The organism is Paenibacillus sp. FSL H7-0737, assembly GCF_000758545.1.
Taxonomy (GTDB): Bacteria; Bacillota; Bacilli; order Paenibacillales; family Paenibacillaceae; genus Paenibacillus_AQ.
On sequence record NZ_CP009279.1, the window covers coordinates 5,478,792 to 5,536,462 of the forward strand.

A 57,671-nucleotide genomic window follows, 5' to 3' on the forward strand; every position below is an offset into this window, starting at 1 on the left:
TAGCACAATGCTTGGGACGTAACGTCTTTTTGAGCAACTTTTATTCTACCAAAGAGGAGGCACAAAAGCATCTTTTAAACCTTACAGGGTCATTCTATAACGGGATCTCATTCAAATATTCAGGTGCGGAAACAGGTTTGCTGTAGTCCACATTATCTGTATCCGTAATCGATTCCTTGCCGTTCAAGCGAATTTGTACCAGAGAATCATCCGAATTTTGCGCAACCGTCAGTACGACCGATTCCAGCATTTCAGCGGGTACACCTTTACCATCTGTGAACATATCATCCGTCAAGGACACGGTAACTACACCGTTCTGCCCAGCATCAACGGAATCAAGTATCGTCCCCTGTGTCATGACCATTTCCAGACCATTTCCGGATTCAGGACCTGCAATCAATTCGTTCAAAGCAGCAGTCAGCTGTTCTTGTCCGGCGGGTACAAAGCGGGTTACAGGTACATAATATTGGATACCGTCAGGAGATGTTGTGGAAAAATAAACAGTAACCGCACTGGAGTTCATCAGAAGTGGACCTTGCTTCGGCAAGTTAATGCCCATTGTGCGGGTTAATGGACGATCCAGCGGAGTTCCTTGAAGCGGCATCTCTGTGAGCTTTTTACCATCTACCCAGAGCTGTACGCTTTTAATGTCATCTTGACCGGTCAGCGTCCAAGTGATAGCTTCGAGGATTTTACGCTCATCCGCAGCATCATAGTTATTAAATTCTTTATTAAATTCCACTACAGCTAAATTCGACTTTTTGTCTACCGTAACACTCTGGACTTCCGTTCCAGCTGGAAGAACGCCTAGGAAGCCTTCAGGCACTGATGAGGCATATTCTCCCTTGCTCACTAATGCCATTAACGAGTTTTTGAGTGCGCTGGAATCTTTGCTCTTTGGCAAGCTTAGGGATACAGGAGCGAGTAATCCATTACCATCTTCCAAAAATACAGTTGTCCGGTCTCCAGAAGCATTGCCCTGTGAAGTTTTGGTGCTGCCTTTAACCGCTGTCTGTGTATCATCCTGTGTCACAGGACCGAATACACCTGAATCCAACGTAGTATTTCCACTAGTCTGTAACATTTGTGCTTCAACCTCTGGTGGCGGAGCATCAATCGATGCCGATTCTGAACCAAACAGCCCACAGCCGGACAGTGCCAGTGGAACTGCGAGTAAGCATACTGCGGAGATTCCGCGGATTTGTTGCATAGGTTTCATCATTTATTACCCCTTTCAAGGTTAGATATCATTTGTACTGCTATGTATACGAGACCTTTGTCCAAAAAATAACAACAGCTTATCCTAAATTGTTGGAAAAGCCTGTGAACTACTTCTTCATCTCAAGTAGGGCCTGGATTTCAGTTCGCTGAAACTTCCCTCGCTGGACAAATACTTCCAGTAAACGTACAATCTGAGGTAACAACAGTCCTTAACATCATACTAACGTTTGCTGTAATGAAATGACTTACTAAACAACGAGGTGACTGAACATGGCTGATGACAAAATCGAAAAAATTCCGTACAGTCTGAACAGCAAGGCCGTCGCAGATGCGACCAAATTCTGGCTGAACAAGCGTGGAGTAACCCTGGAAGAAATCGCGGAACTCGTTATGTTCCTGCAACAGAAATACTATCCGAATTTAACGATGGATGAATGTATCCATAATGTAGAGATGGTGCTTAGCAAGCGAGAAGTACAAAATGCTGTACTAACAGGCATTCAATTAGATGTACTGGCAGAAGAGGGCAAGCTGTTCTCCCCACTTCAAGATATGATCGAAAATGATGAGGGATTGTACGGCGTAGATGAGATTCTTGCCTTCTCTATCGTGAACGTATACGGCAGTATCGGATTTACCAACTATGGCTATGTGGACAAGCTGAAGCCAGGCGTTCTTCAAAGGTTAAATGACAAAAGTACCGGACAAATCCACACCTATCTCGACGACATCGTTGGAGCCGTGGCGGCGGCAGCCAGTAGCCGAATCGCACACCGCAAGCAAGCGGAGCGCGAAATTGAGCTGGATCTGCCTCACACACCAGAGGATCGCGAAGAGGCCGCTAGGAAACTTGCGGAATATGATAAAACTCCGGAGTGAGGAGTTTTAGGTACACCTGAATGATGAGTTTCAGATCGACTATATGAAACTCTGAGGAAAAAGCGATTGTTTCACAGCCCTGCGGGCTGCTGAGACAATCGCTTTTTTGTGGGTAGTTGGAGGGGGCTATGGAGGGTTCTGCTGTGGGAATTCTACGGTGGCGGTTCTGCGGTGGGGGTTCTACAAGGCTCGTTATTTTATAGGGAAATCCTCCCTATAAAATAACGATTTTGACTCAAATCCAGAGATTATAAGGAATTCTTCCCTATAATCTCTATGAAAATCTCAATCTATAGCCAAATCGGTAGAATTATAAGGAGAAATTCCCTATAAACAGCTCTAAAATCATTAAACCCAAAATTATAGGGTGAAATTCCCTATAATTACTACCAATATTTAGCTGCACGACATACATCATTTAGTTGCACGACTTTTAAAGCGTTTTGCCCACGTTGTCGGACTCAGGAGACGCTATACTCACAAATCACCCTTAATTTGAACACTTTCAGACTCCAGAGACTCTACTCGCTCAAAAATGACCAAAACCACTACTCTGCACTAGTAATAACGCCTTTCCGATCCGATACTAACCTCAAAAGCCCCAAAATCGACGAAGAGCGTCATCTGAGTCCGAATACATACGCTAACGCATGAATATGGAAGCGATCGAAGGATGAATAGAGGGACGGAGGGACAAGGTTACTCAAATACAAAAAGAGCAGTCCCCACAATGCAGGACTGCTCTTAAACTTTATACTCATCTACTTCACTTCGATCTTGCAAGATACTCTCTAGCTAATATGTTCTCCAACACTTTCAGCTGCGGCGAACAAGAAACCGCCGTCTGCCTCCAGCATGACTGCCCGTCCCCGGCGCACTAATTCCGCCAAATGCGCCAGGGTCTCACTCATCGCAAAGCGCATCTGATGAACAGTCGTTACTCGGCTGCGAAACAGGAATTCGCACACTGCGAATCCGCTGAGCGGACCGCTGGTGAGCAGCGCCGCCGCTGTATCCAGCCGCTCCTCATGATGAGCGAGCAGGCTGCTTACCCGGTGCGCGAAGCCAGCGAAGGGCTCTCGATGCCCCGGGAACGCCATGCTGACCGGGTAGCTGCCCAGTTCCCGCAGCCCCTGAAGGAACGTCTGCAGCGGCTGTGGATCGCTGCCCGGCAGCAGGCTGACATTGGGCGAGATCTGCGGGAGCACAGCGTCCCCACAGAACATAAGCCCGCTGTCAGCATGATACAGGCTCACATGCCCCGGTGCATGTCCGCCGGTAATAATGAGCTCCCATTCACGGCCGCCCATCCTGAAGGGCTCCGCCACATTGAAATAAGAAACGGCAGGCTGCGGCTCCACTTGGGAATTAAAGCTTTCCAAGTGGGCTTTAATCCCGTTCGACCACTGCTCCGTCATCCCATGCCGGATGAAATAATCCGGTAAGATCTCATTTATGCCTACATCATTGTCTACGCCATTTCCCGTATCTTCACCTGTATCTTCATCCACGTCATTCCCCAGATCTTCACAAGTGCCCAAGCCCCACATCAACCTTGCCTCCGCATGGGCGCGCTCCGTCATCCACACCTTACAACCACTCTGCGACTGCAGCCAGCCGGCTAATCCGTAATGATCGGGATGGTGATGCGTAACGACGATATCCCGTATATCCATCCACGACAAGTCCAGCTCCTGCAAAATCCCGAGCCAGCAATTCTCTGTATCCGGGCTGCGCGGGCCCGGATCGATAATAGTTACTCTACCATCTTCATCCGAGAGGATATAGCTGTTCACTTGACGAAGAGGCGAGTCCATGGGTACCGAGACTTGGAGAATGTTCTTGTCCCATGAAGTAAGCTCTGCCTTAGACATGGAGCGTTCACCACCTTTAAATCTTTTTCCGGAAACCATTTAGGGACGTGTTCCACCAAAGATCATCCGCGTGGACCTTTCTACATCATAAACCTCATCTTCATAGCTGCCATGTACAGCTTCGAGCTGCAAGCCCGCTTTCTCAATCATTTCCTTGAACTCCTCCAGTGAATAAAGCTTCACACGCTCATGATATTGACGAGGCGTAGGGTCATTCTTAGTGGTTAGAATGATGTCCTTCTTCACATAACCATCCTCAATCCGGCGTGACTCATCTATCAAATTCTCTCCGTCCTCACGCGTAGAATGCGGCACCAGATGACGAATCACATGCGCAGGATTCAAAAAATCAATAACGAACTTGCCACCTGGCTTCAGCAGACGATAGATTTCACGCAGAACCTTTACTTGCTCCTCATCTTTTTCAAAATAACCAAAAGAAGTGAACAGATTAACTACGGCATCGAATCCTCCATCTAGTGGTAAATCGCGCATGTCGGAACGGATCCAGGTTACCTTCTGCGCCCCGACTTGAGACCGAGCTTCACGCAGCAAGACCTCCGACAAATCCACTCCGGTAACCTCGTACCCTTCCTTCGCAAGTGCCAGAGAATGACGTCCCATCCCACAACATAAATCCAGCACTTTCGAACCTGGGGGCAGTCTCAGCCAGGCGATCATCTGATCTACTTCTTTACGTGCTCCACCGAAATCCCGGTGCTTATACACGATCAGGTAATCCTCTCCGAAGCTCTTTTCATACCATTCAGTCATGTTGTCTCTCCTCTCCTCCTACAGGCGTCATCCCGCAACTCCACTTCATGTATGCTAATGTATCGCCATTGTACAGTCTTTTGCTGACAAACTCAAAGAAGAGTCATCATCTTGACCTCTTGGGCTTTAATGACAACTCTTATTGAAACTTCCTTTACACACGCTGCTGCAAATATACCCTTGCTTCATAAGGACGAAGCTTGAAAGAACGAATATCCTGATCTTTTGACTCCGGGTAATTACTGATTAATAACTCCAACTGATCGGGATCGAACCCCGCTGGCCATTCGAATTCAGGCTCTCTATCAAAAAAATTCAAAATAACCAACAATCGTTGATCCTCTAAAGTTCGGGAATACGCATAAATCTCAGTATGCTCTGCAAGCAGTAGCTCATATGATCCGTACACGATCACCTTGTATTTTTTTCTTAACGCTATCAGCTGTTTATAGTAGTTGTAGATAGAATCCGGATCTTTAACCGCATTGCCAGCGTTAATCTCCATATGGTTGGAATTCACTTCAATCCAGGGTGTTCCTGTTGTAAAGCCACCTGCATGTCCATCGTCCCATTGCATAGGGGTACGGGCATTGTCCCGGCTTTTATGATGAATCGCAGACATAATCTGCTCTTCTGGAACACCGTTTTTTCGCTTTTCTTCATAATAATTAAGTGTCTCCACATCCCGGTATTCATCAATGGAATCGAAACAGACATTCGTCATGCCGATTTCTTCTCCTTGATAAATATAAGGTGTGCCTTCCAGCATATGAATAAAGGTCGCAAGCATTTTTGCAGAAGGAATCCGGTAAAAGAGATCGTTCCCGAACCGAGACACCGAACGCGGCTGATCATGGTTACATAAATAGTTCGCATTCCATCCTCTCTCATGTAAAACTGTCTGCCAGCTACTCATGATCTTTTTCAGTTCAAGTAGACTCCAGGGAACCACATCCCATTTCCCACTACCCGGTGAAGCGGCATCCAGAAACATATGTTCAAACTGAAAAGTCATATTCAGCTCCCGGCGTCCGTCACCTACATAATCCAGCGCCTGCTCTGGTCCGAGTCCCGAAGTCTCTCCTACCGTCATAATATCGTAGAAATATAACACCTTATCGTATAGATTCTGTAGCAAGGTATGCACATCCTCCAGATTGGAGAACATACCGTAGGCCCTTACCGTAGGTGTTCCGTTCGGGTTGTCTGCATCTGGATACCCTTTCGTCTTCACGATATGTGCAATCGCATCAAAACGAAATCCATCCACACCCTTCTTCAGCCACCACTCCACCATTTCATGCAGCTTATCAATGACCACAGGATTCTCCCAGTTCAGATCGGGCTGGTATTTGGAGTAGAGATGTAGATAATATTCATCCGTCCGCGGATCAAGCTCCCATACCGAGCCACTGAAATAAGACTCCCAGTTGTTCGGGGGGCCGCCATTTTTACCTTTTCGCCAAATATAATAGTCCCGTTTAGGATTGTCCTTCGACGACCTGGATTCTACAAACCAAGGATGCTCATGTGACGTGTGGTTCAGAACCAAATCCATCATCAGCTTCATTCCACGTGCGTGCAACTCCCTGAGCAACCGGTCAAAATCATCCATCGTACCGAATTCCTTCATAATGTCACAGTAATCACTGATATCATACCCGTTATCATGGTTAGGTGATTTATAAATAGGACAGACCCAGATCACATCTACACCTAGATCCTGTAAATAATCCAGTCTGGATATAATACCTTGCAAATCTCCGATTCCATCTCCATTACTGTCCATGAAGCTGATCGGATAAATCTGATACACGACGCTTTCTTTCCACCATTTGGGGTTCATAACTCGGTTACCTCCTATTTAGCTATATGTAGAGTTTAACCACACAGAGCCTAGTAGATAACAAATCCCCCCTACTTCCCTAATCCCTTTTGATATTGTGAAGGTGTAAGTCCAGTCCATTTTTTAAAAGTAGCACTGAAGTGACGCTCTTCACCGTACCCTACCAATTTTGCAACGGCGTACATCTTTAGATTTTGGCGGAGCAGCTTTTTCGCTTCTTCTACCCGGTATTGGTGCAAGTAATCGAGAAAATTCACACCAAGCTCCTGACGGAAAAGTGAGCTTAAATAAGTATTAGAAACATAGGCTTCTTTCGCGACATACTCTAGTGTCAGATTGGTATTGTATTTATTGCGGATGATCTCCATAGCAGTGACTACTGTACGATGGAGTGGACGATGTTTAGAAAAAGCCTCCACCACATTCTGCATGACCTTATTCAAAATCGTAGACAATTCTTCCAACGTCTCTATCTGTGGAGCCTGCTCCATCCAATTGACCAAATGCTGCTTCCATTCGAAGCCAGCGACTTGTTTTTCCTGCGCGAGTCTCTTTAATCGAACTACAAAAGCAGTTGCCCGAATATTCACTTCTTGCTTAAGACATCCCGGATTGCTACGAAAACGATCCAGCCATTTCTCCAGCAGATCGAGTGCGAGCTCATTGCTCCCAGCCCCCACCGCCACAAGCATTTCATCCTCCAGCACATTTAATTCAGAATCATCTAAAATCCCGATTTCCTGTGGAGCGCCACCTATTACTCCCGTTCCTTCTGTATAGTAATAGACACCACCTTTTCCGTTCAAAAATCGCGATTCCATCGCCTGAAGGGCTTCTTTATACGACAGATGCGCTTCAGAAATATCCGAACGACAGGAGCCAACGGCAATGCTGATTGACAGTTTGAGATATTTCTCCAAATTACTCTGCAGCTTCTCAATCTGCTCTTTCAATTGGAGTGGTGCTCGGTAAGGCTTGCGAGAATCGGTTCCGGCTAATCCGCTGCCAATCCATAGCAAGTTATTGCCATCATGAAAAGTCTCTATTTTTCCTCTATAGATAGGAGACAAGGTCTCACTGATAATATTTAACGCTGCGTAACGTAGAAGTACAAAATCCTGTCCTGTTCCTGTAGCAGAGGGTGGGTCAAAATCAAAACTGACCAGACCAATTTGTGGTCCTTCAAAGCCAATCGCCATAGATAACTCGCCGATCAGCTCCTGTCGCCGTTCTAGCGGAACCGGGGGATGATAAATCCATTGAGACAGAACCTGGCTTTTGACAAGCGGTGCATTTTTATGCCAAGAACGATCTCTTTTAAGCTGTTCATCCTCCTGATTCCGTTGTCTTTCAATAAGTTCCTTGGCCTTCAGTACCGTCTTCAGAATTTCCTCAGGTCGGCATGGCTTCAGCACATAATCAACAACACCCAGGGAGATCGCTTGCTTCGCATAAGAAAACTCGTTATACCCGGATAAAATAATCGACCGGAAGCCGTAACCTCTACGCCGTGCGACTTCAATCAGCTCGAGACCACCCATTTGTGGCATACGAATATCCGTTAACAAAAGATCGGGCTGTTCATTCTCCATCAAAGCCAGCGCTTCACTTCCGTTCCCCGCCTCACCCATGACCTCAATCTGATGTGACTTCCAATCAATCATATTCACAATGCCCTCACGGATCGTATCTTCGTCTTCAGCAATCAGCAGCTTCATCATTTATGGCCCCTCCACAGTGATATGAATAATAATACGTGTTCCTGCCCCTTCCACACTCTCTAGTTGTAAAGAGGCTCCTGTAAAAAATAAGGCCAGTCGTTCCTGCACATTCATGAGCGCAAATCCTGTGCGTCCAACATTGTCTTCCTCAGGTAAAGAATTTCCCCTCGCTAAACGTTGATGTAGCTCTAGAAGCCTATCTGCCGTGATCCCTGCACCATTATCCTGTACCTCAAGCACAATAGTCTTCTCTATACGGTAAGCTCGAACGGATATCAGCCCACTTCCAGACAGCGGCTCAATCCCGTGAATCACTGCGTTCTCGGCTAGTGGCTGCAGCAGCAGCTTTGGTACTGTGAAATCCTTGATACTCTCATCCAGAGAAATTTCGAATTCAAAACGCTCCTTAAAGCGATTTTTCTGCAGGAACAAGTAATTGGTCACCAGCTCTACTTCCTGCTCCAAAGTAAACGTATCCCGTCCATCATTTAAGCTCAGTCGGAACACTTGAGAGAGAGAATACACCATATCGGCAATTTCTTTATCTCCCTTCTTCTCAGCTTCCCAACAGATTGTATTTAACGTGTTATATAAAAAGTGAGGCCTGATTTGGGCTTGAAGCGTTTTCAACTCTGCTTCCTGTTGCTTCATTCTTGAGGCGTATACATCATTGATGAGCGATTTAATCCGCTGCACCATTAGATTATAACCATGCCCGAGTAAGCCGATCTCGTCATTTCCTTCAAAAAATACCCGCTGCGTGAAATCACCTGTCTGCAGTCTGCGCATCGAACGGGAAAGCTTCTTCAGTGGTTTCGTGATAGCAGCAGCTGCCAGCCAGGTAACCATTAGGCTAACTACTAAACACAGAACAGCAATCGTCATCGTGACCTGTAAAATCTGACCGAGCTCTTTAACAAGCTGCCGCTTGGAATGAGCCACCACCACATACCAGCCTGTCGTCTCCGACTGCAGATGTGACACAATCCACTGTTTATGATCCGCTGTAGATTCCAGCCTTTTTTTCACAGTCAGCTTAGGGTCGCTGTCCGCAAAATACGGAAGTTCCAGATCTCTTTTGCCAATCCAGCTCGGATTCGAAGCCGTAATAATCAGCCCATCCCGATCAATTACGAACATATCTACATCATCTTCAGCATTGTCCAGATATTGGCTCCCAATCTTCCCTGCATCCACACCGATCACAGCGAGTCCTGCCGGCTTTAAGGTGTAAATATTCATGATGATTCTGGAAAGCACAATCTTATGATAATGATCGCCTACAAAAATGCCGTCAGTCGGCCTGGAGAGTCCAAAGGTTGGGCTACCTGCTGCTTTAATAGCTTCTTTATAATACGAGGTTTTGATAAAATCTGAGTACTTCATACCTGTCGTCAATCCTGCCTGATTCGCAGCAAAAGGCTCTGCTCCATTGTTATCGTCTAAAGAATACAGAATCAGCGATTGAATTGAATTGCCTGCAACCATAAGATTGGTAACGGTCTTAAATACAGAATTACGTTCCTTTTGTGCTTCAGACGATGCTAAGAGCCGCTGCACACTTTCATCCAGAAAGAGTGTATTCGAAAAAGATATCATGCCCCGTACCATCTCATCGATCTGCTCTGCTGTTTTTTTGGTAAGATGATCCTGCGACTGCTTCATTTTCTCCACCACCTGCTGTGAAGAGATCTGATACGAGTTCCAGCCCATAGCGAATATGGTCACCAGAAGCAGGGGGACGAACCATAACAACAGCTTAAATTGGAGCGGAAGATGGCGATAACGGCTGACTAAGCGAAAGTTTCGATTCATGAGAACCACCTTCTTATATAATAGAAAGATGTGTAAACCAAGTATAACTGAAATCATTACACCCTGAACCGGCTTTTTACATTCGCTAAAAAATGCCTACATCATTCTTAAATATGGACCATGTTTCTATTAGCCAGAAACTCTTAAGATGAGGATGCAAGCAAAAACGCCTTCGACGTCTCTTATAGACGGTCAGCGTTTATGCGAGAAATATAAGGATAATGTATAGCGTGAAACTTATACATTCTTATATTTCAAGAAGAAACGACGTTGTCGTCTTCCTTGATGGGTGACAATCGTTTCTTCAAAATACTTCATTCTAAAAAAGGTGGGTTTTTGATGAAAAGTAAAGGAATCAAGCTAATGCTTATGAGTCTAATGCTTCCAGCTCTGCTTGCAGGCTGTGGTGGCGGAAATAACAATGCGAAAGCTACAAACGCTCCTGCAAATGACAAAGCCGAAGCTACTGCCGAGGCCACAGCGAACGCACCAGCCGAAAAAATTACACTGAAGTTCTTCACCGCACTTGCGGATCGGGCAAACGGTTCAGGCAAGGTGGAGCAAGACATTATCGACGCTTATATGAAAGAGCATCCTAACGTCAAGATAGAAGTGGAAGCGCTTCAAGATGAACCTTATAAATCAAAAATCAAAGTATATGCTTCCAGCAATCAGATGCCTGATATCATTCAAGCTTGGGGTCAGCCTTCTTTCCTGAGTCCTCTGCTCGATAATGACTTACTGCTTGAACTGAACAGCGCTGACTTCGAAGGTGATCAGTTTGTTTCTGGTTCCATGGACGGCTTCAGCAAAGATGGCAAACTGTATGGATTGCCACGTAGTGCCGACTATATGGTTATGTTCTATAACAAGAAAATCTTTGCTGACAACGGCATTGAGGTTCCAAAGACTACCGCTGACCTGCTCGCAGCTGTCAAAACATTACGTGCAAACAAGATTAACCCTATCGCTATGAACGGTATGGATGCATGGACGCTGCCAATCTGGTATGAGTTTGTGGCTCAACGTCAAAATGGTGATTTTAATAAGATGGATGAAGCAGTTGCTCGTAAAATATCCTTTAATGATCCTAGTCTTGTTGCAGCTGCAACTGAAATGCAAGATTTCGCAAATGCTAAAGGTTTTGCCGACGGCTGGCTGACCGCCGATTACGGTGCAGCGCGTAACTTGTTCGGACAAGGACAAGCCGCTATGTTCTTTATGGGCGCTTGGGAGTCTGGCCTAGCTACAGATGTGAACTTCTCTGAAGAATTCCGCAATAATGTAGGCGCATTCGCCTTCCCTGGTTCAGATAAAGGTAAATCAACGGATGATGCTGCTTGGTACGGTGGTGGATATGCAGTAAGTAAAAACTCCAAGCATCCTGAAGCTGCTGTTGATTTCTTGAAATATTTCTTCGCTCCTGAGAACTGGTCCAAGATGTTATGGCAAGCTGGCGCGGGTACACCTGCGCAAAAATTCGATGAATTCTTGACTGGTAATGAAACTCAACTCCAAAAAGAACTAGTCGATGTCTTCAGCTCGATGACCTCTTCTAGCGGAACTCCGCTACAGGATATTGGTAACGATGAGTTCAAGCAAAAGGTAATGGAAGCTCACCAAAGTCTACTCTCCGGCGCTATGAATACAGCGGAATTCGCCAAAGCACTTGACGCTGCATCCGATAAATTGGCTGGTAAATAAACTCTAATACTACTAAGTACATGAATGACGGCGCTTCTGATTTAACATCATAAATAGTGGCGTCCAACCCCCGACTTCCCCCCAGAGGTCGGGGGTTTGTTGTTTGAGCATATGCGCCTTCGACATCAGAGAAAATTATCATTCCATAATTTAAAAAATGTGTACAATCATCTGAAATATACGGCATGTTCCAGGGTCTGGCATCCCGTTACGATGGTAGTAGATAGATTACTCTTTCAAAGGACGGAGATTTCCATGCACAGAGTGTTAAGCGACAAAAAAGCGATATTCCTACTCATCGCACCCGGGCTATTCCTGTTTGCTTTTATGATTTGCATCCCTATCTTCATGAGCGCTTATTACGGCTCTACGGACTGGGGCGGGATCGGCAAGTACAATTTTATCGGCTTTGATAACTATCGCGAAATCCTATTTCATGACAAAGTATTCTGGACTTCACTGGGCAATGCCCTGTTACTGACCGCTGCTACTGTATTTTTACAGCATCCCTTTGCTATTCTCATAGGGATATTCCTGACCAATTCCGGTAAATACGAAAAAATATTCCGGACGATCTTTTTCATCCCCGCAGTAATTTCTGTTGTGGTTACAGCCAAGCTGTGGAGCGGGATTTTTCATCCCAATTACGGATTGCTTAACAAGTTGCTTAGCGGCGTTGGGCTGGATGCACTCACACATGATTGGCTTGGAGATCCGAAGACAGCGATCTGGTGCATCATCATTGTTGTAATGTGGCAAGGTTTTGGATACGCACTGCTGCTATATTATTCAGGTCTGCAAGGCATTCCAAGTGATCTAAGCGAAGCCGCAAAGATCGATGGCGCGAACAACTATACTCTCTACACGCGCATCATCATACCGCTTCTTTCGCCTATGATGCGAGTTGCCATTATCATCGCGGTTACAACCTGTCTTAAGCAAATGGAAACCGTGTTCTTAATGACCAACGGTGGCCCGGCTAATAGCACGCAATTCTTAGGAAACTACCTTTACAAAACCGCCTTCTCATCGTCGCTATACGGCTACGGTAATGCCATATCCATCCTATTCATTGTGTTCTGCCTTGTACTGACCGTAATACTTAACAAGGTTCTGAAGAAAGATATCGGAGAGTTTTAGAATCCCTGTAACCGGAGGAAATCATATGAATAATTCATTAGCACCTGCCGCTTCGCCCCTCAATCTGAAGCTTCATAAACAGAAGCGCAGTAAACCTACAACTGGCAAAATCCTAATGATGTTGTTTCTTTGTCTCATTGCTTTAATTCAGTTATTTCCGCTCATCTGGCTGATCGATTACTCCCTGCTAAAGAGTGGTGATTTTTTCGGAAGCTCTTTTCTGAAATGGCCATCCCCCCCGCAATGGGAGAATTATAGAAACGCTTTTACCTATGGGCGTGTACCACGCTATTTTGCCAACAGTCTTATCATTACAGTAATTACCGTTGCACTGTCCGCACTAGTGTCACTAATGATGGGGTATGCGTTCACTCGTATGAAATGGAAGCTAAGTGGTATCGTGTTGTCACTTATCATGATGGGCATGATTATTCCCATTCACGCGACACTGCTGCCGAACTTTATCCTGTTTAACAAGCTCGGAATGCTGAACAATATGTACACGCTGATTCTGCCTTATTCGGCTATTGTCATCCCAATGAGTGTGCTCATCATGACTGGATTTCTAGAGACCATCCCTCGTGCGATTGAAGAGTCAGCGGTTATCGATGGCTGCGGCATTTACGGTGTGATCTTCCGCATCATCTTTCCAATTACGAAACCCGCACTAGCTACCATCTGTGTACTCAATTTCATCAGCACATGGAATGAATTTATTATGGCGAACACCTTTCTCACCTCGGAGGATCTCAAAACCATTCCATTCTCCATTATGAAATTCGCCGGAGAATATTCGTCCAACTACGGTGCTCAGTTCGCTGTTATGACGATCATTGCGATCCCAACCATCTTGATCTATCTGCTCTTCACAGAACAGATGACAAAAGGAATTACCGCCGGGGCGGTTAAGGGCTAACACAAAAAGCGTGGAGAACTCTAGCTTTATTCCTCCAACATTTTATTGACATTAACTTTCAACTCGTATATGATCTCCTTAGGCAAAATCACAACGAATTAAATCAAAAATTTAATATATCCCGTAAAGGGGAGTAGCTGTTAAATAAAGTCGTCAATACGAGAATATGAGGATATTCTCCGGCTTTATTGGCAATTCAACATTGTTAGCGAGACCTTTACCAATCAGGTTAGACCTTTATTCCAAAGGCTAATCTGTTTGGTAAAGGTCTTTTTTATATAAAATTGGTTAAAATGGTAAGGTAAGTATCTTTTAGTAGATATTTGCATAAGAAAAGGGAGGACAACAGTAATGGATTGGGGATTATTATTAGAGTACGGCTGGGTATTACTAGTTCTTGTAGCACTTGAAGGACTACTAGCCGCAGATAACGCACTGGTATTGGCAATTATGGTTAAACACCTTCCTGATGAGGAAAGAAAAAAAGCACTATTCTACGGATTAGCCGGAGCCTTCGTGTTCCGCTTCGGTTCACTATTTGTCATCTCTTACCTGGTTGATATTTGGCAAGTACAAGCCATCGGCGCACTTTATTTACTGTTTATCGCGGGGAACCATATCTTCCGAAAACTATTAATCAAGAAGCCCGTTACGGATGAAGCAGCTGAAAGCGGTACGGACGGCGCAGTCAACAAAAAGAAATCCAGCTTTTGGTTTACTGTCTTTAAAGTAGAAGTTGCTGACATCGCCTTCGCGGTCGATTCCATCCTAGCCGCAGTTGCACTTGCGGTTGCACTACCTGCAAGTGGTCTTCCAAAAATCGGAGGCCTTGACGGTGGACAATTCCTCGTCATCTTTGCCGGCGGATTTATCGGATTGGTCATTATGCGTTTTGCAGCTTCCTTCTTCGTTAAGCTGCTTCACACCCGTCCAGGTCTTGAAATTGCAGCCTTCTTCATCGTAGGCTGGGTCGGCGTTAAGCTCGCAGTCATTACCTTGGCACACCCTTCACTTGGTGTTCTTTCCGAGGATTTCGCGCATAGTACCATTTGGAAGGTTACCTTCTATGTTGTACTCGTGCTCATCGCTGCAATCGGTTGGTTTATGAGCAGCAAGGTAGAAGAGAACGCTAACGAGAATCCAGTTAAAGAAGTAGATAAACAACTCCATTAATTGTATTTGAATAGCAAAAACAAAAATAACCCGAAAGACGCGCCCTTTCTGTAAAGGTGTTTGTCTTTCGGGTTATTTTCTTTTATCCCCTATTTTGCTCCTCATACAGAAAAGCCTGCTTCCACCATCAAACGGGAAGCAGGCTCTGCATTATATATTCTTATTGACCTATAATCTGATCAGTCTTACCTTGCAGTTCCACTAGCTTCATAATCACCGTAGCCGCCAGTGCTTTCGTTACCGTCTGCTGCGGATTAAACTTGCCGTTGTCATCCTTGAGGATTCCCAATTTCACAACAAGAGCCACTGCACCCTTATTGTTTATAGATGCACTATCACTGAACTGACTTACCGTTACATCTTTATCAAGATAGGCTGTGAGTTTGTTGTATTTCAAAAAATCAGCTAACTGAACTGCCAGCTGTTCCCGGGTTAACTTACTATCAATTTGCAGGCTTTGATCCTTGTTGATCCACTTACGATCTGCTGCATAAGTAACAACATCATAATATGAATTCTCAGGCTTCACACCTGCCACAGTTTTCCGTTCATTATTAGCAATATAACTGCTGAAATTCGGATTAGAAGCCTTGGCAAGATAGGTTAACCAATCGCCAACTGTTATTTCTTGATCTGGGTTTACTTTACCATCGGCATCCGGAGTAATCACATGATATTTTACTAATTCTGATAATGGTTGTTCTGCTGCATGACCTTTGATATCCGTTGCAGATATTTGAGCATCTTGCTGACCGAGGTAATCATAGACCGCAACCCATTTACCAGTGGCTGCATCTAAAACCTGATATAATCCATTAGATTCATCAAAAGTTGTATCATATACCAGCTTCACCTTTGGCGCGGCATAGCTATTATAACTATAGTATCCACCAACCTGAGTATACTTCAGCTTAGTCTGATATTTAGGTTTATAACTTTCGAGCGCTTCCTTCTTGGAAATTGTTGCATCAGGAGATAATGTGATTTCATCGATACCGTTTATCCGATTCCCCATGTAAGAAATCAGTCTGCCGTAAAGATCCAAGCTAACCGTAAGGGTACTGTCACTCACAGGAATGCCTTGATGATATCTAATAAACTGATATCTAAATCCTGATCCGTCTGAAGTAACGTTTGAGTTATCTCCATATTCTACAAGCTTTAGCTTCTGACTCGCCTGAGGATATAGGCTATTTATTATACTAAGTGCTTTAGTCTTAGCTTCGGCCTCACTAAGCTTCTTCCCTCCAGCAGGGGCTGCCTCTTCCTTCTTCTTATCCTGAGCAGCACCATAAGCTTGAACCTGGTACTGTAATATTTCACCGGTCTTTGCATCGATCTCAGCAGAGGATTGTTCTGGAAAGCCAGCACCAATGTAACGTTCATTTCCACTAGCACTACCCCAATATAACTGCCAGATCTTCCGATTCGTATCCTGATAGTCATTTCTTAAGCTTTGAGAGATCAATTTACGATCTGCTGGAATATATGCAACCTTCTTTACAAGCTGTTCCGCTTCTTTTGCAGTAAGCTCTGTAGTTGAAGTTCTTGCTTGAAAGACATCCTTACCCTTTGCTACATCTGAATACACGACTGGGGTAGATGCGTATTCTTTTCCTTCATAATCTATTCTCTTGCCCGTCAATGCATCGATAGGATATAGAGACTGATCCACTGGACGCCAGCCTAGGATCCAGTTGTTAGGTTTTCCGTTCTTATAAATAGGAGTGAAAAAAAGGCCTACATCAAACTGTTCCGCAAATTGCTTCTGTGCTTGCTCCAAGGTAATCTTGGGCTGTGCAGACGGATACTCAAGCCCTTGAGAAAACTTAGTGAATTGAATTACATTACCGTTGCCATCCACAGCTATGTTAATGTTATCCGATCCAGAAGGAAGACCATTCTTCATGACACTGAAGTAATAGCTGTATTGAACAGGACCGAATAAAGTGTTCGAAAAATAATTATAACCAGCATTCTCATTTAATTGCAGATCACTGCTCTTAACCGATGTGGCTGCCTTAGCCACAAAAGCCTTGGCGATCTCCAGTGCCTGAGGCTGCGATATTTTCGGAGGATAATAGGATTCGTTATTCTCACGTGGGTATGAAATATACGTACTAATGATATCTCCACTAATGGCATCTACCTCACTGCTAAAGCCATATCCCATACTCCCCTCTTGAATCTGCCACTGAATATTCCAGATCATTTGATTGGCTGGAGGGGGGTAGCTTTGGTTAGATCCCAGTTGAACATTGTTTACCGTTGCATCTTTTAGGGATGGGAATAGTTCTCTTAGCTTCGCAATCGCTTGCTCCTGCGTGAATTTCACTTTTGTAAGATCTGCATCAGAGTTCGTTGTAGTCACCGGTGCTTGTGCGCTAACCTGTGTTACCGTAGTGTTACTACTAACAGATGTAGAATCGGCTGCGGCCAAGCCAGGGGGTAATAATAACGCGAGCGCCACTGAAGTAATCAATACCGTTTTAGCTGTCTGATGAACAAAGTGAGTATTATTGCTTTTCAAAAGAATTCATCCTCCTCTAACACGTGATTCATAACATTATACAGATAATTACTTATATTTTCCATATTTAATTAACGACAGGAAATTACAAGGTTTATGTAATGCATCCTATATAAGCTATAATGGTAGGCAGCTACAGCTTAATCATCTATGAAAGGGGGCCATTCACATCACTGATTGGAACCTTCAGCCGCTTATAGACGGTATTACTGGCCTAGAAATTCGCAGTTGTCTAATCGTTCAACATGGAAAACCTATACTGGAGCATTATCGTGAGCCTGAAATCGCTAAAGAGCTAGGTAAAATAAACTCATGCACCAAAAGCGTGCTCGCCGCCTTAGTCAGCATAGCCATAGATAAACAAATCGTTCCGCCACCTGATACACCTATTTCTCTATTTTTCCCTTTATTAAAAGAGGATCAAGATCAACGAAAAAGAGAAATCACTATCAGTCACTTATTAACAATGACAGCAGGCTTTAACTGGACAGAATTTGGGGGGCAAAATTCCTTTCCGACTATGACTAGAACCGCAGACTGGATAAAGTTTGTGCTCGCCCAGCCGCTATCTCATACGCCAGGCACTGAGATGAACTATAACTCCGGCTGCTCCCAGATTTTATCCGCTATCCTGCGTGAATGTTCTGGACAAGACGTTGCAGCATTTGCTGAAGATCAGCTATTTCAGCCGCTTGGCATCGAAAGCTATCGCTGGGACAGTGATCCACAAGGCATACATACTGGTGGGTTTGGCCTTTATATGATGCCTGAGGATATGCTGAAATTTGGTCTCCTTTATTTGCAAGAAGGGCGCTGGAAGGATCAACAGCTCATTCATTCGGGTACTGTTCAGAAGTCCACTCGCCCCTATGTCGCAGCCACGCTACCACAGAAGGGCTTCTACGGATGGCACTGGTGGGTATCATCATTCAATGCAGGTACGGAGCAGCAGCCAAAGGAGATCCCTTATTATTTTGCGCTTGGCTTCATGGGCCAGCATATTATTGCGGTTCCATCCTATGAGCTGGTTGCAGTCATTACTGCGGATAAATACAAGAAAGGCTCACCAGCTAATGTGTTCGGCCGATTTATCGTGCCAGCGCTTCTTGGGCAATAACGACAGGGGGATACCGCACACTCCCATTATGAAAGAAGGAAGCCGGGTTGCAATGACCCGGCTTCCTTCTTCAATTTATTCAGCTTCGATAAAACGAAGCTCAAGTCGTTAATTTTGCATACACAGCAAAAAATAACACCATTTCTCCAATGATCAGGTAATTGGGTATAAGGAACAACAAATCTACTGCGAAAAAAACGCCAAGTATACCTAATAATAACGCCAAATGAAATATCCCTAACCGTTGCTGTATACGTCTATATTTATGGAAGACCAGTGAGGTAGAGAAGAAGTAGAGCAGGACCGATCCAAAAATAAAACATACCATAAATGTGTAATTTAATTGTTCTAAAAATAGCAGTTGGATTGAAGCTGCAATCATGCTTAAGGATACATAAATAAATAAATGTCCATAAATTATGGTTTGCCCGGCAGTCTCTATGGTTTTGTCCACTTTCTTTTCAACATTATCAAAGTATTGCCACCACATAGCTATAATTAATAGAAAAGTTAATAATGCAAATAAAATAGATTGCCACGTCCAGTGGCTAGACTGTAAGACTGCAAGTATACTGACCACAGATTCGCCAAGTAGAATGAGGGTAAACAACGAGAAACGTTCTAATAAATGATGAGTGTTTATCGGGCTTTTCACCAAGTATCTCCGACCGATTAATGGAAGCAAAATGTCTATAGTAATTCCCGTATACAAAACTACATAACGTATCCAAGAGTCAAAGAAAAGTGATAAAGCAGAGATCACTAATCCAATCCAAAAACGACTTCCCAGGTAACGGGCAGTGTCCTTTCTATCAGCTGCTTCATTCTTATTTACCGTAAGATATTGAATGGCAGTCATAGCTCTTAAGCCAACATAACCGATTAGAAATGGCATATAGTATTGATCAAAGTTAACCGATAAGCTGGCTGTCATGATTAATACAAAAAATAATTGTAGAATCAGAAATATTCGGTGTGAAAAGATGTCCTGTCCAAACCGATTTACAAAAAGAGATTGTCCCACCCAGGCCCACCAGATCGGAATGAATATTAAGATAAATTTAGATAAATATTCAAGTGGAATTGTACCCGCTTCTACATGCAACAAGACATGACTCGCTTTTGAAACTGCAGCTACAAAAAGCAGATCATAAAATAGTTCCAGCCAGGTAACTTTCTTCTCAGCAAAGGATGCTGTGCTGTGCTCAAATCCCGATGTGCGCTTATTCATCGTTTTACTCCCTTAGTTTGGATGTGTATCCAATACAGTTTATCGAATACTTATCCATCTTAACCGAATTGATATACTAATTTGAAGCCCCTTTGTTGCCACTCTAAAATCACACAAAAAAAGCTCCCCCTTGCCTAAACTCGACAAAGGAAAGCTATAGTTATATCTCCAACTACATTTAATTCCGCCACTTCATAAACTTGTAATCAAGATAATCAACAAGTAAGAAGAGGACAAATCCCACCAAGCTGAACAGCATAATTCCCGCATACATCTCCGGATAATCCAGTCTTAACCAAGCATCCATAATGAAGAAGCCCATGCCATGCTCAGTTCCATAAATCTCCGTGAAAAAGAGTACAGATATCGCTGTTCCCAGTGAAATACGAATCGTACTCAGAATGACCGACAGTGCACCTGGCAGTGTCACATGCCAGAATTTCTGCACTGTACTTGCCCCTATACTCGTTAAGACATCATAGGTATTCTCAGGAATAGCCTTCACACCATCCCTAACGGAGATAATAATCTGGAACAAGAGAATCAGCATGATCATTAAGATTTTAGACGTTTCACCAAGTCCGAAGAATAGCATCACAACGGGAAGCAGGGCGATTTTGGGAACAGGATAGGTCAAGTAGACCACAGGGTCAAGCAGCTTATTCCAAGTCAGCGAACGTCCCATCAGAAGACCAATGAGCAGTCCAATGATTAATGCTAGCACTACACCTGCAAAAATTCTGAACAAGCTATACCCTACATTTAAAGCAATCTCCTGACCACCTAAGTGAAACATAGCGTTATATACCGCGAATGGACTCGGCAAAATCGAATGATTCATAAGCAAATAGGCAATATACCAAACCACATTCATACAAAAGAACACAAACAACAGTCTTATTATGTGATGAATCCGATTTTTTCTCACCATATCTCCTGCATTACCTTTCTGATTCGCTTAGTCTGCTCAAAGAAATCTACACTGTCCCGCTTATCTTCATGCTTCATCTGAAACACTAATTGATTATCGATCATTTCCGGAGCTTCTTTTTTATTAGACGGCATAACAATAATTTTCTGCCCCAGCAGAATAGCTTCTTCCACATCATGGGTAACAAATAAGGTAGTCGCCGGATGCGCTAACCAGTTATCCAAAAAGAGAATCTGTAGCGTTTCCCTAGTAATCGCATCCAGTGCGGAGAATGGCTCGTCCAGCAGTAAAATAGTGGGCAAAATGGCGAACGCTCTGGCGATTGCCACTCTTTGCTGCTGTCCTCCACTAAGAGAAAGAGGATAACGATCAGCTAAATCAGAGATTCCCATCGATGACAGCCACTGATTAATCTGATTCTCCCGTTCTTGCTTGGAAGTGCTCGCAGTATGCGAGATTTTCATCGCGATTTGAATATTATCATGTACAGTCTTCCATGGAAGAAGCCCGTAGTTTTGCGGTACCAGGCCGATCAGAGTTTCTTTATCATGCACGGATTTTTCATTAAAAAGAATTTGCCCCATATAGCTTGGCAGCAAGCCCGCAATCGCCCGTAATAAAGTTGATTTTCCGCTGCCAGAGGGTCCGATGATCGTGTAAATCCCATGTTCCGGTAAAGATAGATCCATCTTTCCTAAGGCCAGTTGACCTGTCTTATACTCTACTTTAAGGTCCTTAATGACGAGTCCTTTATTTCTTGAATTGGACATCAGAAATCACATCTTCAGCCGAGATATTTTTGCTAAGCAAACCTTTTTCCCGTGCCCATGCAAATGCGGCTTCTATTTCTTTCACATCCACTTGATTGGCAGGGACATAATCAGGCACCTTGATCTCATCTTTCAACGTTTCTGGATAACCAACTTCTTTGATCACAAGATCGATATATTCGGATTGATCATGAGATTTCATATACGCTACAGCCTCGTCATAAGCAGCATACATGTTGCGAATCGCATCTGCCTTAGCATCAATAGCGGTTTGTGGGAAAGCCAGTACAAATGGATTCACTCCCGCTGTATGCGTGGAGCTAAGCACGCGCAAACCTGAAGCTTTACCCATAGTTACAAATGGTTCAGGTAAAATAGCTGCATCCGCCTTATTGTTCTTAAGCAATTCTAAACGGGTAGGGATTTGTGGAACCTCAGTTACCGTAATATCATCTTCCGTTAAACCCGCTTGTTTCAGCATCATCGCCACAGTATATTGTGTGGAAGTGTTTTTGGACAAAATCACGGTTTTGCCCTTCAGATCCTTCACATCTTGGATGGCGTCATTCCCAGTCAATAAATCGAATTCACCAAAAGTTGTGCTAGTGATCTTCACATCCAGCCCGGCTTCATTGTAGATAGAAATTGCAACCAAATCAGCACTGATCCCCTCTAACTTGCCTGCTTGAAAGGCGACATCACGGTCTTTTGCACTCTTGAACGTTTGGATATCTAGGTTCACTCCATGCTTCTTATCAAAACCTTGCTCATGAGCAATTACAAAAGGAATCGCATCAATCGAAGGCAGTAAGCCAAGCGACAAAGTAACAGCTTCTTTTGAGGCCTCTGCTGCGTTACCCTCTGTCGATGCTGTATTCGTGTTATTCTTTGAACCACAACCTACTGCAAGTACAGCGACGACAACGACCATCATCGACAACATCAACATTCTTTTTAATGCTTTTTTCTTCATAAAACTCTCCTACCTCCATTAATCTTTCTATAGTAGACATGCCCCTATTCTTTGCAATCTGCAAAAGAGCATGCAAAAAGCCCTTAAGCTGTTCCAAAACGCTTCAGGTAGTGTAATTTTACATCAGTCATCACAGCTTGTATATTCATAAATTTAAATAGTTATATTTATCACATACTAAGATGCAAAAAATCCGAATCAGCCCACAGAGAATCTCTCTGTAAGCTGAGCTTTCAGACATATCCTAGTCTAAGGACATATGTTGCTTCAGAATCTTCAGTCCAGTGTCCAGCTCATCCAATGAGGATGACGACGATAAGGCTACACGTACATACTTGTCCGGTGTGCTGGCACCACTAAGAAACCAATCGGAATGGAATATTCGAACGCCTTGTTGTAACAGTTCTGACTCCAGTTCAGCGGCTGTACGGTATCCTGATAAGGGAATCCATTTAAAAAAACTTAAGGGGTGCCCTTCGGCTGCTGTTTGTGGAAAATATGTCGAAAATAGCTTGTTCGCAGCTTGGACCAGTTCTTTTTTATATGCGACAATCTCAGCAGCACTCCCCGATACAATAAGCTCAGAAATAATCTCGGCATCTAGGGAGGATGTCTTCACATTAATATTGAAAATAGCCCGCTCAATTCTCTCTTTGAATTTCTCTCCAAATACGATATAAGCAATCCTAAGTCCAGAGCAAATAGATTTTGTCGTACTGCTAATATAGATGGTCTGATCAGGAAGCAATGAGTACATCGGTTGTTTGTATTCTTCTAAATGACCTGCCGTTAAGAACGCATGAATATCATCTTCTATGAGCAGCAAGTTATGTTTCTGGATAACGTTAGCAATTTCACGCTTCCGCCCATCAGTCATCATAACTGTTGTAGGATTTGTACAAGAAGGCATCAGGAATATACCACGTATATCCAGCAGCTGGCACTGGTTATCCAGCACTTGTGGTAGCATTCCAGAGGTATCGCCTGGAATCGGAACAAGCTGAATACGATACATTCGGGCAAGCTCAATAAAATTAGAATAGGTGAATACATCAACGGCAATCCGTTGTCCAGGTTCGAAGAGAGCAAATAACGTAATGACTAACGCATTCAGGCCACCGGATGCAATTGCGATGTTATTGATATTTGCCTGTATCCCAAATGCTTGCATCCATGATAGGCCTGCCAGTTTATGATGTGGCATTCCTGTAGGATCATTGTAATTTAATAGTTCCTCTATATTGCCTCTATGCATAACCCTTCTTGCGACCTGAGCTACGATCGAGTTACTCTGCTCAAACGAAGCAACTAGCCCCAGATCAATACAGTCATGAGAAATTTTGTCCTTCGATATTGCTATCGAGCGCGTTGCATTCGTTGCCACAAAGGTACCACTTCCTGTAATAGCATAGATGAGTCCTTTAGCTTCGCATAGCTTATAAGCGCGTGTAATTGTTGTGAAATTAACATCTAAAAAATCCGCTAGCTCACGTTGAGGGGGAAGCTTCGTTCCGGGTACCAAAAGACCGCTAGCTATATCTTGTTCAAGCAATGAGGCTATGGAATGATAGATCGGACGCTTCAGCGTATGTCTGTCAGGTCGCCACGACATCGGGTAATTAACAAAAGAATTGATCGGCATATTGTCCTCCCACAAAATTGTAATCCATACAATTATACCGTTGATTGTATGGATTCGCACTGCTACAATGACATGGACATAAGCTAAGGGGTTGTAAGTAACATGCGTAACAATAACAAACTTTATGTAGCATTCCGCACCGCGGCTCCCGCTACCTTTCCCATTCTTGCCGCTTTTTTATTCTTGGGGATCGCCTACGGAATTTACATGAATGTATCAGGGTTTCATGTGATCTATACCTTTCTAATGAGCTCGCTTATTTATGCTGGATCGATGGAATTTCTAACGGTTCACTTGTTATTAGGTGCTTATCATCCATTAAGTGCATTATTGTTTGCTTTAATGGTTAATGCACGACATCTATTTTATGGCATATCTATGCTGGAGAAGTTTAAAGGTACGGGGCTGAAGAAGCTTTATTTGATTTTTGGTCTCTGTGATGAATCATTCACCATCAATTATTCCGCGAAGATCCCTGAAGGAGTGGATCGCGGTTGGTATATGTTCTTCGTCACGCTGCTAAATCATTGCTATTGGGTCGTAGGCGCTTGTATCGGGGGAGTATTCGGATCGATTTTTCACATGAATATGGAAGGTCTCGAATTTGTGATGACAGCACTATTCGTTGTTATCTTTATTGAGCAATGGAAGAGTGGATCGACCCATAGAAGTGCTCTAGTAGGCGTTGTTATCTCCATACTGTGCCTTATCATATTTGGACGTGACAGCTTTATGATCCCCGCAATGATCCTGATTATTGCAGCACTTACGATCACTCGTAAACAACAGGAACCGGTAGGTGAAACCGCATGACGATGTCTACTTTTCAGCAGATCATTACAATTGCCATGGTTGTGCTAGGCACGATGATGACACGTTTTATTCCGTTCATTATTTTCCCACCGGGACGTCCAACCCCAAAGTACATTCAATACCTAGGTAGAGTTCTTCCATCAGCAACGATTGGACTCCTTGTTATTTATAGCCTAAAGAACACTAACGTATTGTCCGGTAATCACGGATTACCGGAGCTAATATCCGTCGCAATCGTCGCGTTGCTTCATCTCTGGCGAAGAAATATGCTATTATCCATAGCATTCGGTACAATCGCTTATATGGTATTGATTCAGATATAAGAAATTTATGTAGGTCTTATCAACCGCACATATAACTACAATTATAACATTCACTTCCATTATATATCGATCATTCAAGACTACGATAATCCGCAAGAAGCTTGGAGCGGCTACAAAAAACTACACAAGCTTCATCCGACGCGTGAGTTGTATGTATTTCATACGAGCAGAAACGACGTTGAGGTTATAGAAGAATTTTTTTAGGAGTGCGGCAACCGTCTTTGATACCGATGCATTAGCTGTAATAGGCATCCATATTGATTTTATTAATGGACGAGCAAAACGAATGTATGGGGTTGGGGGGACTAGCGAAATTTGCTATGAGCAGCAGATTCCTGACATACTCATTGAACATATTACTTTGACTGATTTACCAATTCAGCTTGGTTCGATACAAGAGCCTTATGGCTTTGATGGAATTGTTGGTATTGATTTTATGATAAGAGCTAAATGCAAGGTTGATTTTGACACCATGAATATCGATCTTAAACACTAAACCAAGCGATGACATCCATCAGTGGACAGCAATCGCTTGGTTTTAGTTTTCCTCTACCACAAAAAACCTCCCCACACCCGTAAAGGTGGAGAAGGTATAAATGCGTCACTTTTAGCTCCCCAAGCCTAATCAGCTCGACAACCACTTGTGAACGGCCTTTAACTTTTAATTTCTGCATTATGTTGGAGATGTGATTGCGCATAGTTTTCTTGCTAATGAATAATTGACCCGCGATATCACGAGTCGTTTTAACTACACCTCATAGTTCACTACATAATTCTGCAGCTCTGTATTGTAAAAGCCTACACTATACTCAGTTACCTTGCCCAGCTCATCATAAGAATAACGAGTTCGCTTCAGCAAGGGACACTTCTTATCAAGGAGCAATATCTCCTCTACATCAGGCGGAGGAACGGCAACGGAAAATTCATCACGCAGTTTCTCTAAGGAAACGCTCCGCTCTTCAAGCAGTTCATACAAGGACTGGGCATTTAAGTCCAGTAGATCTAAATCATCCATACCATTTACTAAATAATGCGTGTAATGAACGTATGGAATATCATTGAGACTATATATGCGTTCCAAGCGTATACAACGTTCGCCGAATAAACGAAAGGCTTCGCTTTGAACTTCATTATATACTCGCTCCGCCTTCAGCCATTGCTTCCGAATTTGGTGCCCTTCATCCACTAGAATTTCCGTGAATTTTTTCCACTTGGACAGCTTGGATGATGAGGTATTACGGATCACCTTCGTCCCCTTGCCGCTCCCCTTTTCCAGAAATCCTTCTTGGACGAGCTCCTGAATGGCACCGCGTACAGTGATCTTGCTGACATTGAATTCCTGCTCTAGCTGAGGCTCGGAAGGAATATTCAATCCAATAGGATAGACTCCGTGTAGAATCCGATCCTTTATAATATTTGCAATTTGCATATATAAGGGCTTATCTTTTCGGGATAAACTCAAGAGGTTCACTACCTTTCTACATCGCCTACGGATAGAGTCATAGCTCGAAGTATATCCGCTTCTGAAGCCATGGGAGTGTCGCCCTCGACAGTATGGGCTAACATACTAGCGGCAGCGGCAAACCGTACTGTCTGCTCAGGTGTAAATCCTGTTAGCTCGCCATGCACAATTCCGCTCGTATAGGCATCTCCAGCCCCTATTCTATCATAGACGAGAAATCTCAGCGTATCCGAAAAGAAGAAGCTCTGATTCTTATAAAGAAACCCACGCAGTGAATGTGAGTTGTCGCCATGAATACTGCGATGGGTGCCTGCGATCACCGAGATATCGTAATGCTTCGCAACTGCTGGAATCAGTTCGATCAGTTGCTCTTCACGTTCAGCTTGTTCAGTGCTGATCCCCAAGATAAAGATTGCGTCCTTCTCATTCATCATTACGATATCGGCCAGCTGCAGCATCTCCTCGTAATGCGGCTTCGCTTGTGAATAGCCTTCCGGTCCCCACAAGGACGGACGATAGTTGCAATCAAAGATAACAGTCCCACCCTGCTGCTTGACAGCTCTAGCCAAGGATTTCATATGATGACGTACACTATCGTTCATAGCCAGCGTAATGCCGCAGAAATGGATCACATCCAGGCTTCGCGCAATCTCTTCATAATTATAAGTTTCCTCAGGAGCCGTATTGAAGCTACTCTCCAGACGATTGCTGTAAGTTACCTTGCTTGGACGTGCACCAAATCCGTTCTCCAAGAAATACAAGCCCAGATATTCTCCTCCTCGTATAACGAGGCTAGAAGAGATGCCCAGCTTCCGCAAATACGCGGCGGCGGCCTCTCCCAAGGAAGTAGTCGGCAAACGGGAAATCAAATAACCTTCATGCCCGAAGCGTGCCAGTGCAGCGCTGACATTAACCCCGGTACCAGAGAATGAATAGTTTAAGCTGTTTCCCTGGGATAGCAGCTGAACTCCCGGCACCTGCAGACGCATCATCACTTCTCCGAATGCCCCGATTCGTTTAGGCATATTTATCTGTCAGCCTCTTCATAATTCCAAGCAAATCACGCACATCCTGGGTCCGGGTCTGGCCCGATTCTTTATCGATAATGGATGAGTAGACATGCGGAATCACTTGTGGCACCCCTGCTTCAAGCGCAATCTCTAGTATTTCCTCGAAATTGTCCATATCAATTCCACCGGTTGGTTCGAGTGCGAACCCTGCCTCAGCACAGGCCTTAGCGACAGAGCGGTATTCCTCTTCACGGCTTAATCCCTCCATCGGGAAATACTTCAGTGCATTACCACCCATATCCCGAACAAGCGCAATTGCCGATGCTATAGGTACAATCGCCGCTTCACTCTGCGCAGCGCTGAAGACTCCTGTAGAAATATTCACATAACCAGCGTGACCAGAAGGGGCGATCATGCTGTTGATCCAACTGTCTTTCCCACCAAGATTAGCGCGTGTAGCTCCAACCACCGGGAATGCCTGGTTAATATGACTACCCGGATAATGCTTAGCAATCTCGGCCACAATTGCCGCTTGGCGATTATCCCCTGCACCTAAGCCAATGGATACCGCATCTTCAATCTCTTGACCATATTGCTTCATGGCTGTTACGGCTTCTTCTACCGACTTATAATCCTTAGATAGCACACCGACCAGCACATATCCTTCCGCCGCTTCATAAATCTCTTTAGCATTAGCGATATCTTTAGCGAGTACATTTAATGCGGTGCGGCCCTTATAAAAACGTTGTGAAATCGTCATCTTATTGTCCCCCTATTAATTTATGAATGCTGTCTACAATCACGTGCAGATCATCCCCCAGAAGCGGCCGTGGATCAATATCGAAATATCCCTGCTTCACTCCATAATCGCGGGTATAGATCGCAATCTCGCCTTGCTGCAACCCCTCTACCAATTCTTTCGCCGTAATTCCGGCCTGCTGTGGATCAACCTGAACCCGGCCGCGATAGATGGCACGGCCCGCCTCGTCCTGCACAATGGTTACACGAATTCCCGGAAGATCATTCAACACCATCAATCCCTGCAAAGACGCTTTCTCGGTGTCACTCTTGTCTTCCTTGACCATGTATTCCTCTAGTGCTTGCAGCAGACCAAAGGAAGTTTCTTTACCAACCTTCATACTGCGTCCTATTCCATACAATTGGACCTTAACCCATTCCACATAATTACGTTTGCCGGCGATAATACCGGATGTAGGCCCTTCAATAGCTTTAGAACCACTATAAATTGCCAGGTCAGAGTATTTCACATATTTACAGAGGTCTTCTTCCGCTGCGGCATCTACGATTAGTGGAATGCCCCTACGGTTTGCGATCTCCCATGCTTCTTCGACGGATAACATATTTTTCTGAACTGCATGGTGGGACTTTACGTACAGAATGGCAGCCGTCTGCTCACAAATGGCATCCTCTATATGCTCGGCACGGCCTTCATTCGCATAACCGACCTCAATTAGTTTCCCACCACCTAGATAGACCATCGTTTCCACAGGAGCTCCGTACTGTACATTATGCCCCTTCAGAATGATGATTTCATTGCGTGGAATGGCTTCTTGGTGCAAACGTTCACTGCGGCGCCGATTGCCTTGGGTCACTAGCGCCGCAACGGACAATGCAATACCGCTGGAGGCTGAGTTAACGATAAGCGCTGCTTCAGCGCCGAGAATTCGTGCCGTGTAATCTCCGGCTTTATCCACCAGATCCGCTATTTCCACATAACTCTGTCCGCCTTGCTTCATAGCCTCCATCACTGTGTCAGACGGAGCCGACACCCCCAGGATACTCATTCTGCCGCTTGCATTGATTACGCGTTTAAGCCCGTATTTCGCATTTAATGAATTCCCCACCTATAACCACTCCTTTTGCATGGATTACTTTATCCGTCATTCTTTCTTCTCCTTCAGAATCCACAAGCACTGCAGACTTATGCTGCAGGGTGAAGAGAGTCAAGTTTGCAGGATCTCCCACCTGAATTCGGCCCAGCTCCGGCCTGCCCAGCCATTCCGCCGCATTGGAAGTAACCGCTGCCACAATCTCATCCAGAGCATAGCCCAAACATAGAAACTTGGAAAGTACATTAGAAATGCTAAAGACAGGTCCCTTCAATCGGTTCACTCGATAGATATCCGTGCTAATCGTATTCAATCCAATACCATTACGTTTAGCAGCCTCAGCTACCTTAAAAGAGAAGCTTGCTGTTCCATGTCCCACATCGAGATGAACTCCCCGTTCAATGGCCTCAGTCAGTACCTGAAGCGGCTGACCATCCGCAGCAAACAAATTATTCTCTTTTCCGTTGAGATAATGGGTCACGATATCCTTACGCTGCAAAAGGGGCATAACCTCTCTGATATCTGGCGGTGCTGAACCGATATGTACCATTAACGGCAACCCCGTCTCCATTGAAAGGCTTCGTGCGATATGCAGTGGTTCAATCCCGCTGGCACCCACAACGCTTTTGCTGATCCTAGCCTTTAATCCCACGATTATCTCCCCGTAGGTTCGGATGGATTGCAGGATCTTCTCCTTATCAATCCATTCCAAGTTGGACAATTCATCAATTCTTAGCAGTCCGATCCGCGAGATATTTAAGAAAGCCAGCACATTCGTCTTAGCCTGAGACGCGTCCAGAGCCAGATCACCTATCCGATCCGCCCCGCAGCTACCAGCATCGACTAGGGTGGTCACCCCTTGCCGGACACCGATCTCATCGATCTCGTCACCATACGGATCAAATTCGCGAAAGGCATGCACATGCATATCGATCCAGCCACTGGATACGTACGCGCCTGAACCTTCCCACTCCTGCCCCCCATGCGCCTCACCTGCCGGGGTGATCTCAGCGATCTTGCCATTTTCGATTACAATGTCGATCTCTTCTCCGCTTACTCGTTTCACCTGACGGAGCACGTATCTTTCATCCATTGTTCTCACCTTTTTCCATATAACATTATAATGTTTAAAATACCACGAATAGTGCATTAAGTAAATATAACGTTATAATGTTTATATATAAAAACTAAATCACCTTGTCGGATTAATAGGCATTTATTAGTTTGAATTTATAGCTTACGGAGCACTTGTTGTATTTTCCGCAGGGATTTTCAGTGGTTTGGCGAGTAAGTACTCTAGTGTTGGTGGAGGATTTTGCTTAGGTAGAACGTGTTACAGGGAAAACCTCCCTATAAATTAGATCACAGCTGTTATCTGAACAGGTTATACGGAATTTCTCCCTGTATATTTGCCAATTTCAATTAAAAACAGCCGGTTCAGCTGAATTATAGGGAACAATTCCCTATATTCTATCGATATGACCTTATATTATAGAATTACAAGGAGTTTTTCCCTTTAATTCTAGTGTTTTGACCCTGATATAGAGAAATAGAAAGCTGCACATCCCTTGGCAGACGATGACCGTGTATTTCCACGAATCCATGAAAGTGATCTTTTTTCATTGTATAATCTCCTATGCAATAAAAAAGATGACTCCTTATGATTTCAGAAGTCATCTGCTTAGATTCTATGAACTTAATAACCCTACATGTATCTTAATAACAGCCTTCTTAATCTTCATGCCCGGTTGACCCATACCAGGTCTGTGTACATCATGCGGGAAAAAGACTGCGAACATCCCCGGCTTCAAAGTTAACAAAATTTCATCGGATGACGGAGGATAAAGCGCATAATCTGCTTCGGCATCGTAAGGCTTAGTAGCCTCGATTCCTTCTTGCAAGGGCGACCACCCAATCGTTTCTTCACCTTCGATCAGATAATGCACATCAATATAAGCCTCATGCTTTTCAGCAACCTGTTCCTCTAGCGACTTCGCCTCAAGCGCCATAATCGAAACGTATATCTCGTTACCGCGGATCTCGATTCGCCCGAGATCAGGTTCGAGTTGTAAGATGACTTTCAATTCCTCAATAGTCTCTACAATGACTGAATTCTCGTATCTGCTATGCTCTTCCCAAGATGACAATGAACCTAAGATCATAATGTCTCATTCTCCCCACATCTCAATTATCTTACAGAGGTTGTTCAAAAAGTCCGCTTTTGATCACGAAGTAGCCCAAGAAGCTTACTCGACATCGAATATTGAATTCAGGCGAAACTTCCGGTGCTCACGTAGCTTCCACTACGCTCCGCTCCTCAGTTTCTACCTTCATCCAATCTTCTCGGTGTTGAAAACCATACTTTTTGAACTCGCACTTATAGGAGCTTCTCACTAACTGCTGCAGCTGTTGTTTCTTTATTGATAATGGATTGCTCACTAGTCTTTTTGAAATATTCCACATATAAAATATCCAGCAGATAGAGTTGTGAGATCTTAGCAGATAATGAACCGCCCTGCAGAGGACCCTCATTAGCACCACAAAGTAAGGTAAGATCCGAATACGACGTTAAAGGTGACTTTTCAAATCTCGTAATGGATACCACCTTAGCGCCTCGTTCCTTCGCCTTTTTTGCAACCTCGATACTATCTTTAGTTGAACCGGAGTAAGAAATGATTACAGCTACATCTCGGTTAGACATTAGCGCCGCAGACATCATCTGAAGATGTGAATCCATCAAACACTCCGTTTTGTTTGTAATGCGCATAAATTTAATTTTGGCTTCCATCGCCGTGATTAATGAAGAGCCTACGCCGAAAAATGATACTCGTTCCGCATTTATCATATAATCAATAGCTTCATTGATCTTCTGTATATCAATTAAATTATAGGTCTCGTTCAGCGCACTTACATTTGTGGTCAGCACTTTGGAAGCCACAGCTTCAGTAGTGTCGTCCATTAGAATTTGATCCGTAAGCTGCGGGATCTCATTCTCCACAGTGATACTATGAGCGAGTGCAATCTTAAACTCTTGATACCCTTTATAACTTAAAGATTTGCAAAATCGAAAAATACTTGATTCACCTACATCGCACGCATCTGCAAGATCAGTAATCGACATATAGACAACACTTCTCGTGTTCTCCAGGACGTAGTCCGCTACCTTCTTCTCCGTATTCGTCAAATTATTGTACTTGGAATGAATAGAAGAAAAAATACTGATTGTTCGCAAATAAGCCCCTCCTTTACAATGATTTAATGTGCGAATAAAGAGGAAGCGCCAAGCAAGCCTGCCTTATTCCCAAGTGAGGCCTTAACAATTCTTACACCCGCAAAACTCTCCATAATTAAAGACTTCGTCCGTTCCTCTACCCTTTGAACTAAATCTTCTTGTTCCATAACACCGCCCCCAATAATTATAGCGGATGGATTGAAAATATGAATAATTGAGGCTAAACCCGCGGACACCTCAGTTACCCATGAATCCAAGATCTGTTTCAGAGCTTCGTCCCCTTTGTGAATTTTATCAAAAAGGACTTTTCCGTCTGTACATTCGGGATCTGCTTGCTGAGCCATCTTGACTAAAGCAGTGGTTGAAGCATACTTCTCATAAAAAGGCAGTCCCTCCACCGCATCTGACAATGGATGTGTCAGGATATGACCAAATTCGGCCGCCACCCCATCTGCTCCTTTATAGATTTGGCGGTTCAATACAATGGCACCACCAATGCCCGTGCCAAACGTCAAGCATAAGAAATTGTTAAAGTTCTGGGCAGCACCATAATGAGCCTCGCCTAATGCTGCTGAATTCACATCGTTCTCTACCATAACAGGTTTATGAAAATGATTAGTTACAATTTCCTTAATCTTCATCCCTGTATATCTAGGTATATTTTCGTTAGCATAGACTATAATTCCTTCTTCAGCATTGACTTGACCGGCCGTACTTATAGCAATGGCATCAAAATCATCATTTTCTGCAATTTTATCAAGCAATCTTGAGATTACATGCGGCCCTCCCAAGTGGCTCTCAGTTGCATGCTCCTTAAAGTTATGAACATTCCCAAGTTTATCGCATATACACATCTTGGTATTGGTACCGCCAATATCTACAGCGAGAATTCTCATCCTTATCTACCCTCTCCGGCAATCTACTGAATAGCGTCTACAAACCTTTTGGTAATCTCCATTGGTCTTGTAATCGCTGAGCCGACTACTGCTGAAAAAACACCTAGATCAAACATTTTCTTCAGTTCTTCAGGAGTGGAAACACCGCCTTCAGCTATCACAGGCACAGAGAAGTTGCTTACGATTTGCTTGACTAGCTCAAAATCTGGAAGTGACCGCTCTTTGGTGTATTCTGTATATCCGCTTAAGGTAGTTCCCACAAGATCAAACCCCAGCTCAACGGCTTTAGCAGCTTCTTCAAATGTAGAGCAATCTGCCATAAACAGTTGATCTTTATAGGTCTCTCTTATGTGAGGAAATAGTTCTGAGATGGTTGATCCATCCGGACGAGTCCGGTCTGTCGCATCCATAGCAATGATATCTACCCCTTCGCGGTAAAGCTCATCTACTTCCTTCAGGGTTGGTGTAATAAACACTTCAGAACCTTCGTATACCCTTTTGATGATCCCAATGATAGGTAGATCCACTGTTTTCTTAATTTCTTGAATATCCGCTACGCTATTTGCCCGAATACCTGAAGCACCACCCAAGTATGCTGCATAAGCCATTCTTCCCATTATAAACGGACTATGCAGCGGTTCTTCGGGTAAGGCTTGACTGGAGACGACTAATTTATGTTTTATCTTTTTAAGTACATTATTTTCAGTATTCATCAGTAACCCACTCCACATTTTTATTTATTCTTTGACTGCTCCTGCTGTAATTCCATTGGTGAAGAAACGTTGGAATAACATGAACACTAGCAACATCGGAATTGCAGCAATGGTGGCTCCGGCCATTTTATATGCGAAATTAGGATTCAGATCCTGCATTAAGGTTGCAGTACCAACCATTAATGTTTTCATTTTGTTCTCTTGGCCTATAACCAGCTGCCACAAATAATCATTCCAGACTTGCACGAAATTCAGAATAAATAAGGCTCCAATACCAGGTTTAATAATAGGCACCATGATGCGAGTAAAGATTCTCCATTCATTTGCACCATCTATTCTTCCGGCTTCTCTTAAAGCGTTAGGGGTTAAATCGAAGAATCCTTTTAATAGGAAGACTCCAAATGCACCCGCAACGTTCGGCCAAATCATACCGTTATACGAATTCACCATTCCAAATTGCTGTGTAATCCGGAATAAAGGCACGATCATAATTTCCTTAGGAATCATCAAGCTCGATATGAAAATAATGAAGATGATATCTTTACCTTTAAAATTGATCTTTGAGAATGCATAGGCAGCCATAGCGCCTACAATAATAACGATAATCGTAGATACGCCTGAGACATAAATACTATTAAACGTCCATCTCAAAGCCGGTTGGTTCTGAAACACATCCACATAGTTGGAGAATGTAATCGATTTAGGCCACCAGTCTGGAGGCATCTTCACAACATCTGAACTGTTCTTAAGCGAACTAGTGAATAACCAATACAATGGAAAAAGATTAAGGAGCGCGAAGAGGACAATGATCACATTCGATATCACATCAAACTTCTCTCTCTTCTTCTTATTTCTTATTTTCGACATGTTGTATTCCCCCTCACTTCACCTTAATCATGCTTCGTAGCTGAGGCACAGATAATAACAAAGTAATCACGAACATGATAACGCCTACCGCAGAAGCTACGCCGAGTTGGTTGTACTTAAAGGCATTATTATAGAGGTAGTACATCAAAGTTACCGATGAGTTGTTCGGTCCGCCGCCGGTTAATAACTGGATGACTACAAATATTTTTAGAACAGCAATAATATTGATAATCGTAATATAGGTCGTTGTTGGTCCTACAGAAGGAATGAGGATCTTCGAAATTACTTGCCATCTGCTTGCACCGTCGATTTCAGCTGCTTCAAAAAGCTCTTTAGATACACCAATCATCGAAGCAATATACAGAATAATAGCTTGGCCCACGTTAGTCGCGAAGGTCACAAAGATCACTACTGGCAAAACTGTCTTTGGATTTCCTAGAAGATTGATCGTCCCAAGACCCATATCTTTATATATAAAAGAAATAAGTCCATTAGCAGGATTCAGCAGGAAACTCCACACCATACTCATTACAACCATGGATACCATGACCGGGATATAATAGCTCCCTCTTATAAAGGAAACGTACTTAGCGTTCTTATCAAATACAGCCGAGGCTACAAATAATGCAAAGCCCACTGTAAGTAGGACGATAAAGACTACGAATATAATCGTATTGAAGATCGCCTTGAAGAATACCGGATCATTAAACAATGTGGTGTAATTAGCCAGACCTACAAACTTCTCACTATCATAATTAATTTGGTATAAACTCAGGCGCATCCCTTCTAAGATCGGATAGACAAGAAAGGCTAAGAATACTATCATCTGAGGTAAAATAAACAGATAACCTGTAATATTCTCTTTTAGGTAATTACTACGTAGTTTCATATCGTTTACCTTTCTAATTAACAGCCCTTGGAGCCACTTCAGACTCTAAAGGCTGTTAATCGTTTATTGTTTACCTGTTCTTAGATTATTGGAAAATGACAGAGCTAGCTTTATTCGTATCAATCACTTTATTACCATTGGTTTGATAATCTTGTACAAACTGTTCTGGTGTCTTTGCTCCCATGTAAAGCGCCTGTAGATCAGGGTACAAAACTTCTCTTAATTGGCTATATCCTGGAACGTTGCCCGTGAAGTTGAACAAATATTTTGAATTGGCATCATAAGCAGCAAAGAGAGGATTCTCTGACTTAAGTTGTTCAGCCACGGAGCTTCTCACAGGAATACCATTCTTAGAGGATTTAACTAATTCAGGATCACTTGAAAAGAACTTCACGAAATCTTTAGCGACTTCAGTCTTTTTCGCATCTTTGGACTTGAATACACTTGCACCCACTACATAAGTAAAGGATAGAGGATCTCCGCTTTCGGACGGAATATTAGCAAGACGCATATCAAACTTTGGAGACGTGCCGGATTCCATATTTGCTTTTGTTCCATTGAACAAGATTGGATTGGTAAAACTGATCGCTAGCTGCTGATTCTGGAACATGGCATTGGCATCATTGGAGGATACAGATTCAGCACCCGGATTTGTATATCCACCGTCATATAATTTTTTCAACCATGTAGCAGCTTTAACTCCATTCGCATCATTCAGAACAATGTTCCCTTGGTCATCGAAGAACTTGTTGCCGAACATTCTTAAGTATGCAAGGTTCCACGTATCTCCTTGGTTATTCACAGCGTACAGTGCCATTGGATAGGCATTAGAATATTTGTCCTTCGGAAGATTATTTTTCAGACCATCCAAGATTTGTTGATATTCATCCAAGTTCCAAGTCTTAATTTCGGACTCTCCACCGACGAACTTTTCTAAACCAGCCGCTTTAAACATGTCTGCGTTGTAGACCAAAGTGCCTGGATTGTGTTGGAATGGGTAGAAGTACACATCTTTTCCGAACGTTACTGCATCCCAGTAATTTTGTGCGATATCACTTTTCGCTTCCTCATCGATGATGTCAGTCAAAGGCTCCAAAGCTCCACGGTGAACATAATCGCCCATTGGGAATACGCTTTCAAAGAAGACATTTGGTGGCGTTCCTCCGCTCAAGTTAACATTGAGGAGTTGGTCGCGCTGATCTCCGGCAATGACTTCTACCTGAATGTCAGCATCATACTTATCATATTGTGCCTTGAATTTCTCAGCTGCAGCCTTAAGGAAGCTATCATAGTCAGCTCCTTGTTCCGTTGCATCCACAACACCCTTCCACTGAGGGGTCAGCCATACTTTAATCGCCACTTTTTCCTTGCCAGATTTAGCCGTATTATCGGATGTATTAGAGCTTGCTGCGTTGTTACCAGAGCATCCTGAAATCAGTGAAATAATTACCATTAATGCAACCAATGTCGAGAGTAAACGTTTCTTCTTCATTTTAAATCCTCCCCTATTCTAGTATCCGTTTGACATGATATTTCACTAAATCAGCCATGTTCCGATGTCCTTGTATATCAAGATGCATGTAATCTATTTCATTCATCGATACATATTCTCTGGAATCAATAAAGTGGATATCTGTCCCCGAAAGCAAAGCTGCAAGATGCTGAGAGAGCTCCAAAGATTTCTCGCTACAATTACTTCCCATTGGCTTACCAATAGGAGTATTCAAATACTCTGCCCCAATGGGAGGAGGAGCGATCACAAGCACTTCTGGAGCTTTTCCGGCTGGACCTGCCCCGCTCCCTCTAGCTTTATGAGCGAGTCTAACAATACCTTGTGCGATGTTATAAGAAGTTAGTGCAAATCTTTCTTTCGTATCATTCGTCCCAAGCATGATCACTACCAAATCAAGTGGTGCATGTGACATGAGGCATGGATAGAGATAAGCTATTCCGGCTAACCCTTCAAATAGCGGATCGTCACTAACACTGGTTCTACCAGGAAGCCCTTCCTCTATGACCCGGTAAGTGTTGTACAGTTCTGATTGTAGAAGTCCGGTCCAACGTATTTCATCATTAAACCTTTGGTCCGTCTTTGCGTCGTAGCCCCAAGTATTGGAATCACCAAAGCATACGATGGTTCTCTTCATTGCATTAACCACAATATTTTTCGATCGCTTGATCAATCAATTTCATAATATCTGCGATTGGACCAGCATCTTCAGCGGCTACCCCTTCAAGCGGTGCTCTTACACTACCAATGTTTACGCCTCTTAATCTCAGAACCTCTTTAATTTCCGCATACATAGAACCCTTTAGGGAACAAAGCGCGATGATGATATCGTTGATCTCACTTTGAAGTTGTCCTGCTTCCTCAAACTTGCCGGCAAGTACAAATGTATTAGCTTGCAAGAACAGCTCCGGCATAACTGCATAAGTACCACCAATGCCAGCATCGGCTCCCATGATTCTTCCCGCAACATACTGTTCATCCGGTCCATTAAAGACCACTACATCTTTTCCACCCACTCTTTTGAAGCGTTCAATATCCATAGGTGGCATAGAAGAATTCTTAACGCCGATAACTTTTTTATTAGTAAGCAGTTTCTCGAATAAAGCTGGAGTTAGTGTATATCCCGTAGTCTGAGGAATGTTGTAGATAATGAATGGTAGAGGAGTTGCCTCCATAATATCGCTCCAGTATTTAGTTACTGCACTATCAGGTAATTTGAAATATATAGGTGGGATTGCGGATAGTGCATCATATCCTAAGCTCGCCGCATGTTTTGCTAATTCGATACTATCTCTAGTAGAAGGGGCTCCTACATGAGCAATCAGTGTCATTTTACCTTTCAGGTTACTAGCTACATAGCTAAGTACCGCTTTGCGTTCGTCCAGACTCTGGTAGATACATTCTCCAGAACTACCTCCCACATAAACACCTTGAACTCCTTTTTCAAATAAGTAATCACATAAGGCATGTGTCCGGGATTCGGAAATATTTCCTTGATCGTCATAGCAAGCATAGAAGGCAGGTATAATTCCGTGGAACTTGTTGAGTGTCATTGATAATCCCCCTTAAGATGTGAACGGTTTCTTTTCTACATATTCAAGATATCACTTAAATTTGGTTCTGTAAATTATTTTCTCTATTTTTTTAAAAATAAAATTTATTTCCACCAGAATAACAATCATACTAGAAAAATAGTTCCATTTAAGTGAACGCCCATAAAATAAGACCTTATTTTCCAATTAAAAATAGAATATCGGACGATATATGCAGCTCTAGTTATGATCAGAGCAACACTATCTACGACCTTAAAGTCATCTACCGAATTGGTAATTATCAGAAATTATTTGCGATTCGCAAGGGCAATAGATTATCATTTTAAATCTAATAAAAATGTCTCCTACAAGGAGACACTTTTCTCCATAGGAAGCACAAACCCTAATTAACACACAATGTTCACCTAAAAACTGTGTTTTTCACGTGGACACAGCTTTAAAAAACTAATTTCTATGATATAATGAAAGCGTAACCAGAACAATACAAAATATATTGTTTCTTCGCCAAAGGAGGCTGGAGGAAATGCTAGCAGGTCTTAAAGAACTTAAAAATTGGGTAACGGAAAATTGGAATCCAACGATGAATTCAGGTAATGAGGATTATCAAAAAATGGAATATTCTGTGCAACGCCACTTGCACACTCCAAGATCCCCAAAACCACTCACCTATGAAGAAGAAGCTCGTATCAAGACTGTTAAATTCCATTAATCTCACCACCTTTAGATACAGATTGACCCTATAATAGAATCTTGTCCTAAGGCCGCAGATCCGGAAGTCATTCCAGTAGAGCGGTCTTTTATTATGCCTTGAGATTATGTACCAAAAAAACCTCCCTCTCCATGACGGCATCCCATCACTTCGAAAGAGGCTTCCTAGTATCATTTGATCTTATACAGACATTTCTCCTTTCTTCTGCAAGTCCGAAAGCTTGACCGCCTGACCTGCGTTCAATCTAGAATGTTCCGACGCGAATGCGATCAAATGACTCTGAAGGGATGCCGTCGCCGAGGTCAAGCCTTGCGATGGATTACTGTCGAATTGACGCACATTCCGCAGGAATGAGCTTACCATACGGTCATCGCCGCCTCCATGGCCATCGCCTTCCACATTGCAGCCAATCTCAACCTTCTCGCCCGATACATAGCGGTACAGCGTGAAAGATCCTTTGTCCATATCCCCGATGATCTCGCCTTGAGTTCCCATAATTTGAACCCGGCGCGTGCCGCTCTGTGTCAGCCCTGACATGATGAACGATGCATTCGCTCCGTTCTCGAACTCCATGTTGACTACCTGGTGATCCACGACATTATTATCGCAGCGATACACGCAGCGACCCCACGGTCCTTCCTTCAGCGCCTTCAAGATCCCCTCTTGCGACAAATCATTCGTCATATAGCGTGCCCAAGGGTGTTCCGGGGGCTGAATATATATTTTCATCGCCGAGAAGGCGCATTCCTTCTCAACCTCACAGCCGTTGATACAGCGATCCGCGGAGCCTTCCGGAGCGTTCTCCGCCCTGAAATGCAGTAATGATCCGTACGAGCTCACGCTTGTACACGATTGATTCATAAGCCATGAGATGAGATCCAGATCATGGCATGATTTGGCCAGGATCATGGGACTCGTCTCCTCCGAATTGCGCCAATTCCCGCGGACATAACTGTGTGTCATATGCATGTAGCCCACATTTTCGGTTAATTGAATCGTACCTATCGTTCCGAGTTCACCGTCTTCGATGCATTTTTTGATCCCAGACCAGAACGGGGAATATCGCAGGACATGGGTTACGACGAGCAATCGCTTATACCGAAGCGAAGCTTGCTCCAATTCGATGCATTCTTCCATGGAAGGAGACATCGGCTTCTCTAGCATGACATGATAGCCTAGCTCCATCGCTTTCATCGCTGGTATATAATGCATCCGATCGAGCGTAGCAATTATCATCACGTCCGCCATTTGACCCTGATCGAATACTTTCTCCCAAGAATCGTAGACATGCTCTGGGGCAATTCTATGAATCTCTGCAAATCGATTTCTACGTTCATCATCCGGCTCAGCTACGGCAACAATCTTTAATTCATTCGGGAACTTCTCCGCGTAGGGCCCATAAATAAATCTTCCTCGACTGCCAGCGCCAAGTAATACAGCTGTTAATGTTCTCAAGACTACTCCTCCTCTTGCGCACCTAGTGTACTTCCATTGTAAGGCGGTAGGAACGGAGGCAAAAGAGATCGTTACTGACATTTCATATACATTTATTGACCTTGATTCTGTATATGAGTCCTTGCCATACGGAAATCTTGCGGAGTTGTTTCATTCTGCTTCTTGAAGAAGCGAATAAATGCAAGTGCTGAGTTGTACCCCAGGGCAGCAGCAATTTCATTCACTTTCATCGATGTGTTGAGCAGCATATCCTTGGCGATCAGGTTACGATAGTCGTTCACATATTTAGATAACCCTATTCCAGTGATTTGCTTATAAAGTCGGGATAAATACGATGGATTCAAGCTCACGTAATCGGCCAGCGCATTTAAGGAAATATCAGTGGAAATATGTTCTTCAATATATCGATGCACCTTATTCACGACCTCTGTCGGCAATTGCGTACCCCGCAGCGCATTCCATTCGAAGAAGCAATCCGCCATTTGCGAGAAGTATTGAATCAGCTCCGACCATGATGCGGAATCTCCATAGCGATATAACTTATCCAGATCCATCAGCGTATTGATGTAATCCCGAATTTCCCGATTCTTATGGATATAGAACAGAAAAATAGCTGAAAGCGAATGATACAGTTCGATCTTCCTCTCATTCGGCGACTCCTCATCATTCCAAATGGACGTTAGTTCGGCATACAGCTTGTTGAATTGCTCCCGATGATTATTCTCGAGACAAGACATCAGCAATTGAACACGGGCGTGATAGAAGGCATCGTGGTAGTTCCCACTCAGATCACCGTTCACTTCTCTTTGAATGTCTTTATCGGTCAATATGACCTCATTAAATAATCCATGTCCTTGTACCAGGCCGTATTTGATCGAGTGAAACCGATCAGATATGTTATCCCATGTCGTTGCTTCACTTCCAAGAAGGAAAGAAACCGATAAACTCAGCAATCTCTTGCAATTTCCCTGCACAGTCTCCAGAATTCCGCTCGTATACCGATGAGCTCTGATCCAATCCTGATCCCCATATTCGATAGACGATCCATCCGGGATTTTCGGTTGAATCATCCAGACGATTTTGGATAACTCGAATACAACGGAATAGCATCTGACCTGCGTGGACAAATACTCATCGCAAATGTTCTGTACGGCGTAAGTCAATAACGCTTTATCCGGCGTCGTGAACATTTCTTTCCATGCGTCTACCCTGCCTATGAGCAAGTAAACCGGCAATGTCGCATCAAGCCGGATATCGATTTCTTTGAACGCCTGCTTTAATTGGCTATCCGATACATGCTTGCCTTGAAAGAGCTCCCACACATACTCTTTTTGCAGGGAGGGCAATGCCAGTCTCATTTTGGATTGCGCTCTAGCGATCATCTGTTCTTGGTTATTTTCTTCTTCAATTTTCTCAATCGCCCGTTCTACGGACTGAATAATTTTCTCATCACTTTCGACCTTCAGAATATAATCGAACCCACCGTACGTAATTGCGCTCTTAGCATAATGAAAATCATTGTATCCTGTTAAGAAAATAACTTTGCAGGCCGGCCACTGGGATTTGATTTCCCGAAGCAGCTCAATCCCTTCCAGTCCAGGCATCTTAATGTCGGAAATCACGATATCAATACGATGATGAGACAGTACCTCCAGTGCTTCTTCACCTGAATATGCCTTCATAACCTCGAGTTGTAAATGATCGGTCTCATTGAATAGCTCCAGAAGACCATCGACAATAATGGGAAGGTCATCGACGATTAGCAGTCGGTACATGCTGATTCCTCCTCTAGTTCGCGCTTAGATTGATTCTTACTTGAAGTCCACCAAGAGCAGAACGTGACACTGTAATGCCATATTCCTCACCGTACCGCAGTTGTATTCTGCGATGCACATTTATGATTCCGGTTGTTTCCTCCATCCGAGTGGTGGATTGACGCAGTCGCTTCTGAAGCTGTTCGATCTCCGCATCGGAGATGCTTCGGCCATTATCTTCGACATAGATGGAGAATACATCACCCACCCGCTCACAATGAACCCATAGCTCACCCTGCTGAATCATATTGCCCAAGGCATGCTTATAAGCATTTTCGATGATCGGCTGCAGAATCAGCCTCGGCACGAAGAGATCGGGAACATCACCTTCGAACTTGACTTGAATACGGTCTCCGTAACATATGGTTTGCATGTCTACATACGTGCGAGAATGATTGACCTCCAGCCCCAGCGGAATATCATCCTCGTCATCACGAGTAATGAACTGAAAATATTGTCCGATGTACAGGCAGAATTGATAAGCCTTTTCCTTCTGATTCTCGGATTTAATTAACCGGCACAATACAAAAAAACAGTTATATAAAAAATGAGGATTAATTTGCGATTGCAATCGTTTCAGTTCGGAACGCTGGTTCCTGATTTGCTGCTCGTAATTTTCCTCGATTAGTGTTTTCAAGGATCGGATCGTATTATTAAAAGCTTGGTACAAATACCCGAACTCATCGGCTCCACGATCGATCACGATCGGTTCCAGCCTATTCTGCTGAACGCGCCGAAAGGAATGCACAAGTTTCATTAATGGCCGATAGATAAATCGTAATAGAAAGTAGGAGAAGAAAACGACAATACCCACAGCTAGCACGCAAGCCCACCAGAACAATGTTCGATAGATCTCAAGAGAACCCAAAATCGTCTCTTCGGGAATGCACATAATCGAATAGGAATTCCAGAGACTGGAGTATTTATATACCGTAAGAAACCGCTTACCATTATACATAATCGTTTCGTATCCTTCGTCTTTTTGCAATTCCCGCTTATCCGCAGCGAAGGATTTCATTTGTTCCAGCAGTTCCGGATCCATGTCACTCTCGATCTCCCAACCACGTTCCAGATTGAGCAATACGCTCTGTCCACCACGCGAGCTGCCGATTTGAGATAACGTTTCTCTGATTTTGATAGTCGATAATTCAACCGCTACGATATAAATCGGATTTTTAACGGTATTAATGGGGTATTGCATGGAAATAAATAATCGATCGTTCCAGTAAATGAAAGGTTCTTCGTATAATCTCTTGTTTTGCTGCATAGAAGCATATTCCTGCTTATTCATCGAAGTTTCAAATTTATTGCTAAGAATCGTTCGGTCGATAAGAGGGATATACGCCCTTGCTTCTTGAATAAATGGACTTGAGTTCTTCATCAATTCAAGCCGTCTTTGGATATCTAATATTTTTTGCGCACGATCGTAATAACTCATGTAATTGCCTGTAGTTGCAATTTCCATCAAATCTTTGTCCATCACATAGTTCGGCAAATAACGGCTGATCCGGTCTGCTTCCTTGTCGAGTGAATCCAGATAGAAGCGAGTCGTATTTAGAATAGACTCGGAAATTTCACTCCGAATATTGTCCGAACCCTTCTCATTAATCAACCAGGTAATCGCCATGAGCGGAAACAAGGCTGCCAGAAAGGCAGCCATTATTTTCTGGAATATAGAGGAATCTTTAATCAAGAATCGGATTTTCATCGTTTGTTCTCCTGCAATGCAATGTCATAGTTTGAGTGCCCTATTTTATTCTTTGACACTCCCCATCACAATTCCTTTAATGAAGAACCGCTGCAAGAACGGATACACGATAAGAATCGGAAATGCTGCTACGAATATTTGAGCTGCCCTGCTCGTACGATCGGACAATTTGATCATTAATTCTGCCCTCTCAGGTTTAATAAAGCGGAAATCCATTTTGATAATGATCGTCTGCAGGAAGGTCTGCAGCGGATAATTCTCGGGATGATTCATGTAAATCATACCATCAAACCAGCTATTCCAATGCCCCACCATAGTGAAAAGACCTGTCGTTGCCAATGCCGGCAACGATAGCGGCACATATATTTTCCATAAGGTAGTAAATTGACCCGCCCCATCGAGCAGCGAAGATTCCTCAAGTTCTTTGGGCAGACTGCGGTAGAAATTCAGCAGCAGAATAACGTTGAACACCGTGACCGCTCCCGGCAGCACCAAAGCCCAGATTGTATCGAGCATCCCAAGGTTCTTCACGGTTAAATAGTTTGGAATAAGCCCGCCACTGAATAAAATCGTGAATACGAAAAACCATGAATAGAAGGTCCGCAACCGAAATTGGCGAGAATCTTTGGATAATGGATAGGCCGTGATAATCGTCAGGAACATGCTGATTGTCGTTCCCATAAGGACCCGCTGAATCGATACCCAGAATGCGCGTAAATATTCAGGTTTTCCAAATACGTTAGCATAAGCAGCCGTTGTGAATTCAACAGGCCACAGGATGACTTTTCCGGCGGATGCTGCCTGCCCGGAGCTGAACGAGAGCGCCAAAATATGAATAATAGGCATGAGGCATAACAAAGATACGGATGCCAGAAAAATAAAATTACATATCAAAAACAATTTTCTTCCGAATGATCTGTTAGTACGCACGATGTGTCTCCCTTCTGAATTACCGCCGATTGCATTAGAAAATGCGGTAATTCGCTACACGATAGGCTAAGATATAGGACATAGATACGAATATGAAAGAGATGACGGATTTCAGCAGTCCTACGGCCGTAGCGAAACCGAACTGTGCTTGCTCAATCCCCATACGATATACGAAGGTATCGATAATATCCGCGCTTTCATAGACGGGAGGACTATATAGGTTGAAGATTTGATCAAATCCGGCATTCAGTACATTCCCGATACTAAGCGTAAACATGAGAACGATAATAGGAAGCATCCCCGGCAGCGTCACATGTAACGTCTGCTTAAAGCGTCCTGCGCCGTCGATCTCCGCTGCCTCGTACAGTGACGGATTAATACTGGTAAGCGCAGCCAGATAGACAATCGTACCAAATCCGAACTCTTTCCATACATCCGATATGACCATGACATAAGGGAACCATTTGTTGTCACCCAGGAAAAAAACAGGGTCGATACCAAACAAGCCAAGCACTTGATTGAGAATACCGGAAGATGGAGACAATACATCGATTAGAATACCGCTTAACAAGACCCATGATAGAAAATGCGGCAAGTACACGAGCGTCTGGAAGGTCCGTTTGACCCATTCTTTCCGCAGCTCATTCAGAAGTATCGCTATGGTGACCGGAACGATCATACCTGCTACAATTTTCATCACCGCAATGTATACTGTATTGAAGAATATCCGGCCGATATCGGGGTAATCCATCAGTAACTGAAGGTTTTTAAGACCAATAAATGGTGAGCCGAACAACCCTTTATTCGGTACGTATTTCTGAAAGGCCATCATAATGCCGGCCATCGGGATATAACTGAAGATGAGGACCAATACGATCCCAGGAACCAACATCAAGTGAAGCGGCCACTCCCTCTTCCACATACGCGTTAATACATTCATGCCATTCACCTCGCTATAGGACTAAAAAATGAAGAACTAGGTTAAAGAAAAGAGAGGTCGTTTGTGTTCAACCCCTCGATTCTCCTGCTATCATTGTTTGTGAGTCGCGTACCATTCATTGACTTCTTTGGTCATTTCGTCGCCGCCAAGCTTTTTCCACTCTTCTACGAATTTATCGAATTCATCCACGGATACTTGATTCATCATAATCTTGAAGTATACTTCATCCCGCTTCTTCTTCAGGATTTCTTGTCGATCTGCCATGGTTGGAGTCGGTGCGCCGTAGAATTTGTTTTGTAGGTACTGTTTATTGTTCTGAATTTCAGGAACAAGTGAATATGCACCTTTTGGACCTGAGATCAGATATTCCCACCACATGTTGATATCGGTACCGTCAACATACTTCATGGCACGCTCGTAACGAGTTTTTTGATCTTTCGTCTCCAAAATGCTTTCGTCTTTGTTCTCGATCGCTTTTGGCAATATTTCACCGTTATTATCCTTTTGTTTACCAACACGAAGCGGGCTTAGAAGCCAGTAGTTGTTGCCTTTCTCCTTCAGGTCTTTACCATACTCATACACTTTCTGTTCTGGCGTCGGATGATTATCCACGACAATCCAATGGTTCAGCAATTTAATAACGCCTTCCGGATGCTTCGCTTGCTTGGAGATAACATAATATTCGTCAACACCCAAACCTATCTGCGATAGTGCAGGTTCGCTATCCACCGATGGAATCGGGAATACGCCCCACTCTTGTACGACTTTACCATCCTTTACTGCGCCTTTAGCGAGCTGAGCCGGTACCCAAGACTGGCCGTATACGATACCTGCGTTGTTGTTATAGAGGAGCTCTGCTGCTTTCTCCACATCTTTAACGACGAACTCAGGATCAATTAATCCTTTCTTGAACATTTCCTGCAGCGCCTTAAGTGCGTCTTTCACTTGAGGCTGAATGTCACTGTTGACCAAATTGCCATTTCCGTCTTCCATCCAAAGATTTTCATAAGCATGGTAACTATTCAAGAATGCTATTAGTCCTGTTACAGCTGTGGACTGGTTGTTAAATGGATCTTTGCTAATTACAATTCCATACGGTTTCCCAGTGCCGCCTGGATCTTTTGTTTTGAACGCTTCGGCGATCGTCAAGAGATCCGCCATCGTCTTCGGTTCCGGCAGGTTCAATTTCTTCAGCCAGTCCGTGCGTACATAGAGGAACTGATACTGGTACGGATTATAAGAACTTGGAATCCCCATGAGTTTACCGTCGAAAGTGGCGGTCTTCAGTTGCATTCCGCCATCCATCGACAAGAATTTCTTAGTCTCATCTGTCGCATTCTTGTCATATACGTCCGTGATATCCATAATCATATCCGCTTCGGTCAGCTCTTTCAGCTGTGTAGCATTAACCTTCATGAAGTCCGGAAGATCATTGGAGGCGATGGACATCTTCACTTTTTCCTTGAATTGAACGTCATCGGCGGACACCCATTTATTCGTGAGCTTCACGCCGATATCTTTCTCATACGCATCATAGACCGAGTTCTTCTCAAAGCTTTCGCCCTCATCGAATTTGAGATACTGATCGCTTGCCGAAACTGTTGAAACTTCAATCACTTCATTTTTTTGTTCCACAGGTGTCTCAGGCTGCTTCTCAGGCTGCTTCTCCCCTTCATTTGTGGTTTTGCCGCATGCCGTGATAGTTAAACTTAGGATCAATGCGACGATCAGAAGTATTCTACTTTTTTTCTTCATATTACCCCTCCACATTGTCTCAAAATAGGTCGTGCATCTACTTCATGCTGCTTCTCTTCCTAGTTCTAGTATAGGAAAGGAAAGGACCCCCATCTATATACTAGTCTTTACTTTCGTATACACCTCTTGACTACCGTCAGGCTTGTCCCTAGGACGCACAAGAGAGAGGGAGTCTCCCTAGGTTAGGTTGACTCCCCCTTCGTTGAAACGTTACCGTGTATTAACTCGAATATTCAGCTCCCCACGATATTTGACAAGAGATAACGCGCCGCTTCTTGCTTCATTTCCATTTCTTCATTTTTCGATAAACCTAAGCGCACGTTCAGATTGATATTCAGCTAGACCTTTTGCGAATTTTTGATCGGGAAATCCTCTGTGCTGTAGCTTTAAACCCGCTGAAGTTAATGATATATGGTGATGCAATTGATAAAATAACAGCCTATCCGGATCAAGCTTATCGTTCTTAAGATACCGATAGAAATCTCCAAATCGCATCTCCAAAAAACTATGCTCATGCTCAATATCAAAGAACGCTGCTCCTTCGATATCGATCAGAAAGGGCTCCAGCTTATCATTAACCAATACATGGTCAGGACCCAGTTCCCCATGAATAAATCCATACTGCTTTCTAGGCTTAATTCTTGATTCAAGCTCATACAACTTATCGAGCAGTTTACTTTGATTAGACCCAATCTTCTCCATATGCTGAGAGGCGTAAGCTAGCTGTACTTTCGCATTTTCCATTTGTAATGAATGACATTGTTCTGTACTGATCTCGTTAGCATTGGCTTTCCCAAAAAACTGCCTTTCGGTGGTATGCATTGTAGTAAGCATATCCCCCAACTGCTGAAACACTTTATCTTGAGCAGCTAACTCGGAATGTTGGAAAAAGGTTTCTGCCTTACGTCCATCTATATATTCAACAAGCGCATAATCAAATGGGTAACGATCTCTTTCCTTGTTCAGATCATAAAGTGCTGGGGTCTGAATTCCATGTTGTGTTAAATACTTATTGTTTAATTCAAACAAATCACTTCCATAGGACTGTTCATTTATATCTTCATTCGCTTTTTCTTCTTCAAAATAATTCATGGAAAGATCCCACACATACAAAACGCAGGAAAATCCATTACTGCACTCAATCTTGTAGACCACCTTTTGTGCGCCACCATGCATTCGTGAAACACGAGCAACTAAATAACTGGTGCCAAAAATCCGTCCAATATAATCCTGTAAGTCTGCCTGATCGATATGATAGGTTACGTCCATTAACAACACTCCATTTATTAAGTTTTGCCGGCTTCACAATAGTAAATAAAATCCAGCCCAAAGTATAGACTTTTTCTTTCTGATCAATTATGATGTTGAATAAGGTCTTGAAAAAAATAAGCATACAAAAAGCCTTTGGATTTTATTCCAAAAGGCTTTTTTTGATGAAATTTCTAGCGAAACCGGCATATCTTGTGGTTAAACTTGACGCTCAGTATCCATGTCCTTTTTATACATTTTTTCCGCTTCAATAGGACTCTCTTTTGCCGTCATGTGGCTTGGAATTACCCTATAAACTTGAACCGGACCGCCGAATACAGCTGATCTATACTTCTCCACATGCTGCTTGGATAGGGGGCGATTATAGTAACCTGGTACATACTTATTCATCATTTCCTGAAGTACATGAGTGGCTTCATCCAAATCCGTGATCGGTTCTGCTTGTCCGAATATCATTACGCTCATATAAGCTGTATCCGTTTTCGCAGGTACCGGATCCGTAATGGTTCCGTATTCCTCACATACCGTAAAACACACCTCTGAATTATCACTCATCACCTGATTACGCCTTCCGTCTCCAGCCCCGTGAAAATAGAGTTTCCCTTCTGTCCATACATAATTAAGTGGCACAACATAGGGGAGATTGCCATCAGCCAACCCAAGATAACCCAATCTCGCTTGCTGAAGGAACCTTTCAATCTTCTCTTGATCCAGGCATTCCCTGCTCTTGTAACGAACCGAATTCATATCGATATCTCTCCTTTAACTCTAGTGTGCGGCAACGACCAAATTGCGAATACCAGCGTTGTTACGGTAGTATATCAATGTATGGATTGCATTAAAATATCCAAAAACGACCGTTTAAAGCAATCCATAATTAATATTATTATGATTGGGCTTCTATTTGGAGGTGTGTACGATGATGAAAGTAATTCGTAATGATAAGAGACCGATCTGGCAGCAATTGCTTGATCAAGCAATTCATAATATTACTAGCGGAGTCTGGGCGCCAGGAGAATTACTAATCCCTACCCGCGAACTTGCTCACATCGTAGGTGTCTCACGCTCAACTATACAAATCGTCTATGAGGAATTGTTAAGTCGAGGTTATACAGTTACCTCTCGCCGAGGAGGAACGCGAGTTAGTAGATGGAAGCAATTCAATGTGTCATCAACGAAGGAAATAGAAACAGAGGGTCCCACACCTCCTTCACTCTCCTTGTTAGACTCAGCTGTTGATCATTTACATGACTGGTTCAGAGGTAAAGAACAGCTAGAAGTGGATATTGATTTCAGTCCTCATGAACCCTATTTGGATGAACAATTTCAAAAAAGCTGGCGGCAATCGCTGCTCCACGCATCTGCTGAAATGGATTTATCAAGCTGGGCTTACGGTAATTGCTACGGTTACACACCATTACGTGAGCAAATACAGCGTTATTTATCCCTTGAACGGGGCATACATATCCAAACTAATCAGATTCTGTTGACCTCAGGAGCTCAGCATAGTATCGATTTAATCGCACAGTCGCTTTTAGCTGATGGGGACACAGTTTCAGTAGAAGATCCAGGTTTCCCAGCTGCTTGGATGGCGATGAAATATCGACGAATGAATGTGGTACCTATTCCCGTTGATGAGTATGGTCTAGTGGTGGAGCATATTCACCCTCAATCCAAACTGATCTTTGCCACCCCTTCTCACCAGTGCGCAGTAGGGGTCGTTATGTCAGAGCCCCGTCGGCAACAATTGCTACATAAAGCGGTTCAAGAACGGTTTTGGATCATTGAAGACGATTATGATAGTGAATTCCGGTATCGTGGGGAGCCACTGCCAACGTTGTTTAGTCAGGCATCCAATAATACTTTGTATCTCATGAGTTTCTCTAAAATGATTGCTCCTGGCATTCGTATTTCGGCTATTATAGGTTCAGTCGAGGCAATTGCTCAACTAGCGAAGGTACAGGAACTGACTTACCGTCATCTTCCGATTATGGATCAGCTAACACTAACCCATTTCATTAAAAATGGTCATTTTATGCGGCATATGAGAAGAGTCAGAAATGTATATCGAAGAAGACACGAAGTCATGACAAAAGCTATTATGGCTAGTGGTTTAGGGGAGCGTTTTACACTCAGTGGAGTAGAAACAGGATTGCATATGTTACTTGAGGCTGAGGAATCATACGACGAAGAAACAGTGACAAATTTAGCCCTACAACATGGAATACGTGTTTACCCTCTTGGACCCTATTGTCTGGATAGCAAAAGAAAGGGATGGGTATTGGGGTTTGCAAAAGTAGATGAAGCATCAATTGAGCAGGGGATACATCGCCTTGCGGAGATAATCCTATAAAATCATTCCGCAGGATTAGATAAATTAAAAGAAAGTATGGACTTTAAATTACTTGGTCCGATGGTTACAGTTACCGTGAATCCCTTGGTTACGCCCTCATTTTAAGATACTTGGCTTATGCAGATAGCAAATAAATAAAGCCTCTATCCCGCCACTCGGAATAGAGGCTTGTATTATTCTTACTCCTTTAATACTCTCCTTTGATTACAAAATACGAGCCACGGATTGTACCGGCTAGTTTAGACTTTTGCCTAGCAAATTTAAACTTCTCTTCTAACTCCTTTGGTATCTCCATCCCCTCAGAAAGCTTAAAACCAACGGCTCGCTTCTTAGGATCATCAACCGTATACATGACATTAACCTCAAGTCCGTCTTCATAAAAGACATAAGTGAATTTAATATTTTCCACTTGAAAACGCGATGTTTCTAAAGGTTTTGCCGCAAACTCAATATTACGTTCTTCTTTTAAAATTCGGCTCACATAATCAAGGTTTTCCTGGCTTTCGCTAGCTGGGACAACTGTAAATTCATGCTTGTACTTGTTCATAAAATAACGAGCTTCATTCGCACGTAAACCAGCAAGCGCCTCTGCTACAGGTGAAGACTCTACTCCGACCGTAGACACATTTTTAAAATCAACGATATACGTCATTTCCATCTCTCCTTTTCTCTCATTATTCCCTATCAATAGAATACAATAACTAAAATCTTAACTATATTATATCAAAAATAATCTACTTCACATGTTCAAATCTATGCCCGTAACTTTCTAAAAAAGAGCATCTGCTGCAAGGCGGCCAAGACTTATAGCCTTCATCCTTGCAGCAGATGCTGACGGTCAGCTAAAAACCGTATCATCCATATATTGGTGCCAACGAAAACTAACCTTGAAACGGATTCCTACCTGATGCATTCTCTCAACCTTCTGCGTGATCCAGCCCTTGAATACTATTGTGATCAATCGAGCTCCGCGCGGGAGAATAGATCCCGGATCAACGTCTCATCTTCACAGGCCTGCTTGAACCGCACCGCGAACTGCTTAATAGCTTCGCTATTCTCCGAATAAGCACAGAACATATCCGCTTCCGGGTCAAAATGAATCGTATCTACCCATTCAGGCATATATTCGTTCACAAACACAGCCGCCAAAGAAGCCCAATCGTACCCGTTGCCTTCAAATCCTTCGTCTGCCCGGGCCTCAAACACTTCCGATCGGTAGCTACCCACATTTAGAATGACAGACATGCCTCCACCTTGCTGATCCACGAGTATAAAAGGGGCAACGTCCTCTTCTGCGGATTCTGCTTCCAGCCGTGCAATGACCTCAGAGCGGGCTTGATCCGTGAAGCAAAGCACCCCGTTTTTCTGAACAATCAGCCCTTCCCGTATTCGCCCATCCAGCCAGTCGCTGATCCAGCCCGGAGCATACCCGCCTTGACCGAACTCGCCGCCAAAAGCGATCATTTCCTCATATACATCCAGATATTGTTGACGGCTCGTATTTGGATAAGAGCTTGTGTACAGCCAGAACTGCAAATCGTACATCAGAGTAGAAAGCTCATCCGCATGAAAGGAAAAGTGTCCCTTCTCTTCTACGATTCGGGTACAGACTCTACGGATCTTCTGCTCAAGCTGATCTACCTCAGACACATGGCTGCACAGCTTCGCAAGCAAAGGCGAGAATTGACCTACGGCTACTTTGCGCAAATCCTCCTCTTTATCTTCTTCAGAGGTGTCGTAGTCCTCATCACTCACCAGACCGCGTATAAACGTCTCGAAGTCTTGGGCCAAGAACGTAATCTCATAATTATCTTCCTGATCCACATGAATTACCTCAGGTTCGCCGTCCCTCCCGCAGTTCCGGTAATCCAGCATCACGACATCATGGCCTGCCGAAGGGCAGTCACAAATTACTACGCCGATGTCAGGATACCCCCACTCCTCAATCATGAACGGGCTGCCGAGATCGCCACAGAGAGAATAGCTTTTCTCGCGTCCGATGCCCATAATGCCCGTAATCGCAATATGATCCTCAGCCCATGAGGTCGCGTCCTCCGTCGGAAAACAAGTATTATAAGGAACTCCCCCATTGTGCTGCTTCATCAGACTGATATAAGAGGCAGGAAGCTTGTAACCCAGTTCTTCTTCTACAGAAGCAATCAGCTCATCCGTAGGCGGGGCAGAAACATATTCTTTTAGCGCATAATCGCTATCTTTCCAAAATTCGGAGAGGTCCATCCCTTCAAAAGGAGTTGCAGTCGTCCCCGAATCATTATGTTGCTCTCTGATTGCCTGTCTGGCTGCGGCGTGTTGTTCTTTGCGTAGCTTGCGCTGGCTGAATTTCAGAAACATGGCCGTATTCTCATCATTCGGATCGAGGTCATGGGCAATACTCAGCACTCTCACTGCTTCCTCATATCGATTCAAATAGTAGTAGGAATATCCCACACGAAAATGCCACAGATAGTCATTCTGCCCTTGTTCCGCAATCATCGCGAAGTGTTCAAGGGCTTCTTCATAACGTCCCAAATTGTTATACGCTCTTGCCAGACTGCTGACTACCTCGTAATCTCTGTCCGCTGGAGGAATCTCCATCAGAGTGTCTACAATCTTCTGGTGTTCATCATCTTCATGCCACTGTGTCAGCTGCGCGGTTAGTTCTTTGTCCATGGTCTACCTCCCAAACGTATAATCAAGTTACTAGAATATAGAGAAATATGGTTTTCCCTATTCTACCAGATGGGATGTAGATATTAAAAATCGAAATAGGTCAGCTAAACGTAGCCATGACCCCGGCAGGAAACGGTAACTATACCTACCCTGTAAATAACCTGCAACACGGGGATACCATCGAGTACTCCTTTACCTATAATCCGGGGCTAGGGGCCGTCGATTCCCCGACCTTAACGTATATCCATGGGGTAGCCATGCTGGTCTCCTCGGTGGAAGATCAGTTGCCATGCGTGATGCGTGACCTCCTTGACGACAAAGCTCACCTCTTAGAACGTCATCAAGCCTAACTATTTACACCAGCCTCTATCTTCTGATCAATAAATTGCTTGAATCTTGTAAAATACTGCTCTGATGCCTCCCAGCGCCTAAGGTCCAAAAAAGACATGTCCTGCTTGCCATATTGATTGGGCGGCTGATAATGCCGGGAAACATAAGTTCCATGATCCACTGTATAAAAATAATACGCCTCATCTGGAGTCTTGATTTCAATCCGAGCATGCAGGTAGTCTCCGTCCTCGTCCGTATGCGCTTTACGGAAGCTGTAATATTTTGAGCCGTCCCAGAACCCGTCATCCTCCTCTTCTTCCGAATATAATTCCTGAATTACAGCGTGTTGCAAAATGTCTTGCACATATTGGACCTCAATGTTTCGTAAATAAAGCTCAGCCATATTAATACAGGTCAGCAACATAGTCCAGCAATCGCTAATCTCCGCTAGCTGTTCCTGAGACTCTTCTGTAATGTGCTTCCACTCAGACCCCTCATCTATAGTTCTCCTCAACAAACCGATGGAATGATCATGCTCCAGCCAAATATAATAGTGATGCCGGTTATCTTTCATATAAACGCTGAGATCCCGCTCATCCCCGTCTGCATCAATATGCTCCAGCTGAACTTTGAAAAATACGCCTTGCTCCTGAAAATTAAAAGAAGGTTTGTCATCCGTCATTAAAATACACTGAGTCAATTTCAATATATTTTCCTCATTGATCGTGTTATGGGTAAAATATAAATGAACAGGTTTCTTTCTCGTGAGGGGTTCACTTACTTTTTTCAATGCGGAACGCCCTTCTACAATAACATTCACCAGCGTGCAAAAGGAAAATTCCATGTCCTCCTCATCCATATCCAGAAAAACTTCATCAATCAACACCTCATGAATGTCCACCGGAAGCTCCTGAAATACGCCGTCTCCCTCCCATACATTTACTAAGCATGCAATAGATTTCTGCCCGTCTACTTTAATGCTGTACTCGTCATCCTGAACTAAAACCGCAGCGCTAAGATCACCTATAACAATTGTTTCCCCGTGATTGTAGGTGCCGCACAATATTTCCTCAACCATCAGATTGCCCGAAACATAGATTTCCTGACCGCCTACAGCTATATTTTTCGCATTCAAATTACCGGTTACCATAAGCCCTATGGCACCATCTGTTTCTTTATTATAGAGATTGTCTACAGTAAAATTTCCATCGATAAAAATGATGATAACCTCTTTTTGTTGCGGGAAAGCCTGCTCCCAATCCAGATTAAGAGAAGGCAGCGTCAAATCCCCTTCATAATAAGCGGCTAGCTGCTCGTCACTGAAATCCTGGTAAAACTTCGCCCACCAAGATCCTTCCGGAAATTTATCTGCTAGTTGACTAATAGGAATGAATCGGAAAAGATTACTCATACATTATTTCCCTTTCATTTTAAAATTTCCATTATTCTCTCATATGTAAAAATAAGGGTCAATCTCAACTTTACAAACCATCCCCCACAACAAAAAAAAGCCATCCTTCTATGGATGGCCTGACAAATCAGAAGTACAATAGTAATCACCGTTTATTATTTTTTCAAAACCGGTATCCAAATCTCACTTCTGAAGGTGGGTGAAGATATATCCTTACTCTCATTCCATAAAATCTCCGGGCCTCTTGCCAACTCATAATTAGCGGTAGGGAACCATTCAGAATAGATGCGTCCCCAGACATTTTGCAATGTATCAGGAAATGGTCCAACGGCTTCGAATACAGCCCATGTTGCTGCAGGAACATCTAGTTTCGTTAAATTTTCGGGGCATTCCTTGGTTGTAGCAACGCCAACATAATGGTCAAGTTCCCCCTTTTCTTCCATTCTCCCCTCAGAAAAATTCATCGATGCTTGAATCAGTCCCTGAGGTTCGACATTCGAGAGCTTTTTGAGCTGGTCAATGTCATCGCTAGTTAAGCTTTTCCACATAGATGCGATTTCCGGATTTACGCCATTAAATTGGATAGGTACCCTTCTCGTAATCCCTACGATACAGAATGACTCTTTTTCAATGATACGATAGTTCATTGCACTTCCCCCTTGAATCGTTAATTGAAAGGTCAAGCGCGGATAGGCTTTTAATGAGGGGCCATGCAACTTTACCGAAGAGGGCGGAATACCGTGCAAGCCTTGGAAAGCTCTAGAAAATGCGTCTGCTGAGCTATATCCATATTTCACCGCCACATCCATAACTCTTAATTCTCCAGCTTGAAGCTCAAATGCCGCAGATGTCAGGCGTCTCCGACGGATGTATTCTGATAGCGTGATGCCTGCAAGAAATGAGAACATTCTAGAAAAATGATATTCGGAACAACAAGCCAACCTCGCCGCTT

51 protein-coding genes and 2 pseudogenes (1 of these 53 only partly in view) are annotated in these 57,671 nt (G+C 43.6%); 12 read left to right on the plus strand and 41 right to left on the minus strand.

Annotated features, from left to right (window positions below):
- Window positions 1-94: 94 nt before the first annotated feature.
- Complete coding sequence (locus tag H70737_RS23945; protein WP_197071326.1) at window positions 95-1,219, minus strand: GerMN domain-containing protein; 1,125 nt, start codon at window positions 1,217-1,219, stop codon at window positions 95-97.
- Window positions 1,220-1,491: 272 nt separating this feature from the next.
- Between H70737_RS23945 and H70737_RS23950 the strand changes: the two genes are divergently transcribed.
- Window positions 1,492-2,100: a phosphatidylglycerophosphatase A family protein gene (locus tag H70737_RS23950; RefSeq protein WP_042191331.1), complete on the plus strand. Its 609-nt coding sequence runs from the start codon at window positions 1,492-1,494 to the stop codon at window positions 2,098-2,100.
- Window positions 2,101-2,891: 791 nt separating this feature from the next.
- Here H70737_RS23950 and H70737_RS23955 read toward each other — a convergent pair.
- The 5 genes from H70737_RS23955 to H70737_RS29960 form a co-directional block, all read right to left on the minus strand.
- Window positions 2,892-3,974 (minus strand): MBL fold metallo-hydrolase, encoded by a 1,083-nt coding sequence (locus H70737_RS23955; protein WP_042194428.1) that lies wholly within the window; start codon window positions 3,972-3,974, stop codon window positions 2,892-2,894.
- 39 nt (window positions 3,975-4,013) lie between these two features.
- Window positions 4,014-4,748, minus strand: a complete 735-nt coding sequence (locus H70737_RS23960) for a class I SAM-dependent methyltransferase (protein WP_042191333.1) — start codon at window positions 4,746-4,748, stop codon at window positions 4,014-4,016.
- A gap of 154 nt (window positions 4,749-4,902) precedes the next feature.
- Window positions 4,903-6,594: a glycoside hydrolase family 13 protein gene (locus H70737_RS23965; protein ID WP_042191334.1), complete on the minus strand. Its 1,692-nt coding sequence runs from the start codon at window positions 6,592-6,594 to the stop codon at window positions 4,903-4,905.
- A 71-nt stretch (window positions 6,595-6,665) separates the two neighbouring features.
- Window positions 6,666-8,315, minus strand: a complete 1,650-nt coding sequence (locus tag H70737_RS23970; protein ID WP_042191336.1) for a response regulator — start codon at window positions 8,313-8,315, stop codon at window positions 6,666-6,668.
- Window positions 8,316-10,130: a sensor histidine kinase gene (locus H70737_RS29960; protein ID WP_052404400.1), complete on the minus strand. Its 1,815-nt coding sequence runs from the start codon at window positions 10,128-10,130 to the stop codon at window positions 8,316-8,318.
- 339 nt (window positions 10,131-10,469) lie between these two features.
- Here H70737_RS29960 and H70737_RS23980 point away from each other — a divergent pair, with 339 nt between their 5' ends.
- From H70737_RS23980 to H70737_RS23995, 4 genes are all read left to right on the plus strand, one after another.
- Complete coding sequence (locus H70737_RS23980) at window positions 10,470-11,834, plus strand: ABC transporter substrate-binding protein (protein WP_042191338.1); 1,365 nt, start codon at window positions 10,470-10,472, stop codon at window positions 11,832-11,834.
- A 255-nt stretch (window positions 11,835-12,089) separates the two neighbouring features.
- Entirely contained in the window at window positions 12,090-12,974 is an 885-nt protein-coding gene (locus H70737_RS23985) for a carbohydrate ABC transporter permease (RefSeq protein ID WP_042191340.1), read from the plus strand.
- Window positions 12,975-12,999: 25 nt separating this feature from the next.
- Complete coding sequence (locus H70737_RS23990) at window positions 13,000-13,890, plus strand: carbohydrate ABC transporter permease (RefSeq protein ID WP_081951192.1); 891 nt, start codon at window positions 13,000-13,002, stop codon at window positions 13,888-13,890.
- Window positions 13,891-14,241: 351 nt separating this feature from the next.
- Entirely contained in the window at window positions 14,242-15,063 is an 822-nt protein-coding gene (locus tag H70737_RS23995; protein ID WP_042191342.1) for a TerC family protein, read from the plus strand.
- 160 nt (window positions 15,064-15,223) lie between these two features.
- Here the strand turns inward: H70737_RS23995 and H70737_RS24000 are convergent, their stop codons facing one another.
- Window positions 15,224-17,593: a YcdB/YcdC domain-containing protein gene (locus tag H70737_RS24000; protein ID WP_042191344.1), complete on the minus strand. Its 2,370-nt coding sequence runs from the start codon at window positions 17,591-17,593 to the stop codon at window positions 15,224-15,226.
- 169 nt (window positions 17,594-17,762) lie between these two features.
- Between H70737_RS24000 and H70737_RS24005 the strand changes: the two genes are divergently transcribed.
- Window positions 17,763-18,710, plus strand: a complete 948-nt coding sequence (locus H70737_RS24005) for a serine hydrolase domain-containing protein (protein WP_042191345.1) — start codon at window positions 17,763-17,765, stop codon at window positions 18,708-18,710.
- A gap of 100 nt (window positions 18,711-18,810) precedes the next feature.
- Here H70737_RS24005 and H70737_RS24010 read toward each other — a convergent pair whose 3' ends face one another.
- From H70737_RS24010 to H70737_RS24030, 5 genes are all read right to left on the minus strand, one after another.
- A complete protein-coding gene (locus H70737_RS24010; RefSeq protein WP_042191347.1) occupies window positions 18,811-19,941 on the minus strand; it encodes a low temperature requirement protein A in 1,131 nt (376 codons plus the stop codon).
- Window positions 19,942-20,119: 178 nt separating this feature from the next.
- Window positions 20,120-20,815 (minus strand): ABC transporter permease, encoded by a 696-nt coding sequence (locus H70737_RS24015; RefSeq protein WP_231573342.1) that lies wholly within the window; start codon window positions 20,813-20,815, stop codon window positions 20,120-20,122.
- Window positions 20,816-20,865: 50 nt separating this feature from the next.
- Window positions 20,866-21,642, minus strand: coding sequence for an ABC transporter ATP-binding protein (locus H70737_RS24020; RefSeq protein ID WP_052404401.1), 777 nt, complete (start codon window positions 21,640-21,642; stop codon window positions 20,866-20,868).
- Window positions 21,623-22,615, minus strand: a complete 993-nt coding sequence (locus H70737_RS24025; protein ID WP_156113181.1) for an ABC transporter substrate-binding protein — start codon at window positions 22,613-22,615, stop codon at window positions 21,623-21,625. The genes H70737_RS24020 and H70737_RS24025 overlap by 20 nt, the downstream gene beginning before the upstream one ends.
- 244 nt (window positions 22,616-22,859) lie before the next feature.
- The gene (locus tag H70737_RS24030; protein WP_042191351.1) at window positions 22,860-24,257 is read right to left on the minus strand and encodes an aminotransferase-like domain-containing protein; all 1,398 of its coding nucleotides are present in this window, start codon (window positions 24,255-24,257) and stop codon (window positions 22,860-22,862) included.
- Window positions 24,258-24,359: 102 nt separating this feature from the next.
- Between H70737_RS24030 and H70737_RS24035 the strand changes: the two genes are divergently transcribed.
- The 3 genes from H70737_RS24035 (at window position 24,360) to H70737_RS30475 (ending at window position 25,889) form a co-directional block, all read left to right on the plus strand.
- Complete coding sequence (locus tag H70737_RS24035; protein WP_042191353.1) at window positions 24,360-25,070, plus strand: AzlC family ABC transporter permease; 711 nt, start codon at window positions 24,360-24,362, stop codon at window positions 25,068-25,070.
- Complete coding sequence (locus H70737_RS24040; protein WP_042191355.1) at window positions 25,067-25,393, plus strand: branched-chain amino acid transporter permease; 327 nt, start codon at window positions 25,067-25,069, stop codon at window positions 25,391-25,393. Before H70737_RS24035 ends, H70737_RS24040 begins: the two co-directional genes overlap by 4 nt.
- Window positions 25,394-25,679: 286 nt before the next feature.
- The gene (locus tag H70737_RS30475; RefSeq protein ID WP_081951193.1) at window positions 25,680-25,889 is read left to right on the plus strand and encodes a hypothetical protein; all 210 of its coding nucleotides are present in this window, start codon (window positions 25,680-25,682) and stop codon (window positions 25,887-25,889) included.
- Window positions 25,890-25,995: 106 nt separating this feature from the next.
- Here H70737_RS30475 and H70737_RS31360 read toward each other — a convergent pair.
- The 16 genes and pseudogenes from H70737_RS31360 to H70737_RS24115 form a co-directional block, all read right to left on the minus strand.
- A pseudogene (locus tag H70737_RS31360) lies at window positions 25,996-26,139 on the minus strand (LuxR C-terminal-related transcriptional regulator); the annotation flags it as partial.
- 2 nt (window positions 26,140-26,141) lie between these two features.
- Window positions 26,142-26,822, minus strand: a complete 681-nt coding sequence (locus tag H70737_RS24050) for a GntR family transcriptional regulator (protein WP_197071327.1) — start codon at window positions 26,820-26,822, stop codon at window positions 26,142-26,144.
- A 41-nt stretch (window positions 26,823-26,863) separates the two neighbouring features.
- On the minus strand, window positions 26,864-27,880 hold the full coding sequence (locus H70737_RS24055; RefSeq protein ID WP_042191359.1) for a sugar kinase: 1,017 nt from the start codon (window positions 27,878-27,880) through the stop codon (window positions 26,864-26,866).
- Entirely contained in the window at window positions 27,873-28,625 is a 753-nt protein-coding gene (dagF, locus tag H70737_RS24060) for a 2-dehydro-3-deoxy-phosphogluconate aldolase (RefSeq protein ID WP_042191361.1), read from the minus strand. Before dagF ends, H70737_RS24055 begins: the two co-directional genes overlap by 8 nt.
- A gap of 1 nt (window position 28,626) precedes the next feature.
- Complete coding sequence (locus H70737_RS24065) at window positions 28,627-29,730, minus strand: DgaE family pyridoxal phosphate-dependent ammonia lyase (protein WP_081951195.1); 1,104 nt, start codon at window positions 29,728-29,730, stop codon at window positions 28,627-28,629.
- Window positions 29,696-30,808: an amidohydrolase/deacetylase family metallohydrolase gene (locus tag H70737_RS24070; protein WP_042191363.1), complete on the minus strand. Its 1,113-nt coding sequence runs from the start codon at window positions 30,806-30,808 to the stop codon at window positions 29,696-29,698. Before H70737_RS24070 ends, H70737_RS24065 begins: the two co-directional genes overlap by 35 nt.
- A gap of 404 nt (window positions 30,809-31,212) precedes the next feature.
- On the minus strand, window positions 31,213-31,338 hold the full coding sequence (locus H70737_RS31525; protein ID WP_269321778.1) for a hypothetical protein: 126 nt from the start codon (window positions 31,336-31,338) through the stop codon (window positions 31,213-31,215).
- Between the two features lie 65 nt (window positions 31,339-31,403).
- Entirely contained in the window at window positions 31,404-31,877 is a 474-nt protein-coding gene (locus tag H70737_RS24075; protein ID WP_042191365.1) for a NanQ anomerase/TabA/YiaL family protein, read from the minus strand.
- Window positions 31,878-32,092: 215 nt separating this feature from the next.
- The gene (locus H70737_RS24080) at window positions 32,093-32,947 is read right to left on the minus strand and encodes a MurR/RpiR family transcriptional regulator (protein ID WP_042191367.1); all 855 of its coding nucleotides are present in this window, start codon (window positions 32,945-32,947) and stop codon (window positions 32,093-32,095) included.
- A 23-nt stretch (window positions 32,948-32,970) separates the two neighbouring features.
- Entirely contained in the window at window positions 32,971-33,843 is an 873-nt protein-coding gene (locus tag H70737_RS24085; protein ID WP_042191369.1) for an ROK family protein, read from the minus strand.
- 23 nt (window positions 33,844-33,866) lie between these two features.
- On the minus strand, window positions 33,867-34,556 hold the full coding sequence (locus H70737_RS24090) for an N-acetylmannosamine-6-phosphate 2-epimerase (protein ID WP_042191372.1): 690 nt from the start codon (window positions 34,554-34,556) through the stop codon (window positions 33,867-33,869).
- A 24-nt stretch (window positions 34,557-34,580) separates the two neighbouring features.
- Complete coding sequence (locus H70737_RS24095; RefSeq protein ID WP_081390001.1) at window positions 34,581-35,423, minus strand: carbohydrate ABC transporter permease; 843 nt, start codon at window positions 35,421-35,423, stop codon at window positions 34,581-34,583.
- A 13-nt stretch (window positions 35,424-35,436) separates the two neighbouring features.
- On the minus strand, window positions 35,437-36,312 hold the full coding sequence (locus H70737_RS24100; protein WP_042191374.1) for a carbohydrate ABC transporter permease: 876 nt from the start codon (window positions 36,310-36,312) through the stop codon (window positions 35,437-35,439).
- Between the two features lie 85 nt (window positions 36,313-36,397).
- Complete coding sequence (locus H70737_RS24105) at window positions 36,398-37,804, minus strand: ABC transporter substrate-binding protein (protein WP_042191376.1); 1,407 nt, start codon at window positions 37,802-37,804, stop codon at window positions 36,398-36,400.
- A 13-nt stretch (window positions 37,805-37,817) separates the two neighbouring features.
- Window positions 37,818-38,459, minus strand: coding sequence for an SGNH/GDSL hydrolase family protein (locus H70737_RS24110; RefSeq protein WP_042191378.1), 642 nt, complete (start codon window positions 38,457-38,459; stop codon window positions 37,818-37,820).
- A 4-nt stretch (window positions 38,460-38,463) separates the two neighbouring features.
- Window positions 38,464-39,375 carry a dihydrodipicolinate synthase family protein gene (locus H70737_RS24115; RefSeq protein WP_042191380.1) on the minus strand — a complete coding sequence of 304 codons (912 nt, stop codon included), beginning with the start codon at window positions 39,373-39,375 and terminating at the stop codon, window positions 38,464-38,466.
- A gap of 523 nt (window positions 39,376-39,898) precedes the next feature.
- Between H70737_RS24115 and H70737_RS24120 the strand changes: the two genes are divergently transcribed.
- Window positions 39,899-40,084 (plus strand): hypothetical protein, encoded by a 186-nt coding sequence (locus H70737_RS24120; RefSeq protein ID WP_042130754.1) that lies wholly within the window; start codon window positions 39,899-39,901, stop codon window positions 40,082-40,084.
- 180 nt (window positions 40,085-40,264) lie between these two features.
- Here H70737_RS24120 and H70737_RS24125 read toward each other — a convergent pair whose 3' ends face one another.
- The 8 genes from H70737_RS24125 to H70737_RS24160 form a co-directional block, all read right to left on the minus strand.
- A complete protein-coding gene (locus H70737_RS24125; protein WP_042191382.1) occupies window positions 40,265-41,539 on the minus strand; it encodes a Gfo/Idh/MocA family protein in 1,275 nt (424 codons plus the stop codon).
- A 92-nt stretch (window positions 41,540-41,631) separates the two neighbouring features.
- On the minus strand, window positions 41,632-43,314 hold the full coding sequence (locus H70737_RS24130) for a response regulator (protein WP_042191384.1): 1,683 nt from the start codon (window positions 43,312-43,314) through the stop codon (window positions 41,632-41,634).
- 13 nt (window positions 43,315-43,327) lie between these two features.
- Entirely contained in the window at window positions 43,328-45,061 is a 1,734-nt protein-coding gene (locus H70737_RS24135; protein ID WP_042191386.1) for a sensor histidine kinase, read from the minus strand.
- Window positions 45,062-45,106: 45 nt separating this feature from the next.
- Window positions 45,107-45,991 carry a carbohydrate ABC transporter permease gene (locus H70737_RS24140; protein ID WP_042191389.1) on the minus strand — a complete coding sequence of 295 codons (885 nt, stop codon included), beginning with the start codon at window positions 45,989-45,991 and terminating at the stop codon, window positions 45,107-45,109.
- A gap of 34 nt (window positions 45,992-46,025) precedes the next feature.
- Window positions 46,026-46,931: an ABC transporter permease gene (locus H70737_RS24145; RefSeq protein WP_042191391.1), complete on the minus strand. Its 906-nt coding sequence runs from the start codon at window positions 46,929-46,931 to the stop codon at window positions 46,026-46,028.
- Window positions 46,932-47,021: 90 nt separating this feature from the next.
- Window positions 47,022-48,686: an extracellular solute-binding protein gene (locus H70737_RS24150; protein ID WP_042191393.1), complete on the minus strand. Its 1,665-nt coding sequence runs from the start codon at window positions 48,684-48,686 to the stop codon at window positions 47,022-47,024.
- Window positions 48,687-48,980: 294 nt separating this feature from the next.
- A complete protein-coding gene (locus H70737_RS24155; RefSeq protein ID WP_042194446.1) occupies window positions 48,981-49,910 on the minus strand; it encodes a phosphotransferase in 930 nt (309 codons plus the stop codon).
- A 243-nt stretch (window positions 49,911-50,153) separates the two neighbouring features.
- A complete protein-coding gene (locus H70737_RS24160) occupies window positions 50,154-50,702 on the minus strand; it encodes a pyridoxamine 5'-phosphate oxidase family protein (RefSeq protein ID WP_042191395.1) in 549 nt (182 codons plus the stop codon).
- A gap of 172 nt (window positions 50,703-50,874) precedes the next feature.
- Between H70737_RS24160 and pdxR the strand changes: the two genes are divergently transcribed.
- Window positions 50,875-52,308, plus strand: a complete 1,434-nt coding sequence (gene pdxR, locus H70737_RS24165) for a MocR-like pyridoxine biosynthesis transcription factor PdxR (protein ID WP_042191397.1) — start codon at window positions 50,875-50,877, stop codon at window positions 52,306-52,308.
- 187 nt (window positions 52,309-52,495) lie between these two features.
- Here pdxR and H70737_RS24170 read toward each other — a convergent pair whose 3' ends face one another.
- The 3 genes and pseudogenes from H70737_RS24170 to H70737_RS24175 form a co-directional block, all read right to left on the minus strand.
- Entirely contained in the window at window positions 52,496-52,960 is a 465-nt protein-coding gene (locus tag H70737_RS24170) for a DUF8821 family protein (protein ID WP_042191399.1), read from the minus strand.
- Between the two features lie 305 nt (window positions 52,961-53,265).
- Window positions 53,266-53,574 carry an immunity 51 family protein gene (locus H70737_RS31365; protein ID WP_269321851.1) on the minus strand — a complete coding sequence of 103 codons (309 nt, stop codon included), beginning with the start codon at window positions 53,572-53,574 and terminating at the stop codon, window positions 53,266-53,268.
- Window positions 53,575-53,616: 42 nt separating this feature from the next.
- Window positions 53,617-54,978, minus strand: a pseudogene (locus H70737_RS24175) (SMI1/KNR4 family protein); the annotation flags it as partial.
- A gap of 95 nt (window positions 54,979-55,073) precedes the next feature.
- Here H70737_RS24175 and H70737_RS31695 point away from each other — a divergent pair.
- Window positions 55,074-55,328: a hypothetical protein gene (locus H70737_RS31695; protein ID WP_442950261.1), complete on the plus strand. Its 255-nt coding sequence runs from the start codon at window positions 55,074-55,076 to the stop codon at window positions 55,326-55,328.
- Here H70737_RS31695 and H70737_RS24180 read toward each other — a convergent pair.
- Entirely contained in the window at window positions 55,325-56,719 is a 1,395-nt protein-coding gene (locus H70737_RS24180; protein ID WP_042191403.1) for a hypothetical protein, read from the minus strand. The two genes, H70737_RS31695 and H70737_RS24180, sit on opposite strands and share 4 nt — an antisense overlap.
- Before the next feature lie 155 nt (window positions 56,720-56,874).
- A protein-coding gene (locus H70737_RS24185; RefSeq protein WP_042191405.1) for an AraC family transcriptional regulator crosses the window boundary here: on the minus strand, window positions 56,875-57,671 show its 3' portion. 76 nt of this gene lie beyond the right edge of the window; the window shows 797 of its 873 coding nt (coding positions 77-873); its start codon lies off the right edge, out of view — the gene reads right to left on this strand; its stop codon occupies window positions 56,875-56,877.

Bases quoted from the DNA above. Each gene is read 5' to 3' on its own strand.
- H70737_RS23945 (WP_197071326.1), bottom strand. From the start codon at position 1,219: ATGAAACCTATGCAACAAATCCGCGGAATCTCCGCAGTATGCTTACTC.
- H70737_RS23950 (WP_042191331.1), top strand. From the start codon at position 1,492: ATGGCTGATGACAAAATCGAAAAAATTCCGTACAGTCTGAACAGCAAG.
- H70737_RS23955 (WP_042194428.1), bottom strand. From the start codon at position 3,974: ATGTCTAAGGCAGAGCTTACTTCATGGGACAAGAACATTCTCCAAGTC.
- H70737_RS23960 (WP_042191333.1), bottom strand. From the start codon at position 4,748: ATGACTGAATGGTATGAAAAGAGCTTCGGAGAGGATTACCTGATCGTG.
- H70737_RS23965 (WP_042191334.1), bottom strand. From the start codon at position 6,594: ATGAACCCCAAATGGTGGAAAGAAAGCGTCGTGTATCAGATTTATCCG.
- H70737_RS23970 (WP_042191336.1), bottom strand. From the start codon at position 8,315: ATGATGAAGCTGCTGATTGCTGAAGACGAAGATACGATCCGTGAGGGC.
- H70737_RS29960 (WP_052404400.1), bottom strand. From the start codon at position 10,130: ATGAATCGAAACTTTCGCTTAGTCAGCCGTTATCGCCATCTTCCGCTC.
- H70737_RS23980 (WP_042191338.1), top strand. From the start codon at position 10,470: ATGAAAAGTAAAGGAATCAAGCTAATGCTTATGAGTCTAATGCTTCCA.
- H70737_RS23985 (WP_042191340.1), top strand. From the start codon at position 12,090: ATGCACAGAGTGTTAAGCGACAAAAAAGCGATATTCCTACTCATCGCA.
- H70737_RS23990 (WP_081951192.1), top strand. From the start codon at position 13,000: ATGAATAATTCATTAGCACCTGCCGCTTCGCCCCTCAATCTGAAGCTT.
- H70737_RS23995 (WP_042191342.1), top strand. From the start codon at position 14,242: ATGGATTGGGGATTATTATTAGAGTACGGCTGGGTATTACTAGTTCTT.
- H70737_RS24010 (WP_042191347.1), bottom strand. From the start codon at position 19,941: ATGAATAAGCGCACATCGGGATTTGAGCACAGCACAGCATCCTTTGCT.
- H70737_RS24015 (WP_231573342.1), bottom strand. From the start codon at position 20,815: ATGAATGTGGTTTGGTATATTGCCTATTTGCTTATGAATCATTCGATT.
- H70737_RS24020 (WP_052404401.1), bottom strand. From the start codon at position 21,642: ATGTCCAATTCAAGAAATAAAGGACTCGTCATTAAGGACCTTAAAGTA.
- H70737_RS24025 (WP_156113181.1), bottom strand. From the start codon at position 22,615: ATGAAGAAAAAAGCATTAAAAAGAATGTTGATGTTGTCGATGATGGTC.
- H70737_RS24030 (WP_042191351.1), bottom strand. From the start codon at position 24,257: ATGCCGATCAATTCTTTTGTTAATTACCCGATGTCGTGGCGACCTGAC.
- H70737_RS24035 (WP_042191353.1), top strand. From the start codon at position 24,360: ATGCGTAACAATAACAAACTTTATGTAGCATTCCGCACCGCGGCTCCC.
- H70737_RS24040 (WP_042191355.1), top strand. From the start codon at position 25,067: ATGACGATGTCTACTTTTCAGCAGATCATTACAATTGCCATGGTTGTG.
- H70737_RS30475 (WP_081951193.1), top strand. From the start codon at position 25,680: ATGTATGGGGTTGGGGGGACTAGCGAAATTTGCTATGAGCAGCAGATT.
- H70737_RS24050 (WP_197071327.1), bottom strand. From the start codon at position 26,822: ATGCAAATTGCAAATATTATAAAGGATCGGATTCTACACGGAGTCTAT.
- H70737_RS24055 (WP_042191359.1), bottom strand. From the start codon at position 27,880: ATGCCTAAACGAATCGGGGCATTCGGAGAAGTGATGATGCGTCTGCAG.
- dagF (WP_042191361.1), bottom strand. From the start codon at position 28,625: ATGACGATTTCACAACGTTTTTATAAGGGCCGCACCGCATTAAATGTA.
- H70737_RS24070 (WP_042191363.1), bottom strand. From the start codon at position 30,808: ATGGATGAAAGATACGTGCTCCGTCAGGTGAAACGAGTAAGCGGAGAA.
- H70737_RS31525 (WP_269321778.1), bottom strand. From the start codon at position 31,338: ATGAAAAAAGATCACTTTCATGGATTCGTGGAAATACACGGTCATCGT.
- H70737_RS24075 (WP_042191365.1), bottom strand. From the start codon at position 31,877: ATGATCTTAGGTTCATTGTCATCTTGGGAAGAGCATAGCAGATACGAG.
- H70737_RS24085 (WP_042191369.1), bottom strand. From the start codon at position 33,843: ATGAGAATTCTCGCTGTAGATATTGGCGGTACCAATACCAAGATGTGT.
- H70737_RS24090 (WP_042191372.1), bottom strand. From the start codon at position 34,556: ATGAATACTGAAAATAATGTACTTAAAAAGATAAAACATAAATTAGTC.
- H70737_RS24095 (WP_081390001.1), bottom strand. From the start codon at position 35,423: ATGTCGAAAATAAGAAATAAGAAGAAGAGAGAGAAGTTTGATGTGATA.
- H70737_RS24100 (WP_042191374.1), bottom strand. From the start codon at position 36,312: ATGAAACTACGTAGTAATTACCTAAAAGAGAATATTACAGGTTATCTG.
- H70737_RS24105 (WP_042191376.1), bottom strand. From the start codon at position 37,804: ATGAAGAAGAAACGTTTACTCTCGACATTGGTTGCATTAATGGTAATT.
- H70737_RS24110 (WP_042191378.1), bottom strand. From the start codon at position 38,459: ATGAAGAGAACCATCGTATGCTTTGGTGATTCCAATACTTGGGGCTAC.
- H70737_RS24115 (WP_042191380.1), bottom strand. From the start codon at position 39,375: ATGACACTCAACAAGTTCCACGGAATTATACCTGCCTTCTATGCTTGC.
- H70737_RS24120 (WP_042130754.1), top strand. From the start codon at position 39,899: ATGCTAGCAGGTCTTAAAGAACTTAAAAATTGGGTAACGGAAAATTGG.
- H70737_RS24130 (WP_042191384.1), bottom strand. From the start codon at position 43,314: ATGTACCGACTGCTAATCGTCGATGACCTTCCCATTATTGTCGATGGT.
- H70737_RS24135 (WP_042191386.1), bottom strand. From the start codon at position 45,061: ATGAAAATCCGATTCTTGATTAAAGATTCCTCTATATTCCAGAAAATA.
- H70737_RS24145 (WP_042191391.1), bottom strand. From the start codon at position 46,931: ATGAATGTATTAACGCGTATGTGGAAGAGGGAGTGGCCGCTTCACTTG.
- H70737_RS24150 (WP_042191393.1), bottom strand. From the start codon at position 48,686: ATGAAGAAAAAAAGTAGAATACTTCTGATCGTCGCATTGATCCTAAGT.
- H70737_RS24160 (WP_042191395.1), bottom strand. From the start codon at position 50,702: ATGAATTCGGTTCGTTACAAGAGCAGGGAATGCCTGGATCAAGAGAAG.
- pdxR (WP_042191397.1), top strand. From the start codon at position 50,875: ATGATGAAAGTAATTCGTAATGATAAGAGACCGATCTGGCAGCAATTG.
- H70737_RS24170 (WP_042191399.1), bottom strand. From the start codon at position 52,960: ATGACGTATATCGTTGATTTTAAAAATGTGTCTACGGTCGGAGTAGAG.
- H70737_RS24180 (WP_042191403.1), bottom strand. From the start codon at position 56,719: ATGAGTAATCTTTTCCGATTCATTCCTATTAGTCAACTAGCAGATAAA.